Origin of the sequence: Rathayibacter iranicus NCPPB 2253 = VKM Ac-1602 (genome assembly GCF_003149025.1) — a bacterium.
GTDB lineage: Bacteria > Actinomycetota > Actinomycetes > Actinomycetales > Microbacteriaceae > Rathayibacter > Rathayibacter iranicus.
The window spans coordinates 1-54,739 of the sequence record NZ_QGDV01000015.1 but is presented as its reverse complement, the minus strand read 5'-3'; the positions used below and the strand labels follow the sequence as shown (position 1 = coordinate 54,739).

Genomic DNA, 54,739 nt, shown 5'->3' with positions numbered 1-54,739 from the left:
AGGTGCGAGCGACGAGGAACTGCGGTCGTTCGCGGCGCAGCCCGACGCCGAGCGGCGCGTCCTCGTCCTCTCCCTCCGAGAGGATCACGAGGTGGACGCCCGCCCGTACCCGGGCGCGGAGTGGCTGGCTGCTATCAAGGGCTTCGCCCAGCGCGAGGACCTCGACATCGTCGTCGTGACGCAGGTCGCGGTCGACGCAGAGCGCTCCCGCCGCCTCGCCGCCGACCTCGACGCCGACCTCCTCGACTGGGACCCCTCGCACACCCACGACCAGCACGAAATTCTGCTGCGTGAGCTGTACCGCACGGCACGCATTGCGATGAGCGACCGCCTGCACGTCATCATCATGGCGTTCACCGAGGGCGCGGCCCCGGTGAGCCTTCAAATGGACGCGTCCACCAAGGCCTCGCGCCACTTCGAGACGATTGGGATCCACGACGTCACCGTCGACATGGCGAGCACGACTCCGGAGCGCGGTCTCGAGACCATCAGCGCCGTCGCCGTCCGCCGGAGCGAACTGCTCGACAAGCTCCTCGTGGCGCGCGGACGCCTCCGCGGTGTCCGCGACGACATCCAGGCCTTGCTCGCCGTGCCGCCGCGCTCGCGTCCGACTGCTCCCGTCGGCCCGAAAACCCGCGTCTACCACGTCGGCCGTGCCGGCGAGGTCCCCGGAGGGATGACCCAGGTCGTCAACGGGTACTTGCGCTGGCCGTTCGCCCGCTCGGATGTCCGGGTCATCTCCTCCCGAACCGCACCGGGCGAGCACGTCGCCGCTGCCCGTCTGGCTGCCGGAGCCGCCGCCCGCATCGTCGCGCTCTCGCGCCGCGAACCCGGGAGTGTCATCGTCGTGCACCTCTCGGAGCGCGGATCGTTCCTCCGCGAAGGCTCCCTGCTCCGCCTCGCCCACCGCTTCGGGCTGCGGACCGTCGCCCACCTGCACGGCAGCGAGTTCGCGGCCTTCACCGCCGCGCACCCCCGCCTGGTGCAGGACGTGCTCCGCAGCGCCGATGAGATCATCACGCTCTCGGAGGAGACGTCGGCGATCTGCCGTCGCTACGTCCCAGCCGCTCGTGTGCACCTGGTCCCGAACGCGCTTGAGCAGGGCACGCCCCGAGAAAAGACCCGCATCGTCGTCTTCGGCGGAGTCGTCAGCCACCGCAAGGGCGTCGACGTGCTGCAGAAGGCGTGGGCACAGGTCGAGGGAGCCGAGGGCTGGCGGCTGCTGGTCGCCGGGCCGATCCGCGAACCCGACGTCGTTGACCGGAGCGTTCCGGGGATCGAGTTCCTCGGCTCGCTCGAGAACGCGCGGCTCCTGGCGCTGCTCGACGAGGCCGCCATCGCGGTCCTGCCCTCACGTGACGAGGCGATGCCGATCTTCATTCTCGAGGCTCTCGCCCGCGATGCGGCCGTGGTCTCGACCGCGGTCGGCGGCATCCCGGAGGTGCTCGGCGACGGCTGCGGCCGGATCGTCCCGCCCGGAGACGTCGATGCGCTCGCCGCCGCGCTCACCGAACTCATCGTGGACCCCGACGCTCGCGCGGCCGTGGTCGAGAACGCGGGTGCGCGCTTCCGCGAGCGCTACTCCGCCGACGCGGTCTTCCCGCGGGTGGAGGAGGTCTGGCTGGGCTGACGGGGTTCGGCTGGGGCTGGGCTGGGGCGTCTGCTCGGCGCGCCTGAGGGGACCGCGGCGTCGACCGGGCCCTGCCAGATGATCGACGGGCGCGGCGGAGCGAGTGGGGAGCGTAAAATCGCTGGAGTCCGCGTCGTTGTGTCGCCGTACGATCTCGCCCGCCGACCGTCTCGAGCGTGAGCGCCCACCACACCCCAGCGTCGACCGGACCCGTCGACAGCCCCCACCGACACCACATCAGAGAGGCTCGACCGTGGCCAACGCCGCTGACTCCGACCGCCGCCTGTGGATCCTCCCCCTCGCGCGCGCAGTGATCGCGGCGGTCGCCGGCTGCGTGATTACCTTTTCACCGGACCACGGCCCCGCCTTCGGCCTCGCTGTCTTCGGCGGCTTCGCTCTGGCAACCGGAACTCTCTCGCTCGCCCTCGGCCTGCCCGTGTGGATCGGGCGCTCCCGTCCGCTCGCGGTCGGCTCAGCGGTGCTGACTCTCGTCGCCGGAATTGCCGCGCTGATCGTGCTGCCCGTCGCGCACCTGCTCTCGTTCGTTGCGCTGGTCGCCGGTTGGGCGCTCATCTCCGGCTTCCTCGAGTTCTCGAGCGGACGCCGCGGGCACGGCCTCGCCGCACGAGACGCCGTGATCGTGGGAGCCGGAACGATGCTGCTCGGAGCCGCCTTCGGATTGCTCCCGCCCCACCCCGTCGTCACGGTCGGTCTTCTCGGCGCGTACGCCGTGATGGTCGCCGTCTTTCTCGCCATCGCGGCGTTCTCGCTCAAATGGGCCGCCGGCGCCACCACCGGACACGATCCCGTCACTCCCACGACACCGACCTCCGGAGGAGACCGATGACCGCCGAAGGCCAGAACCCCGAGCGCGGGCCCGAGCGCTCCGCCGAGCCTGCGGACGTCGCTCCTCGGACCTTTCAGCCCACTCGAAAAGACCGCCTCCGGCCGCTAGAGCTCATCGGCTTCTCCGCCGCCATGGCGGCTTTCGTCGGCGTTGTCGTGCTGCTGTCCACCCGAGAGCTGGTCGTCGCTCTCCTCTCCTTCGGAGTCACGTTCATCATCGTGCTCGTCGCCATCGCGATGTTCTCGCTCACCTTCAAGCCCGACGAGGCCGAAATCGCCGAAATCGACGAGCAGGATTCGGCGCACTGATTTCTCCCGCGGCGTGCTGGCCGCCCGCGCTGCGCGCCCCCCTGCCCGCCTACCCTGCCCGCCACTGTCCAAAAGTTGTCGCACTCGGCGCCGAGTGCGACAACTTTTGGCCTCTCGCGGCGCTTGTCCGCCGCCCGGCCTTGCGAGTGTCCAAGAGTTGTCGCACACGAGGCCGAGTGCGACAACTTTTGGCTTCTCGCGGCGCGGGGCCGCGCACGGCGGGCCGCGTTAGCGCAGGCGGTCGACCAGCGCGGAGGCGAGCCCCGTGTACCCGGCCGGGGTCAGCGCCAGCAGGCGCTCCTTCGCCGCGTCGCCGATGTCGAGACCCTGCACGAAGACCGCGAGGTCCTCGGCACGGAGCCGCTTGCCGCGGGTCAGGTCCTTCAGCAGCGCATACGGATCGGTGATCGCCGAACGCCCCGCCACCACCTCTGCGCGGATCACGGTTTGAATCGCCTCCGCCAGCACTTCCCAGTTGCCGTCGAGATCGGCCGCGAGCGCCGCCGGATCGAGGTCGATCTCGAGCAGGCCCCGCGCAATATTGTCGAGGGCGAGCAGCGAGTGCCCGAAGGCGACTCCGATGTTGCGCTGCGTGGTGGAGTCGGTGAGATCGCGCTGCAGACGCGAGGTCACCAGCGTCTGCGCCAGCGAGTCGAGCAGGGCGCTGGAGAGTTCGAGGTTCGCTTCGGCGTTCTCGAAGCGGATCGGATTGATCTTGTGCGGCATCGTGGACGACCCGGTCGCCCCGGCCTGCGGGATCTGCCGAAAATAGCCGAGCGAGATATAGGTCCAGATATCGGTACAGACGTTGTGCAGGATCCGATTCGCGTGCGCGGCGCGGCCGTACAGCTCGGCCTGCCAGTCGTGCGACTCGATCTGAGTCGTCAACGGAGTGAAGGCGAGGCCGAGAGAGGTGACGAACTGTTCGGCGAGGGCCGGCCAGTCGGTGCCCGGGTCGGCGACGAGGTGCGCGGCGAAGGTGCCCGTCGCTCCGCTGAACTTGCCCAGGTATTCGGTGGTCTCAATCTGAGCGATGACGCGTTCCAGCCGGTACGCGTAGACCGCACACTCTTTGCCCATTGTGGTTGGGGTCGCGGGCTGTCCGTGGGTGCGGCTCAGCATCGATTCGTCGCGGTAGCGGACCGCGAGCCCGCGCAGGGAGTCGACGACGGACCGCAGTTTCGGCAGCCAGATCTCGCCCACCGCCTGGCGGATGACGATCGCGTAGGAGAGATTGTTGATGTCTTCGCTGGTCGCGGCGAAGTGAGTAAGTTCGGCGATCCGCTCGAGCCCCAGCTCCTCGAGCCAGTGGCGCACGAGGTACTCGACAGCCTTCACGTCGTGGCGAGTGCGCGCCTCGAGGACGGCCAGTTCGTCGATCTCGGGCTGGCCGAAGTCGCGGGCGCGGCGGCGCAGTTCCTCGGCGGACGCGGCATCGACGGGCTCGGAGCCAAAGAGACGACGGTCGGTCAGGGCCAGCAGCCACTCGACCTCGACGTGCACGCGCGCGCGGTTCAGCCCCGCCTCCGAGAGGTATTCGCCGAGAGATGAGACGGCGCCGCTGTAGCGGCCGTCGAGGGGACTCAGCGGCTGGGTGGAGAGCGTCATGCGGTGGTGCCTTTCGGTTCTCAGGAGTCCTGCGCGAGGACGGCGCGCGTCTCGGCGGGGTCGGCCCGGACCGAGAGGTTGCCGCGCAGTCCGGGTTCGATCTGGGCGAAGAGCGCTCGGCAGGCACGCTCGATGAGTGCGAGCACCGAGTCGAACGCCGCTGCATCGGAATAGTAAGGGTCGGGGACGTCGCCCTGCGGCGAGAGCGCGGGCTCGAAGGCAAGCAGGCGGCGGACCTTCTGTCGATCGACCTCGGTGCGAGCCCAGGAACGAAGTGCCCGCTCGTGCCCGTGGTCGAGGGCAACGACAAGGTCGAATTCGGCGAACCGGGACGGGTCGAACAGCTGCGCGCGGTGGCGTCCGCCGTCGAGTCCGCGCCGCTCCAGCGCGTCGAGAGCACGGTGGTCGGCGTGCTCGCCGAGGTGCCATTCGCCGGTGCCGGCCGAGCTGATCTGGATCGCGGAGCCGAGTCCCGCCTGCTCCGCCAGCGAGCGCAGCACCACCTCGGCCATCGGCGACCGGCAGATGTTGCCGGTGCAGACGAAGCACACGGCGAAGGCCGAAGGCGCGGGGGAGTTGGGGGTCACCCGCCCATCATGACGCACGAAGGCTCCTCCACAGCAGGTCGATTTCCGACGCTGTCCACAGATCCGCGGAGCGACATCGGGGCCGCGCAAGGACCCGCGCAGACTGGTCCCGCAGGCGCCACCTCAGTCCTGATCGCGGCGGAGGAAGGGGCGCAGGAGGAGACCGATGAACCAGTTGACGAGCGCGAGCACGAGGGCTCCCAGCACGCCCCACCAGAAGCCGTCGATGACGAGGCCAAGTCCGAAGAGACCGCTGATCCACGCGGTGAGCAACAGGAGGAGTCCGTTGACGATGAAGGACATCAGACCCAGCGTGATCAGGTACAGGGGGAACGCGATCACCCGCACGACCCCGCCGACTACGGCGTTGACGACTCCGAAGATCACCGCCACGAGCACGTACGTGAGGATCGCCGCGACCGGCCCGTCGTCATACGGGTCGACGCGCACCCCCGCCACGACGAGGGTCGTGAGCCAGATCGCGACGGCGTTGGTGACGAGGCCGAAGAGGAGTCTGCGCATCCCTCCACTATCCCGGGCGCCGACGCTCATGGCGAGCCGACGCTCGGGCCGTGTCGCTGCGTCCGGCGCTGGATCGCGGACGCCGTCGCCGTGCGCGACCACGACGTGACCCGCCCCCGGTTCCTCCTCGACCGGTCACGCGGCGGACGCAGACTGGTCGCCGTGCTGCGCGAGGCGGAAGGACGCTCAGTCGAGCGGGCCGCCGACGGTCGGCGTGGGCTCGGGGAAGCAGGTCCGAGGGTCGACGTCGCACGTCGAAGGAAGGAGGACGACCGGGGGCGGGGGCTCCGGTGCGACGGTCGGTTCCGGTTCCGGTTCTGGCTCCGGCTCCGGCTCTGGTTCTGGTTCTGGCTCCAGGGTGGGCGCGGTCGTTTCCGGTGCAGGCGCGGGCTCCGCTGTCGGGGCGGGGGCCTGGGGAGAAGGAGCGGAGGTCGTGGCTGGAGGTGGAGTCCGCACAGGCCTGGGGGCAGCGGGAGGAGCGGGGCGCGAGGGCGGATCGACGTCGTCACCACGGACGCGCACGAGCGGGCCACGCGCCTCGAGGACGGCGATCGCGGCAGGAGCGAGCGCGCCGCCGGCGTCGAGAGTGTTCTGCAGCGTCTCCACTGCCGCTGTCAGCGTGCTGCGCCGTGCGGAGGAGCCGCGGCCCGAGGCGAGCGCGGCGGCGCCGAGGCCGAGGACGCGCTCGGCGAGGGTGGTCCGACGGTCGGAGGCCGCCGTGGCGGCGATCATAATTGCCTCGGCCGAGACTCCGGCGAGCGCGTCATTGAGCGAGCCGATCGCGACGAGCAGATCGGTGCGGGTCGCCCCCACCACGGCGCCGTCCGTCGCGCTCAGCAGTGCGAGGGAGTCGTCGCGCACCGCGAGGGCCGCCTCCCGAGCCGCGGTGTACTCGGGTGGGGCGGCGATGTCGATCGAGGTCTCGCGCGGGGTAGTCGTGGGGCGCGAGTCGACTCCGGAAGGAGCGCAGGCAGTGAGGGCCCCGGCCGTGACGAGCACCGCGAGCGCCGCCGAGGTGCCGTGGATGAGCGACCACGCACGCCCGCGCCGCTCGGACCGCCTTCGACTCCGCATCTCTGCACCCTAATCGGGGGGCGCACACGCGGTCGACCCTCGAGCAGGGAAGCTCAGACCCCTGTACGGTCTGAGTCGAGCGACGGTACACGAGCAGCGTCGGTCCCTCCCCCTAGCATGAGGCGAGTGACCGACCAGCAGGAGCCTCCCGTCCGCCTCCGCCCCGAGATCCTGGCGCTCCCCGCGTACAAGCAGGGCCGCGCTGCCTCGGCCAACGCCTTCAAGCTCTCCTCCAACGAGAATCCGTTCGACCCGCTGCCCTCCGTGCTCGCGAAAGTTCGTGAGGTCGACGACTTCAATCGATACCCGGACGCCGCCGCGACCGCCCTGCGCTCGGCGCTCGCCGCCCGATACGCGGTCGGGATCGACGAGGTGATCGTCGGCGCCGGCTCTGTCGCGGTCATCGCTCAGCTGATCAGCGCTGCCGCCGGTCCCGGCGACGAGATCGTCTACGCCTGGCGCTCGTTCGAGGCGTATCCGTCGCTCGTGACCACCGCTGGAGCGACCAGCGTCCGGGTGCCGCTGCGCCCCGACGACACCCACGACCTCGACGCGATGGCCCAGGCCGTCACCGAGCGCACTCGGATGGTCATCGTCTGCAGCCCGAACAACCCCACGGGCACGGTCGCGACGGCCGACGATGTCGAGTCCTTCCTCACGCAGGTGCCACGTGATGTCCTCGTCCTCCTCGACGAGGCCTACGTGGAGTTCGTTGGCGACGAGCGCGCGGTCGACGGCACTCGCCTCCTGGCCGCGCACCCGAACCTCGTGCTCGCACGCACCTTCTCGAAGGCGTACGGCCTCGCCGGCCTGCGCGTCGGCTATGCGATTGGGCACGCGCGGATCCTCGACGCCGCCCGCTCGACCGCCATCCCGCTCTCGGTGACACGCTTCGCCGAGGCCGCCGCCGTCGCCTCCCTCGAGCACAGCGAGGAGCTGCTTGAGCGCGCGAACCGCATCATGCGCTTGCGCGACGATCTCTGGCGGGCAGTGCTCGACCAGGGTTGGACGATCCCGGAGTCGCAGGCGAACTTCCTCTGGTTCGAGACCCGCGACGAGACGGCGCGGGCGGCCGAAGTCTTCGAGCGCGCCGGCGTCATCGTTCGCGCATTCCCTCAGGAGGGCATCCGGGTCTCTATCGGAGATGCGAGCTCTGTCGACAAGCTCCTCAGTGCGGCGGGCGAGATTGTGCGATCCCTCCCCGAGGGGCATCCCGCGAGGCGGATAAGTTAGTCGGATGGTAGCCACCAGTACGGAGTCGCCGACGGTCCAGTTCCTCTCCGCGGACGGTCGGTTCTCGCCCACACCTGCGGCCGAGCAGTACGCCTCTTTCCTTGACGGGATCGACGAGACTCAGCACCGCTCCTTTTACCGCGAGATGGCGATGGTCCGCCAGTTCGATATCGACGCCGCCAACCTGCAGCGGCAGGGTCAGCTCGGCCTGTGGGTCCCGAGCCACGGGCAGGAGGCGGCGCAGGTCGGCTCCGCGATCGCGCTGCGCCCGCAGGACCACGTCTTCCCCTCCTACCGCGAGCACGTCGTCGGCAAGATCCGCGGTATCGACCTGCTCGGCGTCCTCGCCCTGCTGCGCGGCACCACACACGGAGGCTGGGACCCGAGCGACCCGACGAACGGCAACTTCCACCTCTACACGCTGGTGCTCGGCTCGCAGGCGCTGCACGCCACCGGCTACGCGATGGGTCTCACCCTCGACGGAGCCACCGGCACGGGAGACGCCGAGAAGGACGCCGCGGTCATCGTCTACTTCGGCGACGGCGCCTCCAGCCAGGGCGACGTCAGCGAGGCGATGGTCTTCGCCGCGAGCTACCAGGCACCCACGGTCTTCTTCCTCCAGAACAACCACTACGCGATCTCCGTCCCTGTCGCCACGCAGTCGCGCAGTCCGCTCTATCTCCGCTCGTCCGGCTTCGGCATTCCCGGTGTCCAAATCGATGGCAACGACGTGCTCGCCAGCTACGCCGTCACCGCCAAGCACCTCCAGGACGCGCGCTCCGGTGGTGGCCCCCAGTTCATTGAGGCGCTGACGTACCGCATCGGCGCCCACACCTCGAGCGATGACCCCACGAAGTACCGCACCGACGATGAACTCGCCTCGTGGGTCGCGAAGGATCCGATCACCCGCTTCGCCGCCTTCCTGCGCGGCAACGGCGCACCGCAGTCCTTCTTTGACGAGACCGAGGAGGAGGCGCGGGACTTCGCCGCCGACATCCGACGCCGCCTGCTCGCCCTCGAGGCACCGCCTACCGGAGTGATGTTCGACAACGTCTATTCCGAGCCGCACGCGCTTGTCGAGGAGCAGAAGGCGTGGCTCCAGCGCTACGAAGAATCGTTCGGAGGCGAGTGATGACGATCGACACCACGACCACGGCCCTGCAGCCGCCCCACACCGGGAAGCAGCTTGCGTCGATGTCCATGGCCAAAGCGCTCAATGCTGGCCTCCGCCGCGCGATGACCCAGGACGACCGTGTCCTGCTCATGGGTGAGGACATCGGTCCGCTCGGCGGTGTTTTCCGCATCACCGAGGGCCTGCACGCCGAGTTCGGCGCGAAGCGCGTGCTCGACACTCCGCTCGCAGAGTCGGGCATCGTCGGCACCGCGATCGGGCTTGCGATGCGCGGGTTCCGGCCGGTGTGCGAGATCCAGTTCGACGGTTTCATCTACCCGGCGTTCGACCAGATCACCTCGCAACTTGCCAAGATCACGAACCGGCACGAGGGCTCGCTCACGATGCCCGTCGTGATCCGCGTTCCCTATGGCGGACACATCGGGGCGGTCGAGCACCACCAGGAGAGCAACGAGGCGTATTTTGCGCACACCGCCGGCCTCCGTGTGGTCAGTCCGTCCACTCCGAATGATGCCTACTGGATGATCCAGGAGGCCATCGCGTCGGACGACCCAGTGATGTTCTTCGAGCCCAAGAGCCGCTACTGGCCCAAGGGCGACGTCGACCTCGGCACCTCCGCTGTCCCGCTGCACTCCAGCCGGGTCGTCCGCCAGGGCACCGAGGTCACGCTGGTCGGGTGGGGCCCGATGGTCGCTGTGCTGCTTCAGGCTGCGGAACTCGCGGGCGAGGAGGGGACGAGCATCGAGGTCATCGACCTGCGCTCCCTCTCGCCCATCGACTGGGAGCCATTGCTCGCCTCCGTCCGCAAGACGGGCCGACTCGTCGTCGCTCAGGAGGCGACCGCGCATGTGAGCGTCGGCTCCGAAATCGCCGCGACCGTCACGGAGCGTGTCTTCTATTCCCTCGAGGCTCCCGTTCTGCGCGTGGCCGGCTTCGACACTCCCTTCCCGCCCGCCAAGGTCGAGAAGCTCTTCCTCCCCGATGTCGACCGCGTGCTCGAGGCCGTCGACCGCTCGCTCGCGTACTGACGCGCGCGACATTCCCCGCACGAGCCACCAGGAGTTTTCCCGATGACCGAACAGTTCCTCCTTCCCGACGTGGGCGAGGGCCTCACCGAGGCCGAGATCGTGGCCTGGAAGGTCAAGGTCGGCGACGAGGTCGCTGTCAACCAGGTCCTCGTCGAGATCGAGACCGCCAAGTCGCTGGTCGAGCTGCCGTCGCCGTTCAGCGGCACTGTGGTCGACGTGCTCGTCAACGAGGGCCAGACAGTCGACGTCGGTACCGCAATCATCTCCGTCCAGTCCGGAGCCGGAGTCGTCGGCTCCGAGGTGCCGGCCATCCCCGCGCATCCCGCGCAGGCGACCACCCCGCCGGCTCCGTCCACCTCCGAGCCGGGCGAGGGTTCGGGAGCAGCGCTCGTGGGCTACGGCGCCGCGGGTGGACAGGTCGCCACTCGCCGTCGCCGTCCTGGAACTGTGGCTTCGGCACCGATTCGGCCGGATGCGCCGGTCCGTCCCACCTCGGTCCCCGCTGCCGCAGCGCTCCCCATCATCGCGAAGCCCCCGATCCGTAAGCTTGCGAAGGATCTCGACGTGAACCTCCTCGAGGTGCAGGCCACCGGCCTCGCCGGCGAGGTCACCCGCGACGACGTCATCCGACACGCCTCCCAGGCCAGCGTCTTCCGAAACATCCAGACCCCCGCCTGGGGCGACGACCGCGAGGAGCGCATTCCGGTCCGCGGCGTCCGCAAGGCGATCGCGGCCGCAATGTCGACCAGCGCCTTCACCGCGCCGCACGTCAGCGTCTTCGTCGACGTCGATGCGACCCGCACGATGGAGTTCGTCAAGCGCCTGAAGAACTCGCCCGACTTCGCCGGGGTCAAGGTTTCGCCGCTGCTCATCATGGCCAAGGCCATCATTTGGGCCGTTCGCCGCAACCCGACGGTCAACTCAGCCTGGACCGACACCGACATCATCGTGCGCCACTACGTGAACCTCGGTATCGCCGCGGCCACTCCGCGCGGCCTGCTCGTGCCCAACGTCAAGGATGCCCAGTCGATGAGCCTCCTCGAACTTGCCCAGGCGCTCGAGAAACTCACCCTCGACGCCCGCGACGGCAAGACCACTGCCGCCGACATGCAGAACGGCACCATCACGATCACCAACATCGGCGTCTTCGGTATGGACACTGGCACCCCGATCCTCAACCCTGGTGAAGTGGCGATCATCGCGCTCGGCACGATCAAGCAGAAGCCGTGGGTCGTCGACGGCGAGGTCCGTCCCCGCTTCGTCACCACGGTCGGCGGATCGTTCGACCACCGCGTTGTCGACGGCGACGTCGTTAGCCGCTTCGTGGCGGACGTCGCGAGTGTGCTGGAGGAGCCGGCGCTGCTGCTGGATTGAGCGTTGGTTGTGTTGGAGTGAGCGGACTCCTCCTTCGTCGTCGTCCGCTCCGCGGTTGGCTGGGGGAGGTGGTAGCGGTTTGTAGAGCGGGGTGCGTACCGCTACCGCGAATCGCTGGAACGCGATTCGGCGGTGAGCTCGGCCCTGCGGGCGAGCGTGTCTAGGGGGGAGGCTGAGGTGACCCGGTCGGAGTTCTTCAGCGCTCCCTTTTCCGCCGCTGTCAAGGTCATGCTTCCCGACTCCCCCGCCCGGCCGGCCTGTGTTCGACTGGGCGGATGTCCTCCTCCGACGCCTGCTCCGAACTCGCCGAGCACGCCGAGGCTCTTGCCGCCTCCGCTCCTTCGCCCCGAGCGCTTATCGCCGCCCTTGCGAGGGAGGCCGCGGGCATTCGTCGTGCCCCACTTGGAGTGCTGGACCTCGCCCGAGGTGGAGCCAACCGGGTCCGCGGGCGGGGTTTTCGCCCTCGGTACGATGACGGAACCCGCGGCCAGGCCCGCCACTTTGCCGGGGTCGCGGGCGCTACGCTCCTCCTCGGCGGCCCGGTCACGCACGTCCTTCTCCGCACGATCGGTGGCGACGAGCCCGGCTCGGCCGATGACCGCCTGACGACGCGGGCGATCGAGTGGAGCCGCCTCCTACGCCGAGGCGAACTCTCTGTCGCCGAGGCGGGCGAGTGGATCCGCTGCGAGATCTGCGATGAGGACGGGCCGGTCGACTCCCTCACACCACCGCGAAAGCGGCCTCCTGCGGTGTGGCGGATCCGCACGTGAGCCGTCGATGCGGGTGTGCAGGATTTCGACCGCCGTCCTGTCGCGAAATGTCGCGAGATGTGCTCCCGCGGTCGAGATGTGGCGGCGCGGTCGAGATGTGCCTCCGTGGTGGGCCGTTTCGTCCGCCCGGGCGTATCTCGCGACATTTCGCGGAGGAGGGAGGGAGGGACGGGAGGGGAGCGGGAGGGCGATTTTGACAATCGTTATCAATAGTGGGTACGGTGGGCGAGTTACCCCGAAGCTGACTCAGATGGACTCACTGTTATGGACTCATTGTGAAGAACCGTTTTCCCGCTCTCCTCGCCCTCCTCGGGGGGATCGCGCTCATGGTGAGCGGCTGCTCCGGATCGGGAGGCGCCGCGGGTGCGGCGACTGTCGGCGGCACCGTGAAGGTCGTCGCCTCGACGAACGTCTACGGTGACCTGGCCCGCAGCGTCGGCGGCGACCTGGTCGAGGTGACGAGCATCATTGACAGCCCGGACAAGGACCCGCACGAGTACGAGGCCACGGCGCGCGATCAGCTGGCGGTCTCGGGCGGGGCGCTGATCGTCGAGAACGGCGGCGGCTACGACTCCTTCATCGACACGATGCTCAGCGCAGCGTCGTCCACGGCCCCGGTCGTCACGGCCACCGTCGTCGCCGGGCTCGAGGATGACCACGACCACGACGGCGGCGAGCACGAGCACGCTGATTTCAACGAGCACGTCTGGTATGACCTCTCGGTCGTCCGCCAGGTCGTCGCGCGAATCGGCGACGAGCTTGCCGCTGTCGACCCCGACAACGCGTCCACCTACTCCGCCAACGTCGCCACTCTCGACGGCAGGCTCGCCGCGCTGATCGCACGGGAGGGTGACCTGAAGGGCACGCTCGCGGGCCGCTCGATCGCCATCACCGAGCCCGTCCCGCTCGCTCTGACCGACGCGCTCGGCCTGATGAACGCGACTCCGGAGGCGTTCAGCGAGGCGGTCGAGGAGGGTACAGACGTCCCCGCCACGACGCTGCAGGAGACGCTCGCCCTCTTCGGCGACAGGACGGTCGCCGCACTGATCTACAACGAGCAAACCGAGGGCGCCCAGACGGATGCAGTGCTCGAGTCCGCGAAGGCGGCCGGCATCCCGACGGTCGGAGTCACCGAGACCCTCCCCGACGGCGAGGACTACATCGGCTGGATGACCGCCAACCTCGACGCGATCGAGGGAGCCCTCTCCCCGTGAGCGTTGACTCCACGATCCGGCCCGTCTCCTCGGAGGCGGGCCCTGTGGTGCTGCGCCTGCGAGGTGCCGGTCTGCGCTTCGGCGACCGCGAGCTGTGGAGCGGCGTCGACCTCGACGTGCAGGCGGGGGAGTTCGTCGCGGTGCTGGGCGCGAACGGTTCCGGCAAGACCAGCCTTCTGCGTGCCGTGCTCGGCCAGCAGCCGCTCAGTGCGGGGGAGCTGCACGTTCTCGGTGCCCCGGTGCACCGCGGCAACCGCCGCATCGGCTACATCCCGCAGCAGAAGCTCGCCGACGAGGGGACTCCGCTGCGTGCGCGCGACCTGCTCGGGCTCGGGATCGACGGCCACCGCTTCGGTCTGCCACTGGCTTCGCGCTCACGCCGCGCGGCCGTCGACGCTCTGCTCGAAGCCGTCGGCGCCACCTCCTTCGCCGACGCGCCCATCGGCAGCCTCTCCGGAGGCGAACAGCAGCGGGTCCGCGTCGGCCAGGCCCTCGCGGGGAACCCGGCGCTCCTGCTCTGCGACGAGCCGCTGATCGCGCTCGACCTCGCGCACCAGCGGGCGGTGAGCGAGCTGATCGACCGGCACCGCCACGAGCGGAATCTCGGCGTCCTCTTCGTCACGCACGATGTGAATCCGGTGCTCGGCATGGTCGACCGGGTGCTCTACCTCGCCGGCGGCCGGTTCCGGATCGGCACGCCCGACGAGGTGTTGCGCTCGGAGGTCCTCAGCGAGCTCTACGCCGCGCCGGTCGATGTGATCCGAGCGCGGGGGCGCGTGATCGTGGTCGGCGCCCCCGACCATTCGCACGTGCACGAGGAGGCGCACTCGTGACCGACGTCTGGTCGCAGATCTTCGACTTCTCGGACTACGGGGCACTGCTCGCGCTCCTGATCAACTCGGTCATCGCGGGCGCGGTGCTCGGAGTCGTCGGCGGGCTCATCGGGGTCTTCGTGATGTCGCGGGACATGGCGTTCGCGGTGCACGGGATCAGCGAGCTCTCGTTCGCGGGCGCCTCCGCGGGTCTGCTGCTCGGCGTCGGGGTGGTGCAGGGATCAATTGTGGGCTCGCTGATCGCGGCCGTCCTGATCGGTCTGCTCGGCTCGCGCGCCCGCGACCGCAACTCGATCATCGCCGTCCTGATGCCCTTCGGCCTCGGTCTCGGCATCCTCTGTCTGGCGCTGTATCCGGGGCGCAGCGCGAACAAGTTCGGATTGCTGACCGGGCAGATCGTGGCCGTCGACGATCCGCAGCTCGGCTGGCTGATCGCCATCTCGGTGGTCGTGGTGATCGGGCTCGCGCTGATCTGGCGGCCACTCACCTTCGCGAGCGTCGACGCCGACGTGGCGGCCGCGCGCGGCATCCCGACCCGGGCGCTCTCGATCGCGTTCATGCTCCTGCTCGGCCTGGCCGTCGCCGTCTCGGTGCAGATCGTCGGCTCGCTGCTGGTGCTGGCGATCCTGGTGACGCCGGCGGCCGCGGCGCTGCGCGTCTCCGCCTCCCCCGTCGTCGTCCCGCTGCTGAGCGTGCTCTTCGCGGTCGGTGCGCTGGTCGGCGGCATCCTGCTTGCGCTCGGCGGGTCCATCCCGATCAGCCCCTACGTGACGACGATCTCGTTCGCGATCTACGCGGTCTGCCGGATCATGGGGAGAAAGGGCGTCCGGCGCTCCCGGCTCGCCGTCGGCAGGGGGCGGTAGCGTGGCCCGGGTCGTGCGGAGTGGAGGTGATCCTGTGGTGAAGCGGAACACATGGCAGCGGGAGGCGGTGCGGGATGCGCTGACCCGCCGCGAGGACTTCGTGAGCGCGCAGGGCTTGCACAGCGCGCTGCACGCCTCCGGATCGCCGATCGGTCTCGCGACGGTATACCGGGCTCTGTCCGACCTCGCGGTGGAGGGCGAGGCCGATTCGCTCCAGTCGCCCGAGGGAGAGAGCCTGTACCGAGCCTGCACGCCGGGCACCCACCACCATCACCTGATCTGCCGGCACTGCGGGCTGACCGTCGAGATCGCGGCCGACGCGGTCGAGACCTGGGCACACTCGGTCGCGGCGCAGAACGGATTCTCGGATGCGCACCACGTGGTGGACGTGTTCGGGTTGTGTGCGGCCTGCACAGCGGAACTCGCGGAGGGCTAGCGCGCACGCTCGTTGCCCGCGCGCACGCTCGATGCGCGGATCCAACGTGCGGTGCGGCATCTGCCATGCACGGCGCCGGCGCTCAGGCGGGGAGGAACACGCCGATCGACCGGTCTTTCACGACGGAGCCGGCGGGCAACACGCGTCCGCTCATCGCGAGATACACGCCCGGGGGCAGGAGCTGCACGGCGGACACCGCGGTGCCCAGGTTGAATGCGGCGTCGCTCTCGAGCATCCGTGCGGGCTGCATGGCACCGGTCAGCACGACCACGCGATCGCGGACCGCCCCGAGGGCTTCGGCCGTCGCGGTCATCGTGTCAGTGCCGTGGGTCAGGACGATGCGGTCCTCCTCGGCTGAGAGCACCCGCTCGCGGATGAGCGCGCGGTCGTCGTCATCGAGGTCGAGGCTGTCTTTCGCGAGGATCGACTCGATGCGGAACTCGAGGGTGCTGAGTACGGGAGCGAGCAGGCGCGGCACCATCGGGGCGCCGATCTCGAGCTCGCCCGCGAGCGAGTACTGCTTGTCGACGGTGCCACCGGTGGTGAGGACGAGGATGTGGTCAGTCACCCGACCAGCGTAGGTGCCGCCTCCGACACCCCGAGCACGTTCGTGCGCTGTGGCGCAAGGAGGCGTTCCGAGCGCGCGCGATCGGGAACGATGGAAATCATGCGAACCTCCTCACCGTCCCTCCTCCGCACCGGCGCCAAGGTGCTGCTCGGCTCCGCTCTCGTTGTCGCGGGAGTCAGCCACCTCACGCGCAAGCGGCAGGAGTTCCAGGCGCAGGTGCCGGAGTGGGTGCCGTTAGGCAAGGACGCGGTCGTGCTCGCTTCGGGGGTGGTGGAGATCGGCCTGGGCACCTCGCTGGTTCTGGCGCGCCGCAGTGCTCCGCTGGTCGGAGCCGCGGCCGCAACCTTCTTCACCGCGATCTTCCCCGGCAACATTTCGCAGTGGCGGACCCGCACGAGCGCCTTCGGCCTCGACACCGATCGCAAGCGCGCCGTCCGCCTGGCGTTCCAGCCGGTGCTGGTGGCGTGGGCGCTCTGGTCGACGCGCCGTCCGCGGGGCTGACGCGACGGCGGCGCGACGTCAGCTGACGCTGTGCGACGCGGCCGCCGCAAGCAGTGGTGCCAGCAACTCCTCGATCCGCCGCTTCGCTGCGTCGGCATCGCCCGCGGCGATCGCGTCGACCAGCTCCGCGTGCTGGCGCGCGTGCACATCCTCAGTGCCGACCACATCCTCTTCCAGAACCGACTCGAACATCCCGGTGAGCCCGTCGTAGAGCTCGACGAAAAGGTCGTTGTGCGTCGCGACGACCACGGCACGGTGCAGGGCGGTGTCTGCCGCGATCCGCTCGGCTCGGTCATCGCCGGCCCACGAGCGGGCTCGTCGCTCCAGCAGCTCGCGGAGGGAGGCGACGTCGTCGGCGCTACGGCGCTCGGCGGCCAGCGCTGCCGTCGCTCCGTCGATCGCGAAGCGCAGCTCCAGCCCTTCGCTCCGCTGCGCGCTCGGGATACGCCGGCGCAGCGATTCGGCGAGCTGGGATCGCGCCGTGACGAAGGTTCCGCGCCCCTGTTCCCGGCGCACGAGTCCCGACTGAACAAGGGTCTGCACTGCCTCGCGGACGGAGTTGCGGCCGGCGCCCGTCCAGCGTACGAGTTCGGCTTCTACCGGGATTCGAGCGCCCACGGCCCAGCGGCCCGAGCGGATCTCCTCGTGGAACAGCGCGGTGACGTGGTCGATCACGCTCTCGCGCTGAAAGGGCACGGTGGGGCTAGACTCGCCAAGATTCATCCCATCATCCTACCTCTCGAGGCCCCCATGACTGCTGCGCCGACGCCCCGCGCTACCGCACTGCTCGCCCTTGCTGCCATCGCGATCACGGCGCTCAACCTCCGCACCGCCGTCACCGGCTTCAGTCCGCTGCTCGACACGATCGGCGCTGACCTCGGCTTCGGCCCCTCCCTCTACGGCGCGCTCGGCACGATCGTCACCGCCTCCTTCGCCGTCTTCGGTTTCGTCGCCGCGACCGCCTCTCGCCGGTTCGGACTCGAGCGCACCCTCGCCGCTGCGACGCTGGTCACCACCCTCGGCATCGCCCTGCGCGCGCTCAGCCCGAGCCCGATTGCGCTGGTGCTCTCGACCGTGGTCGCCTTCGCAGGAGTCGGGACGTCGAACGTGCTCATTGTGCCGATCGTGAAGCGCTATTTCGCCGAACGCATCAAGACGGTCAGCTCCCTCTACCTTGCACTGCTGCAGGTCGGCCAGTTCGTCGCTCCACTGGTCGCCGTGCCGCTCGCCTCGGTGGCGGGTTGGCGCTGGGCGATCGGGGCCTGGGCTGTGCTCACGGCCGTCGCCTGCCTGCTCTGGGCGGCCCTCGCGGCCCGCGGACGAGGCGCGGCGGCACCCGCGGCGGTCGGTGGGCGCGTCGTGGGGGCCTGGCGGACGTCACTGCTCTGGGCGATGGTGCTGATGCTGGGGATGACGGCGCTCAACACCTACGCGATCATCACCTGGCTGCCGACGATCCTGGTCGACGCGGGCGCGGATCCGGCGCAGGGCGGCGCACTACTCGCGCTGTTCTCGGTGTTTGGGCTGGCCGCAGCGTTCATCGTGCCGCCGTTGACGCTCGGGATGCGCAATCCGGTCGTCGTCGTGGTGGTCTGCTGCGCTCTACTCGCTCTCGGCTACGCGGGACTCGTCGTGGCTCCGCTGGCCGGCGCCGTGGTGTGGGTGGTCTGCCTCGGGCTCGGCGTCAGCACCTTCCCCATGACGCTGACGCTGGTCAACGCGCGGACCCGGACGACCACCGGCTCCTCGACCCTTTCGGGAGCGACGCAGGGTCTTGGCTATGGTCTCGCGTGCCTCGGTCCGCTGCTGATCGGCGTGCTCTACGAGGCGCAGGGCGGCTGGGGAGGTGCCTATGCGCTGCTGTTTGCGAGCGTTGCGGTGCTGCTGCTCAGCGGAGTCATCGCGTCCCGCCCGCGGTTCCTGGAGGACGAGGCGGCCCGCCGAGTGTGACGTGCACGACGAGGATGACAGTCTGCCGCCCGGTCAGGAGGCGGGAACGAGCTTCCAGCGTGCGGCGAGCAGTTCGAGTCCGTGGTTGAAAGTGGCCGACCAGGCGGCGACGTCGTGGGCGGCGTTTGGCACCTCGAAGTAGGTGGCGTCCATCCCAGCGGCGAGGGCTGCGGAGTAGAGAGTCTTCACTCCAGGTCGGAACGTGCCGTCGTTGGCGCCGACTCCGAAGAGCGCGAAGGTCTCCTTATAGGGCGTGTGCTTCTCCATCATGGTGAGGGGTTTCGCAGCCTCGTAGGCCGCTTCGTTGCCGCCGAAGCCCCCGGCAACGGTTGCGGCCGGGGAGCCGAGACTCGGTGCGATCTCGCCCGAGGCGTCCACGATGTTGCCGAAGAGAGTCGGGTAGCCGGCCCCGAGCTGGATCGCGCACGTGCCGCCCTGTGAGAGCCCGCCGATCGCCCAGTGCCGCGCGTCGCTGAGGACGGGCAGGTTCGCGCGGATCCAGTTCGGCACGTCGACCGTGAGGTACGTGGCGGAGTTGCCCAGCGGGGAGTCGATGCACATCGGGTTTTTCGATGGGTCGCCGAGCTGATCCGGTGAGACGACGATCGGCGCGAGCCCGGCGTGCTGGGCCGCGTAGGCGTTGAGGGCCTCCTCGAACTTCTCGGTTGAGAGCGGGTCGGAGGGGGAGCCCGGCTGGCCCGAGAGGATCACCATCACGGGGAGAAGCGGCGGATTCGGGGTGAGGGCCGCGGGAGGGAGGTAGACCACGGCCTCGCGGGCGGGGAATCCGGAGGCCGTTGCCGGGATCGTCACCGGCGACACGGTCCCGACGCTGGGCATCCCGGGCGGCGCGGTCCATGTCGCGAGATCGGAGTGCAGGCCGCTCGGGGCGATCGCCGGAGGCGGCGCGTCAGAGTAGGCGCTAATGCCCAACACGCTGCGCACGGTCGGATACTGCCCGAAGTCCATGTTGACGCTCATCGCGGCGGTTGCGACGACGAGCACTGTGACTCCGAGCGAGGCGAGCGCCCGGCGAAGGCGCCGATGCCCGACCGCGTGCACGAGGACGAGCACGGCGACGGCGACACCGCCGAAGCCGAGGCCGATCCAGGCGCGGGTGACCGGGGTGAAGTCGATGCCGAACGGACCGTCGGGTCCGTCGACGAAGGCCGCTAGGCCGACTCCGCCCAGCACGCCGAGGACCAGGGCCGCAACGGCGACGGCCAGGCGACGTACGCGGCCGGTGGGGCGTGCGCGGACGAAGACCGTGAGCAGGAGGACGAGGGCGATGGCGGTGAGCACGTAGACAGCGACGACGGTGGGGCCGGAGACAAGGCTCACGTCGAGGAGGAAAGTCATGTGTCGATCCGAGTCAGAGGTCGTCCCGGTCGGCAATCGTCGGGCTGGCGTCAGTTTGGCGTTGATCTCTGGAGCAAGTCTAGACGCGCTCCGAAAAGGTTCCTCCCCAGGCGTGGGTCCGCCGTGCTCTCCACAGATCACGCGCAACCCCGCGCGCTGGGGTGCGCTCCCGCCTACCGTGGGACTCTCGATGCATCCCTCACGAAGGAGCCCGCCCCATGACGCAGAACCGCCGTACCGCCGCATTCCGCGAGGCTCGCGCATGATTCGCGGCGTCGCCGTCGTGACGGGCGGCACGGCTGGGCTCGGTCGCGCGACCGTCCGTGAACTCGCCTCCCGTGGCTGGGACGTCGCTGTGCTGGCGCGGGGCGAGGACGGCCTGGCCGCGACCGTCGCCGAGATCGAGCAGGCCGGCCGGCGCGGGCTGGGCATCCCCACCGACGTCGCCGACCGTGAGGCGGTCGAGTCGGCGGCCGATCGCGTGGAGGCCGAACTCGGTCCGATCGAGCTCTGGGTCAATGACGCGATGGTCGGCGTGTTCGGGGAGTTCCTCTCGACCGAACCGGCCGACTTTGAACGCGCGGTCGCGGTCAACTTCTTCGGCTTTGTCAACGGCACCAGGGCCGCACTCTCGCGGATGACTCCACGCGACCGGGGCCACGTGATCCAGGTGGGTTCCGCGCTCGCTCACCGGGGCATTCCCCTCCAGGCGGCGTACTGCGCCTCCAAGTTCGGTGCGCGCGGCTTCACCGAGGCGGTGACCGCTGAGCTGATCCACGGGAGAAGCAAGGTGCGACTCTCCCAGGTCGACATGCCCGCGCTCAACACGATCCAGTTCAATTGGGTGAAATCGCAGCTGCCGCACCACCCGCAGCCCGTCCCTCCGATCTACGAGCCCGAGGTGGGGGCCATCGCGATCGCCGACGTCGCCGATAAGCCGCGCCGACGCACCTGGGTCGGCGAGCCGACCGCGGGTACCATCCTGGGCGACCGTTTCGCCGGAACCTTCATGGACTGGTACCTCGCCCGCAGCGCCTTCGATGGTCAGCAGGCTCCCGACACGAAAGAGCCGATGCTGCCGAACAACGTGTACGAGCCGGTGCCCGGCGACCACGGAGCCCGCGGGCTCTTCAGCGACCGTGCGCACACGATGACTCCCCAGATTTGGATGATCCGCCACCGCGCCCTCAGCTCTGCGGGGGCCGCCGCCGCCCTTGCGGCCGGTGCCGTTGGCGTGGTCTCCGCCCTCCGGAGGAGGTGAGTATGGTCGACGCGGTCGTCATCGGCGCGGGTCCCAATGGGCTCGCGGCCGCCGTCACGCTCGCGCGGGCAGGGCTTTCGGTCGTGGTCCTCGAGCGCAACGAGACGATTGGCGGCGGTGCGCGTACGGCCGAGTTGACGCTGCCCGGCTTCCACCATGACGTGTGCTCGGCCGTGCATCCGATGGCGCTGGCCTCCGGGTTCTTCCGAGCGTTCGCGCTCGATCGGCGCATTGAATTGGTCGTCCCCGAGATCTCGTACGCACATCCGCTCGACGACGGCCGAGCAGGGATCGCCTATCGCGACCTCGACCGGACCGTCGAACGGCTTGGCCGCGACGGTCCCGCGTGGCACGCGTTGATGGGGCCGCTGGCCGAGCGGGCCGACCGCGTTGCCGGCTTCACGAACGATGCGCTGCTGCGGGTCCCGACCGATCCCGGCGTGCTGGTGCGGTTTGGCCTGCGCGTGCTCGAACAGGGCAGCCCAGCGTGGAACCTCCGCTTCGCCGGTGATGTGGCTCCCGCGATGTTCTCCGGACTGGCGGCGCATTCGATCCGGCCGATGCCCAGCCCGTCGACCGCCGCGGCGGCGCTCGCGCTCGGTGCCTATGCGCATGCGCGCGGTTGGCCTGTGCCAATCGGCGGCAGCCAGGCCATCGTCGACGCGCTCGCCGACGATCTGCGCGCGCATGGCGGCCGCATCGAGACGGGCGTCGAGGTCACCTCGCTCGCAGAGCTGCCTCCCGCCCGCGCAGTGCTCGTTGACAGCACGCCCACCGCGCTCCTCGCTCTGGCAGGCGAGCGTCTCCCCGCCGCCTATGCGGCCGCGCTTCAGCGGTTCCGCTACGGCAATGCAGTGGCGAAAGTCGATTTCGCACTCGACGGCCCGGTGCCGTGGACGAACCCTGAGCTGGCCTATGCCGGGACCCTGCACATCGGAGGAACGCGGGCCGAGATCGCCGCGGCCGAACGCGACGTTGTCCGGGGCCGGCACAGCCGCAGCCCGTACGTCCTCGCGGCGCAGCCGTCGGTCGCCGACCCAGGACGCGCGCCGGAGGGCAAGCACGTTCTCTGGACCTATACGCACGTTCCCCGGTATTCGCCGGCCGACCAGCGTGAGGCGATCACCCACCAGATCGAGCGCTTCGCGCCCGGCTTCCGCGACCGCATTCTCGCTGCCTCGTCGATGACGGCGCGTGACATGCAGGCCTACAACCCCAACTATCTCGGCGGCGATATCGCAGCCGGCGCGGCCAGCGTTGTGCAACTCCTCGCGCGACCAGTACCCACTACTGACCCGTGGCGCACCCCCGCGAAGGGTCTCTACCTCTGCTCGTCATCCACACCGCCAGGCCCCGGCGTGCACGGGATGGCCGGCTGGCACGCCGCCCGCAGCGCCCTCCGGCACGAGTTCGGGGTGCGCGAGGCGTCCGATCTGTCGCCGGATGCGCCCGCGGGGTGAGTGGCGCCGTCGCTCCCGCCTTCTGGCAGTGTGGAGGCGGTCGCCGCTCGCCGCCGCCCACTACGACCCGCTTCGACCCGAAGGAGCCTGCAATGTCCCGCAACACTCGCGTCTTCCACTGCCCGCCAGAGTCCGTCTTCGCGGTGCTCGCCTCCGGATGGCTGTTCCCGAGCTGGGTTGTCGGCGCCTCGCGGATGCGCACGGTCGACGCCGACTTCCCGCACGTAGGCGCGCAATTGCATCATTCGTTCGGGCTCTGGCCACTGGTGATTGATGACCGCACCACGGTGCTCGAGTGGGATCCGCCGCGACGCATGATCATCCAGGCAGCCGGCTGGCCGATGGGCGAGGCGCGGGTGCGCCTCGAGGTCAAGCCGCACCCGCGCGGCGCGAAGGTGCGGATCCACGAGGCCGCGGTGAAGGGACCGGGCACCCTCATCCCCAAGCCGCTGCTGCACGCCGGTCTCTGGTTGCGTAACATCGAGACCCTGCGACGCCTCGCGCACATGGCTCAGGCGGGGGCCGCCGGACGCACACTGGCGCCGACCTCCCTTCCCTCCGCGAAGGACCGCGCGGGGCTCGACACGGGGAAGCACGTCTGGCCACGCCTGCTCGGTACCGCCGTCTCGGTCGCCGTCGTCTCGTTCGCTCTGCGTGCCCTGCTGGCGGCGAGCCATCGCGCGAAAAGCTGACGGGGTGGGTCGAGGGTCTGCTCAGACGATCGGGTCGATCAGTCGCACGTGCTGCACCGCGACGCGTTTCGGCTCGCCCGAGAACGCGGCGTCGCGTTCGGGTGACGCGAGGTAGACCTGCTCGACCGCGGCGAACGACTCCGCATCGCCCGGAGTGCTGACGGCCCAGACGAACTCATTCACCTCGCGGTCGGCGTAGGCGAACTCAATCCGGAAGCCGTGCGCCTCGCGGGCCGGCACGATTTTCGCCGAGAACCACGTGAGGAAGTCGTCCATCACCCCGCCCTCCAACTCGTAGCGTCGGAGCTGAACGGTCCTGGTCTCCCCTACACCTGCCATCCCTCAACGCTACCCGCCGCCCCGCCCGCCCCGTTTCTCCCACTCGCGGAGGACGGCGGGGTCAGGCCAGGGCGAGGCCGTCGAGGAGGTCGTGCGCGGTCGAGCCGACCTCGGTGACAGTAGGGGATGCCTCCTGCACCGCGCGGAGGACCTCGCTCCAGATCAGCGCGCCGGCCGCCAGCACGTCCTCGCGTCCGGCGCGGACCCACGGCAGCGCGGCGGTTTCGGCTGGCGTGAGGGCGGAGAGTTCGTCGCAGGCGGCAACGACATCGGCGAGCGGGAGGGTCGCCTCGAGCGCCGCGCGGTCGGTGCTGCGCAGGACGTGCGCGGTGATCGTCAGCACCGTGGCGGCGACGCCGACGACGCTCCGTGCGCGGGTCAGGTCGACGGGCGAGGCGGCCAACGCCGTGCGCACGTCGGCCCGGATTGCGGCGCGCTCCTCATCGGTGGGGGCGGCGGCTCGGCGGTAGCGCTCGGTGAGGCGGACGCTGCCGACGTCCATGGAATGTGCCTGCTCCGGTTCCGAGCCGCCGAGGACCAGCTCTGTCGAACCTCCGCCGAGGTCGACGACCAGGACGGGGCGCTCAGGATCGACGGCCGAGACCGCGCCGCGGAACGAGAGGCGCGCCTCCTGGTCACCCGTGATCGTCTCGGGTACAACCCCGAGGATCCGCTCGACGGCAGCGAGAAAGTCCTCGCGGTCTGCCGCGTCGCGGGTGGCTGAGGTCGCGACGAAGCGGAGGCGCTCGACGCCGGCCTCGCGTGCGGCGGCCGCGTAGTCGCGAGTGACGGCGAGGGTCCGTTCGAGCGCGACCTGGTCGAAGCGGCCAGTACGGTCGACGCCGCGGCCCAGGCGCACGAGCTCGGTGCGCCGCAGCACGTCGACCAGCGTCCCCTCCTTCACATCGGCGATCAGCAGACGGAGGGAATTGGTGCCGCAGTCGATCGCCGCGACGCGCGTGGACAAGACCATTCCGCCATTCTGCCCGCGCGGCACCGGTTCGCGAGATGCCCTGATCCGGACGAGATCCCTCGCCGCGGCGGGGGATCTCGTCCGGGCGGCAAGATCTCGCGACATTTCGCGGCGGAGGGCGGGGATAGCCTGGGGGAGAGCCGAAGGAGCCATCTGTGCACGAACACCACGTCCGCGTCCACCGCAGCGAGGAGGAGCTTCCGCGCCACGGACAGCTCGCCCATGCGCTCGCCGAGGTCGCCGCCGATCCGGTCGAGATCGACGACGAGGTCACCGAAATGGTCGTCAACCGGGTGATCGACAACGCCGCGGTGGCCACCGCCTCCCTGCTTCGCCGCCCCGTCGTCGCCGCGCGCTCGCAAGCACTCGCTCACCCCGCTTCCATCGGTGGGCAGGGCTCGGCCGTGCTCGGCGTCGATCCTGCACGTCGCGTCTCGCCAGAGTGGGCCGCGTGGGCCAATGGGGTAGCAGTGCGTGAGCTCGACTACCACGACACGTTCCTGGCGGCGGAGTATTCGCATCCGGGAGACAACATCCCACCCCTGATCGCTGTCGCCCAGCATGTCGGTGTCTCAGGCGCGAAGCTCGTGCGCGGAATCGTCACCGGCTATGAGGTGCAGGTCGATCTCGTCCGCGCGATCAGCCTGCACCGGCACAAGATCGACCATGTCGCGCACCTCGGCCCCTCCGTCGCCGCCGGGATCGGGACGCTGCTCGGTCTCGACGTGGCGACGACGGAGCAGGCGATCGCGCAGGCGCTACACACGACGACCGCCACGCGCCAGTCACGCAAGGGCGAGATCTCGACCTGGAAGGCCTACGCCCCCGCCTTCGCTGGCAAGATGGCGATCGAGGCGGTCGACCGGGCGATGCGCGGCGAGACCAGCCCGTCGCCGATCTACGAGGGCGAGGACGGCGTGATCGCCTGGCTGCTCGACGGGATCGACGCGAACTACGACGTTCCGCTGCCCGATCGCGGCGAGGCCAAGCGGGCCATCCTCGATACCTACACGAAGGAGCACTCGGCCGAGTACCAGGCGCAGGCGCTGATCGACCTCGCCCGCCGCCTGCACCACGCGCATCCCGAAGCCACCGACCCGGAGCGCGTCGAGCGGATCGTCCTGCACACCTCGCACCACACGCATACGGTGATCGGCTCGGGCGCGAACGACCCGCAAAAGTACGACCCGACCGCCTCCCGCGAGACGCTCGACCACTCCGTGCCCTACATCTTCACGGTCGCGTTGCAGGACGGTGCCTGGCATCATGTCCGCAGCTACGCCCCCGAGCGGGCCGCCCGCGCTGACACCATCGCGCTGTGGCACCGGGTGAGCACGCTCGAGGACGCGGAGTGGACGCGCCGTTACCACTCGACGGACCCGGCCGAGAAGGCGTTCGGCGCTCGCGTCGAGATCGTGCTGACCGACGGCACGACGATCGTCGACGAGATCGCGGTGGCGGATGCGCATCCGCTCGGCGCGCACCCGTTCACGCGCGAACAGTACGTCGCGAAGTTCCGCACCCTCGCGGCCGACGTGCTCGAGGAGCCCGAGATCGAGCGCTTCCTCGACCTCGCGCAACGCCTGCCTGAGTTGACCCCCGCCGAGGTCGGCCGTCTCACCGTGACCGCCGCCCCCGGGATCCTCGCCTCGGTCGAGCCCCCGCGCGGCCTCTTCTAGTCCGCCCTGCCCCCGCTCCCATCGCGGGGACAGGGGTGGGCTAGAAGGCGCGTGAGGGTTGTTGCGGGAGCGTGACCGTCGCGAGGAGGCCGCCCTCCTCGCGAGCCGCCAGCGCGAGGCTGCCGCGATGCGCGGCGACGATGCGGGCCACGATCGTCAGGCCGAGGCCCGCTCCCAGGTGCCCGTCGTCGGTCCGGCGCGCCCGGTTCCCGCCCCGCTCGAACGGCTCGAGAAGGTTCGGAAGCATCGTCGTCTCCAGCACCGCGCCGCTGTTCTCGATCGTGATGACCGCGCCGTCCGGAGTCGGCCTCGTCGTCAGCACGACGAAGCCGGACGGGACGTTGTGCACGATCGCGTTGTGGAGCAGGTTCGTGAGCAGCTGGAGGAGCAGCGACGGTGATCCGACCGCGAAACACGATTCGGCGCGGAGCTGGAGGGCGATGCCGCTGCGCTCGGCGAGTGTCAGAACGGTGTCGCGGGCCTCCTCCGCGAGGAGCGACAGGTCGACGCGCTCCTCTTCGAGGGCGGGCCGATCGGCGCGGCTCAGCAGCAGGAGCGCCTCGACGAGGTCGATCGCGCGAGCCGTCACGACGGAGAGATTCGCGAGTACCTCATCGACGTCCGGGTCGCTGTCCTGCCGGGCGACGTCGAGGATCGTCTTCGAGATCGTCAACGGCGTCCGCAGCTCGTGCGAGGCATTCGCAGCGAACCGCTCCTGCTCGCCGACGTGCGTCTCGATCTTTTCGAGCATGGCATTGAACGCGTCCGAGAGTTCCTGGAACTCGTCCCGCGAATCCGGGCTCGCGACCCGATGGGAGTAGCCGTCGGAGGCGACCAGCCGCGTCACCCGGGTGAGTTCGTCCAGCGGAGCGAGTATCCGCTTGGCCAGAAGCCACCCGCCGACCGTCCCGACGAGCAGGAGGACCACGATGACGCCCACGGCGACCGGCACGAAGGCGCTCAGCAGTTCGGTGCGGTTGGGGACGAAGATCTGCTCGTCCGTCTTCTGCGAGTACGCGACGAAGTACTCGTCCGTGATGTAGCGCAGGAGAAAGAGCGACATGGCGCCCAGGAGCCCGGTGACCGCCAGCCCGACCAGCAGCACATAGCTCAGCGTCAGACGGGTGCGGATGCTGACTACCCAGCGCGTGAGTCGAGGGGAGTCGGCGGTCATCCGGTCAGGCCTGGTCGGCAGCGGAGGGTGCGCGAGGGGCGATGCGGTAGCCCGAGCCGGGCACCGTCGCGATCAGTGTGGGGTCCGGGAGCCGCTTGCGCAGACCGGAGATAGTAATCCTGATCGCGTTGGTGAACGGATCGGCGTTCTCGTCCCAGGCGCGCTCGAGCAGTTCCTCCGCGCTGACCACTCCGCCGTCGGCTTCGGCGAGGACGTGCAGGACGGCGAATTGCTTGCGGGTGAGAGCGACGAAGCGCCCGTCGAGGAAGACCTCGCGACGGAACGGGTCGATCCGCAGGCCGTCTCGGTCGTACACCGGGGGGCGGGCCTGCGTGCGGCGTCGGGCGAGGGCGCGCACTCGGAGGACGAGCTCGCGGAGGTCGAAGGGCTTCGTCAGGTAGTCGTCGGCGCCGATCTCGAAGCCGCTCTCTTTGTCGAGGAGGCGGTCGGCCGCGGTCAGCATGATGATCGGGGTCCCCGAGCCGGAGGCGACGATGGCACGGGCGACGTCGTCCCCGGTGGGGCCGGGGACGTCGCGGTCGAGGATCGCGACGTCGTACGCGGTGACGTCGAGCAGAGCGAGCGCCTGGTGGCCGTCTGCGGCGATGTCGGAGGCGATCGCCTCGAGCCGGAGCCCGTCGCCGATGGATCGGGAGAGGTACGGTTCGTCTTCGACGATCAGTACCCGCATGCGTAAACCGTATGCCGCCGCCACGTCGCCCGGGCGGCTGGGGCGCACCCTGCGCCTGGGCTGTCGCCTCCTGGGTGCGCCGAGCGGGTCAGCGCCGAGGTTCGCCCCCTGTCAGCACCACACACAGGTCGTCACTCGATCGGAAAGTCGAAGTAGCGATCGGGGAACGGCTCCCGCTCGAGCGTGTAGTGCCACCACTCCTGCGGATACGGACGGAAACCGCTGTCGATCATGATGTCGCAGAGGATCCGCCTGTTCGCGGCCGCGGAGGGAGCGACTCCTTCCGCCCCGTGATGCGAGGTGACGTCCATCAGGTCGTGCCGACCACCCATGTCGAGCAGGCGTCCGCTCGCCGAGTCGACGAGCGTCAGGTCGAGAGAGCCGCCGCGGGTGTGCCCGGAGGAGCAGGCGATGTAGCCGTGCTCGAACATCGCCGCCCGGCTGATCCTCGGATGGAAGATGCTCTTCACGCGCGGGCACTCTGGTTCCCGCGCCCAGCGGACGAAGTGGTCGACGGCACGCTGCGGGCGGTAGGCGTCCCAGACGAGGAGCCCCAGCCCGCGCTCGGAGGCCTGGGCCTGAGCGACCCGCAGCGCGGCTGCCACGGCTGCGGCCGTCACGATCCGGTCGGCCGCATACCCATCGACGGGGCCGCCGATGAAGTTGTCCGAGGTCGCATACTTCGCGTCCCAGTGGATACCCTCGACGGCCTCGTCGAGATAGACGAATCCCGGGCTCATCGGCTCACCGCCAGCTGGACACTGCGGTCGATCAGGTCGGCGACGCTGAGACCGGCGGCGGCCATCATCCGCGGGTACCGGCTGTAGGAGGTGAACCCGGGCAGGGTGTTGACCTCGTTGAGCACGATCCGGCCATCGTCGAGCAGGAACATGTCGACGCGGGCCAGTCCCCGGCAGCCGAGCGCCCGATAGAGGGCCTTCGCCCGCTCCTGGATTGACGCCCGCTGCGCCTCGGGGAGGTCGGCCGGGACGGTGATGGAGGAGTTGGTTGAGCCCTTCTCCGGCTCCGCCTCCTGGTGGATGCGGAAGAGCCCGTGCTCCAGGCGGATCCGGTCGACCTCGCCGACGACGAGGTCCGCTCCGTCGCCGAGGACCGCGCAGCCGACCTCCGAGCCGCGTACCTGTTCTTCGATCAGCACCTTCTGGTCGTAGCGCCTGGCGAGGGCGACCGCGTCGTCGAGCGCGTCAGGGGACTCGACCTTCGTGACTCCGAACGAGGAGCCTGAGCGCGCCGGCTTCACGAAGACGGGGTAGGCCAGAAGGCTTGCGTCGATTGTGTCGCCCGGATGCACGACGGTGAACGCCGGGACGGGGATACCGGCCTGCGCGGCGACGGTATAGGCGAGCGACTTGTCCATGCACACGACCGAGCCCTGGATGTCGCAGCCGACGTAGGGGAGGCCGGAGAGTTCGAGGAGACCCTGGATGGAGCCGTCCTCGCCTCCCGTGCCGTGCAGGACGGGCAGGACGACGTCGACCGGGACTCGCCGGAATGTGTCGGCCTCCTCGACCAGCAGGCCGTGCGTCGAGCGATCCGGCGAGATCACGGCGGCTCGGCCGGGCTGTGACTCCCAGTCGGGTCTCGGGCGCTCGCAGAGCCGCCAGTCGCCGAAGCGGGTGATCCCGATCCACAGCGCGTCATACGCCTCGGGATCGAGGGCCGCAGCGATCTCGAGCGCGGACTTGACGGAGACGTCGTGCTCCTCCGAGCGGCCACCGAACAGGATGGCGATGGTGGTTTTAGACATGGGTGGTCGTCCTCTCGAGGTCCACGCAGCGCGAGAGCGTCGTCTCGATGATCTGGTGGAGGGTGCGGGTGGTGAAGTAGGCGAGGTGCGGCGTGATGATGACGTTCGGCATCGCGACCAGTCGCTCCAGGGAGGGATGCGGGATCGGCCCCGCGGACAGGTCGATGGAGAAGCAGCCCTCCTCGCCCTCGAGAACATCCAGGGCGGCGCCGCCGAGCCGACCGTCCTCGAGGGCATCGATCAGCGCGTCGGTGTCGACCAGCGCGCCGCGCCCGGTGTTAACCAGGAGCGCGCCGGGGCGCATGCGGGCGATCCCCTCGGCCGAGATGCAGTGGCGGGTGCCGTCGGTCAGGGGGAGATGCAGGGTAATGACATCGCTCTCGGCCAGTGCCTGCTCGAGCGGGACCCGCTCGACGCTTTCGAGATCGGCACCGGAGCCGCTGACCATCAGGATCCGGCAGCCGAAGGCGCGCAGGCGCTCCGCGACCGCTCGGCCGATGCGTCCGCCGCCGAGCACGCCGACGGTGACGCTGCGGAGTTCGCGTCCCCGCACCGCCGGTGCGCGGAAGTCGTGCCGGGCGACCGCGGCAAGAGTGGGCGCGGTGTTTCGCAGGGCCAGGAGGATCAGCATCACGGTGTGATCGGCGACGCCGTCGGGTTCGTAGTCGATGTTCGCGACCGAGATGCCCAGCTCGGCGGCGGCGTCGAGATCGACGTGATCGAGGCCGATGCTCCTCGTCAGGAGGGTGCGCACCCCGTTCGCGGCGAGGGCGCGCAGCGTCTCTCCGGTGACCGGCGTCAGGTGGTTGACGCTGACGCAGGGAACTCCACGAGCCAGCCCAGCACTCTCAGGGCTGAGGGCAACGTGCTCCACCCGGCAACACACAGACCGTCGGCCTGCCGCCTCCGTGATCGCGCGCGCCTCCTCGGGATCGCAGCCGAAGAAGGCAACGAGGGGCGCGGCATGAATCGTGTCGAACATCCCCCCAGTGAAGAACACCCCGTGTTACCCCGGCGTCGCCCTTTCCCCATACACGGACAACACCCCGCGGGCGGTGGGCGGGGTTAGAGGAGCGCGTCCGTGAGGTGGTTCGGCGTACCGAAGCGGTGGGCCGTGATCGAGACAGCCTGCTCGCGCACGAACGGCAGCAGCTCGAGGCGGCCCGCTTCTGTCGCCTCACCCGCGTAGACCGCGAGGTCCGGGCGTCCGCCGGTCGCGGCAGTGATGGAGGCGGCGTCGGCGCCCAGCAGCCGGATCCGCCCTGCCCCGTGGGCGCGCACCCGTGCCTCCCAGGCGATGTCGTCCTCGACGATGACCATCGTCGCCGCCGCGCCGAGCGCCTCGGCGAGCTGCGGAGGTAGCGCCGACGCACTCGAGAGCACCACGCGCGCCTGCGCGGTCGCCGCCGCGACGGCCACGCGCACGAGCGAGCCCACTGGCTCCCCGACGGCGAGGCGCACCAGCACGGCGGAGTCGTAGGGCAGGTGCCGGAACACGTTGCGCTCCGCCTCCAGCCCCGTGACATCGCGGGAGCTACCGATGTGCTCGGCCCACGCGGCCGCGCAGCTGCGCGCGGTGCGCTCGACGGTCGCCGACTCCTGGGCCGAGAGTTCGGCCAGTGCCGCCGCGACCAGCCGCGAGGCCGACGGTGGGACCGGTGCGGTCGCCTTCGCTGGAACGGCGCTCCACGAGCCGAGCCCGAGCAGGTAGTCCGGCCCACCCGCCTTGGTGCCCGGGCCCACGGCCGACTTCTTCCAGCCGCCGAACGGCTGCCGCTGCACGATCGCGCCGGTAATCCCGCGGTTCACGGAGAGATTGCCGGCGTGGATCCCCTCCAGCCACGTGCCGATCTCGGCCGGATCGAGTGCGTGCAGTCCCGATGTGAGGCCGTACTCGACCTCGTTGACCAGAGCGATGGCCTCGTCGAGGGTCGGCGCGGTCATGATCCCGAGGATCGGCCCGAAGTATTCGACGCGGTGAAAATCGGAGCCGCGCCGCACGCCGTCGCGTACGCCTGGGCTCCACAAACGGCCGGAGCCGTCGAGTCGACGCGGCTCCAGCAGCCACGTCTCGTCGGCGCCGAGCATCGTCAGCCCGCGCAGCAGCTTGCCGGCGGCGGGCTCGATCACCGGTCCCATCCGCGAGGCGGGGTCAGTCGGGTAGCCGACCGTCAGCGAGGCGACCGCGTCGAGCAGTTGCGCGCGGAACCGTTTCGAGCGGGCGACGGAGCCGACCAGCACCACGAGCGAAGCGGCCGAGCACTTCTGGCCGGCGTGACCGAACGCGCTCGCGACCACGTCCTTCACCGCGAGGTCCAGGTCAGCCGACGGGGTGACGATGATCGCGTTCTTGCCGCTCGTCTCGGCGAGCAGCGGCAGGTCGTGGCGGAACGAGCGGAACAGTTCCGCCGTCTCGTAGGCCCCCGTGAGGATGACGCGGTCGACGGCGGAGGACGCGATCAGGTGGCGGCCGAGGTCGTCCTCGGGCAGGCGGAGCAGCCGCAGAGCCTCACGGGGCACGCCTGCCGCCCACAGTGCCTCGGCCACGACGGCTCCGCAGCGGGCGGTCGGACCTGCGGGTTTGAGCACCACGGCGGAGCCGGCTGCCAGCGCCGCGAGGGTGCCGCCGGCCGGGATCGCGACCGGGAAGTTCCACGGCGGAGCGACGAGGGTCAGTGCGGCCGGGTGGAAGCGCGCGCCGTCGATCGCGTCGAGCTCTCGGGCCCGCTCGGCGTAGTAGTGCGCGAAGTCGATCGCCTCTGAGACTTCTGGGTCGCCCTGGTCGAGGGTCTTGCCGCCCTCGGCCGCCATCACCTCCAGGAGTTCGGCACGACGGGCTTCCAGCTCGTCGCCCGCGCGGTGCAGGATGCGCGCGCGCTCGTCGGCCGAAACGTCGCTCCAGCCGCTCGCGCGCGTGACCGCGAGGGCCTGCTCCAACTCGTCGCGAGTCGTGATCGTGGCCGCCTCGATCGCATCGACGCCCGCTCGCGACTCCGGGACGCGCGCGAGGATCGCCTGCGCCCACTCGCGGTTCACGGCCACCGACGGGTCGGTATCAGGGGTGCTGCGGAAGTCGCCGAAACCGGGGCGACCGGCGGCGGCGAAACGCTCCGGCACGCGGTGCGCCGAGGGCACGGCGCGATCCAGTGCAGAGACGGAGGCGCGGAACCGCTCCTCCTCGCGGGCGAACAGCGCCGGGTCGGCCTCGAGTTCGAACACTGCCGACATGAAGTTCTGGCTCGACGCGCCCTCCTCCAGCCGACGGATCAGGTAGGCGATTGCCACATCGAATTCGGCCGGCGCGACGACAGGCGTGTAGAGCAGGAGCGAGCCGACCGTGCGGCGCACCGCCTCCGCCTGGCCCTGCGCCATGCCGAGCAGCATCTCGTACTCCATCCCCTCGCGGACACCGCGCGTGCCCGCGAGTAGCCACGAGTAGGCGACGTCGAAGAGGTTGTGCCCCGCGACGCCGACCCGCACGTTCCGAATCCGCTCGGGGTGCAGCGCATAGTCGATGACGCGCTTGTAGTTGGTGTCCGAGTCCTGCTTCGTGCTCCAGGTGGCCAGCGGCCAGCCGTGCACGGAGGCTTCGACCTGCTCCATCGGCAGGTTCGCGCCCTTGACCAGCCGGACCTTGATGCCCGCTCCGCCGCGAGCGCGACGGGCCGCGCTCCACTCCTGGAGGCGGATCATCGCCGAAAGCGCGTCGGGCAGGTAGGCCTGGAGCACGATGCCGGCCTCGAGGTCGGCGAACTCCGCCCGGTCGAGGATCCGCGTGAAGACCGCGATGGTGAGGTCGAGGTCTTTGTACTCCTCCATGTCGAGATTGATGAACTTCGCCGGAGTGGAGGAGGCGGCCCGCGCGAACAGCGGCGCCAGTTCCTCGACGATGTCCTCGACCGCCGCCTCGAACGCCCACGGGTTGTGCGGAGCGACGCTGGAGGAGACCTTGATCGAGACGTAGTCGACGTCGTCTCGGGCGAGGAGGCGGTGCGTCCCCTCGAGCCGGCGCTGCGCCTCCGCGCACCCGAGGACGGCCTCGCCGAGCAGGTTCATGTTGAGCCTGACGCCGTCGCGGCGGATCGCGGCGATGGCCGGGCCGAGGCGCGAGTCGGTCGCGTCGATGATGAGGTGGCCGACCATCCGCCGCAGCACCCGGCGCGCGATCGGCACCACGACGTCGGGGAGCAGCGGCGCCACTACGCCACCCAGGGCGACCGCACCGCGCATCGGAGCCGGGAGGAACCGGGGGACCCGGCCCGCGATCGAGCGCAGCGCCGCGGCGGCCACGCGGGTGTCCTCGGGGCGGACGACGCCGTCGACGAAGCCGACCGTGAAGTCAAGGCCCGACGGATCCTTTAGCACGCCCGCGAGCTGCGTCCCGGAGGCGTCGGTGGGGATCGCGGAGGCCTCGCACAGCCAGCGGCGCACCAGAGCGACGCTCTCGTCGATGAGGTGGGGGTCGACGGAGTCGGGGGCGGGGGCGCCGGTGGCGAGAGCGGGGTTGGCGAGATCCGTCATGGTGCGGTCCTTCTGCTCTGAGAGTCAATCCCTCCAGTATCGGGCCGAGTATCGTTGAGTAGAAGCGACCGTTCCTTACCGGTACCGGTTAGCTCAGCTGAACGTCGGGAGGTGCGGCGTGCTCGATGTCCGCCGCCTGGTCCTCCTGCGCGAGGTCGCCATCCGCGGGACCCTGGCCGCCGCTGCCGAGGCCCTTGCCTACAGTCCGTCTGCCGTCTCGCAGCAGCTCGCCGTGCTCGAACGTGAGACCGGCGTCGAGCTACTGCGCAAGTCCGGGCGGCGCGTCCAGCTCACACCGCAGGCCGAGATTCTGGTCGAGGCGGCGGGCGAGGTGCTGGCCCTGCTCGAGCGGGCGGAGGCGGCGCTCGCCGCGTCGGGCGAGTCGGTGACGGGGAGGGTGCGCGTGGCGGTGTTTCAGTCGGCGGCGCTCGCGCTGATGCCGGGGGCGCTGCGCGCGGTTGCCGAGCGCTTCCCGGAGGTGCGCGTCGAGATGGTGCAGCGTGAGCCGGAGGGGGCGCTGCACGAGACCTCCTGGGCGCGGGAGTTCGACCTGGTTGTCGCCGAGCAGTACCCCGGGCACTCCACCTCGTGGCTCCCGGGTTTGGTGCGCAGCGACCTCACGACCGACGCGATCCGGCTCGCGGTGAGCCGTGACTCCGCCGTGCGCGACCTCGCCTCCGCCCGCAACTGCGCCTGGGTGATGGAGCCGCGCGGCACCGCGAGCCGCCACTTCGCCGAGCAGACCTGCCGCGTCGCGGGCTTTGAACCTGACGTCCGCTTCGAGACCGCCGACCTCCAGGCGCAGATCCGCCTCACCGCCTCCGGCCACGCCGTCGCCCTGATGCCCGACCTGGTCTGGGCAGGCGAGGAGCCGGATTGTCGCCTCCTCGACCTGCCGGGCACTCCGCTCCGCACGATCTTCACGGCCCAGCGCGAGGCGGGCCTGTCCTCGCCCGCCGTCCGGGTCTTCCGCGAGTGCCTGGCCGAGGTGGCGGGGCGGTACGCCTGAGCCGTCGGCGCCTTGAGCTGGACGGAGGGTCGATTGCTCTGTGAGTGCTGAATACGTCCCTCCACAGGGCCGATTCAGGGGGAGATTGTCCGGAACAGGACGATTCGCGCCCCGCTGTCGGTGGTCACTGGTTCAATACATGTATGAGAGCACACGGAGCGACACTGGCAGCGGCGGAGGCGGCGCTCGGCGAGGTGCGCGCACGCGGCGATCGGGCCGCAGCGCTCGCCCGCTCGGCGTCTCCGCTGCTCCTGGCGTCGGCCGAGGAGCTGTACGCCGGGTACCGCATCGCGCTCGAGCGTCCGGAATCATTCGCCCGAGGGTCGGCGCCGCACGTCTCGAGCGAGCTCGCCGAGCGATCGATCCGTGCCGAGTTCGCGGTCGCCCTCGGAGTCTCCGAGCGGGTCGCCTCTCGCGAGCTCGAGAATGCGCGGCTCCTCGTCGAGGATCTGCCGGCCACCCGTTCCGCGCTCGCCGAGGCGCGGCTGCGCTGGGAGGCGGGCCAGGCCGTGTGCGCGGTCGCGGCCACCCTGCCACCGGGCTCCCGGGCGGAATTCGACGCGCGGGCCGCCGATCTCGCCGCCCGGTCCACCCCGACGCAACTGCGGCGTGCTCTGGCGAGGCTCCGCGAGGAGCTTCACGAGCAGCCTCTCGCAGAACGCCACCGACGCGCCCGCGAGGACCGCGCTGTGTGGCTGAGCCCCGAAGTGGACGGCATGGCGACGCTCTGCGCTCTCCTCCCGGCATCGGTCGCGGTGGGGGTGTACGCGCGTCTTGACCGGATCGCTCGGATCCTCCGCGATGGTGCCGCGGGAAGCGATGGTGCCGCGAGAAGTGCTGGTGCCGCGGAAAGTGCTGGTGCCGCGAGAAGCGATGGTGCCGCGAGAAGTGCTGGTGCCGCGGAAAGTGCTCGGGCCGAAGGAAGCGAACCGGGTGCCGAGGGCGCCCCCGTCCCTGGTCTCAACGGGGGCGACGAGCGCACCCTCGCGCAGCTGCGGGCCGACGCCCTGGCCGACATCCTCTGCGACGCCGACGTCATCGGCACGATCCCCGACGAGGCCGGCGCCAATCGCCCCGCTCCGACCCTGGTCCCGGGTGTGCGCGCCGAGGTGCGCGTCACCCTGGCCGCGAGCACCGCCTCCGGCCTCGACGACGCCCCCGCCGAACTCGACGGCTACGGTCCGATCCCCGCCGGCACCGCCCGGAACCTCCTCCCCGCGACCGTCACCCGGGTGATGACCGAGCCACGCACGGGCGCCGTCCTCTCGGTCGGTCGCACCCGCCGACTCCCGCACCGCGAGCTGCGCCTCCTCCTCCAGCTCCGTGACGTGACCTGCAGGTTCCCCGGCTGCACCCGCTCCGCCAGCGGCGCCGAGGCCGACCATGTCATCGAATGGCGCAACGGAGGTGGCACCGATCCCGGCAACCTCGCCAGCCTCTGCGTCGCCCACCACCACGTGCGACACGGCGATCGCTGGATCTACGTCCTTCACCCCGACGGCACCGCCGACTGGACCACCCCCACCGGTCGCCGCATCACGACCCGGCCACCGGCCCTCGAGGCGCGACTGCGATCAGGCCCCCGCCCGAGCTTCGACGACCGCCCACCGCCGTTCTGATGCCCTGCCCTGCCCTGCCTGAACTCTGCCCTACGCCGCCAGGAAGCGGTCCGCCGTCCGCAGCGAGAGCGCCATCGTCGTCAGCGCCGGATTCGCGATCAGCGAGCTCGGGAACACCGAGGTGTCGCACACCCACAGGCTCGGCACGTCGAAGCTACGGCCGTCGGAGTCGACCACCGCGTCGCCAGCATCCGTCCCCATCCGCACCGTACCGAGCGTATGCGCCGTGCGCGCCAGCACCCGAGTGCTCGTCGCGCCCGCCGCTTCCACGATCGCGGTCATCGTCCGAATCGCGTGCCGGTCGATCGCCTCCTCATTCGCGCCCGCCGAGAACGTGACACGCGCCTTCGGCACCCCGTGCTCGTCCAGCTCGTCGGTCAACTCCAGCCGGTTGCCGTCCGCGGGCAGGCACTCGGCGTTGATCCCGACCCCCGCGGCGTAACGGTAGCCGTCGAGCGCCTCCATCAGCTCACGGCCCCACAGTCCGCCACCGCGGGCGAGCGCCGTGGCGTAGGTCAACGGCATCACGCCGAGGCTCTGGATCAGGTACCCGCCCGCAAAGTCAGCGTCGACCGGCCGCACAGTCTCCTCGCTCATCGCGGAGGAGGGATACCCGCGGTAGCCGCGCATCTCGCTCTCGAACGTCCCCCACACTTGGGTGGCACCGTGGGTCAGGAAGTTCCGCCCCACCTGCCCACTGCTGTTCGCCAGACCCGTGTGCAGCAGGAGCCGCGGCGTCTCGATTCCGCCCGCGCAGAGGAACAGAGCGGAGCAGCGCTGCCGGTGCTCCACTCCGCCGCTCGTGTAGACCACGGCGCGCACCCGGCCCGCGGTGTCCAGCTTGATCCCGTGCACGAACGAGTCGGCGCGGATCTCGGCGCCGGCCCGCACCGCCTCCGGCAGAGAGGTCACGTCCATGCTCGTCTTCGCGCCGGTCCGGCACCCCTGGTGGCACTGGCCGCAGTTGACGCAGGCGGGGCGGCCGTCGTCCCGCGCCCCGCTCAGCACGGCGGCGGGCGCGCCGGGTCCCACGGGTACTCCGCCGGCCCCGCCACTCCGATCGACGCCTCGACCCGCTCGATGTACGCGGTGAGCTCCGCGTACTCGATCGGCCAGTCGCGGCCGACCCCCCAGTCGCTGCGCAGCCGCAGGTCGCGCGGGTCGGGACGCGGCGTGAACGCCCCCCAGTGCAGCGTTGAGCCGCCGACCCCGCGGCCGCTGTTGTTCTGCCCGAAGGCGGTGGGGGTCTCGCCTCCGCTGAGGCGCTCCTGCATCCAATTGATCTCCACGGCCGCCGTCTCGACGGCAGCCGTCTCGTCGGCCGTGTGCCCGAGCGGATCGACGTGCGGCCCGGCCTCGAGCGCCACCACGCGCAGTCCGCGAGCGGCGAGCGCCGAGAGCAGCGGCGCACCGCCCGCTCCCGTGCCGATCACAACGGCGTCGACCGTCTCGTCCAGCGGGAAGCGGCGCATGCCGGTCGTGTTCATCGGTGATCCCTCGTGGTCGGTTCCCAGTTCTCGCGATCGTCGGCGCCGAGCAGCCGGAAGCCCGTCACGAGCGCAAGCGTGTCGCCGCCGCTGGCGTAGCCGTCGTAGCCGATCCGCGCCATCGAGGCGGGGTGTGCCAGCCACTGCTTCACCAGGTCGACGCGGCAGTCCTCGAACCAGGCGGTCAGCTGGTCGGCACTGAGCTGGTCGGCACTGAGCTGGTCGGCACTGAGCTGGCCTGGTGTGGCCGTCCCGTCGGCGACCGCCCTCAGCCAGGCATCCTGCTCGTCGGCGCCGAGGTCGGCGAAGCCGCGGAGAGTATCGAGCGCGAGCCCGTAGGCGACCGGGTCGGCCGGCAGGTCCGCGTTGCGCCAGCCGTCGCCCTCGCCGTTCGCGAGCTGCGTGTCGACGCGGGCGGCCAGGTCGATCCGGCCGCCCTCCTGCGGAACCACCCGGTCGGCGATCGCGCGGAGGTCGGTGAGCTGCGCGGCGGTCAGGGCTCGCGGCGCGTACTCCGGGTCGTCGGCAAGCGCGCGCACGGCGAGCAGGCCGCGCACCCGCGCCGAGGTGCGGGCGGAGGCGATGATCGCGCCCACGTCGGCCGGCACGATCGGCGCGACCCCGGCCTCCTCCTCCCAGAACCGCCGGATCGCGGCGGCCACCTCTGCCGGACGCTCGAACGGCAGCAGGTGGCCCGCCCCCGCGAGCGTGAGCAGCCGGCCGCGGGAGTAGAGGGAGCCGTTGAGGCGGCGCTGTGCGTCGACACCGAGGTCGCCGTCCTCGCCGCCCGCGATCAGGAGCGCCGGTACGGCGTCGAGCGCGGCCTCGGCCGTGCGGTCCTCGCGGCTGCCGTGCTCGAGCCAGTCGCGCCAGCCCTCGGGGGAGGAGCGGCGCAGCTCGGCCAGCGCCTCCGCGTTAGTCTCGGCGGGCAACGGCGATCCCACGTTCTGGTCGATGAACTCGCGCGCCTGCGCCTCGTCGAGTGGGCCGTCATCGACCCAGCCGAGCATGGTGGAGCGGCGCTCCTCCGCCATCGGCTCGGGCGAGAGCGGCGACCCGGCGAGCAGCACGACTCCGGCCAGCCCGAACAGGCCCGACCGGCCGGTGATCGTGCGAGAGGCGACCAGCGAGGCGATCTTGCCGCCCATGCTGTGCCCGAGGAGCAGCCAGCGGGAGGCGCCGTGCTTGCGGATCCGGCGGATCGTGGCGGCGGTCATCGCCTCGAGCGAGGTGCCGGAGCCGCCGGGCAGGTCGAGCGCAACGAGGTCGGCGACGTCGGCGAGCTCACGGCGCAGCGCGTCGAAGGCACGGCCGTCGAGCCCGAGTCCGGGCAGGGCGAAGAGAGTGAAGCGGGGGCTCGTGGACACGGGCGTCCTGTCGGATCGGCCGCGCCACGACAGTGGGGAGCGGGAGGGGGCGGAGGCGGCCGCCTTCATCCCAGCACACGGCGCCCGCGCGCCCCGACCCTTGCATCGGAGACGCTCTCGTGCAACCCACGCCCTCCCGCCGCAGGGCCCCGATCAGATGATCGCGCCGGACGTCCAGCACGCCGAGTCCCTGCTGCTCCTCTCGATCTCGTCCCCGAGGCTGGCCTGAAGCCGCCGTGCGCCGCGCGGTCGAGTCCGCCGCGCCGTCTCAGTGCAGGGCCAGCGACACCGCCAGCGCCACCATCACGACCGCCACGGCCGCGTCGAGCACCCGCCACGCGACGCGGCTCCGGAACAGCGGACGCAGCGCCCGAGCCCCGAACCCGAGGGCGGTGAACCACAGCACGCTCCCCGCCGCGGCGCCCGCCCCGAACCACCAGCGCTCCTCGCCGTATGAATTCGCGACCGAGCCCAGCAGCACGACCGTGTCGAGGAACACGTGCGGGTTAAGCAGCGTGAGCGCCAGGCACGTGCCGATCGCCGTGCGGAGCGAGGTGGACGCGCCGGCCGGGTCGCCGTCAAGCGTTCCTGGGCGCAGAGCGCGTCGGGCGGCGAGCACCGCGTAGGCGAGGAGGAAGACGATGCCGCCCCAGCGGATCACCACCAGCAGCCACGGCGCCGACTGAAGGACCGCGCCGATCCCCGCAATCCCCACCACGATCAGAGCGGCGTCGCACAGCGCACAGATCGCCACGACGACCAGCACATGCTCGCGACGCAGTCCCTGACGAAGCACGAAGGCATTCTGCGCGCCAATCGCCATGATGAGCGAGAGACCAAAGCCAAACCCGGCGAGAATCGCAGACACCCTCTGACCGTAAGACCCGCTCGCCCCGGAGACCAGCTCGCGGTGGGGGAGGTGTTGCGGCGGGGTGTGGCGGGCGCGTAGGGTAACAAAGTTGCGTGCATCTGCACGCGCTTGCGTGCTGCCCTCGCGGGCGGGAGCTGCGGCTCCCACCGGCTGGGCGGCGGTACGCCGACAAGTGACCTTGGGTGGGTCGGGCGAGGCTGCGTGCCGCGCGTGATCCACGGTAACCACACACGGAGGAAACCATGGCAGCAGTCTGCCAGGTGACCGGAGCCGTCCCCGGCTTCGGGCACGCCATCTCGCACTCGCACCGGCGCACTAAGCGCCGCTTCGATCCGAACGTGCAGAAGAAGACGTACTACGTTCCGTCGCTTCGCCGTAACGTCACCCTGACCCTCTCGGCCAAGGGCATCAAGGTCATCGACGCCCGTGGCATCGAGTCCGTCGTCAAAGACATTCTCGCTCGTGGGGTGAAGATCTAATGGCAAAGCAGCAGGACGTCCGTCCCATCATCAAGCTCCGATCGACGGCCGGGACCGGTTACACCTACGTGACCAAGAAGAACCGCCGCAACGACCCCGACCGTCTCGTACTCAAGAAGTACGACCCCGTAGTGCGCAAGCACGTCGACTTCCGCGAGGAGCGCTAAATATGGCTAAGAAGAGCAAGATTGCCCGCAATGAGCAGCGCAAGGTGGTCGTTGAGCGCCATGCCGCCAAGCGCCTTGAGCTGAAGAAGGCCCTCATCGACCCGGCTGGGACCGACGAGTCCCGCGAAGCCGCCCGCGTCGGCCTGCAGAAGCTCCCCCGCAACGCGTCGCCCGTCCGTGTCCGCTCGCGCGACGCCGTCGACGGCCGCCCCCGCGGCAACCTCACGAAGTTCGGCATCTCGCGTGTCCGCTTCCGCGACATGGCCCACCGCGGCGAGCTGCCCGGCATCACCAAGTCCAGCTGGTAGCGATTTCGTTGTGTGAACGACTCAGGGCCCGTGATCCGATGGATGACGGGCCCTGAGTGATCGAGGGAGTGGGGCCGTAAAATGACCGGATGACCGACTCCAGACTGCCCAGCGTCGCCGAGATCGCTGCGCTCATCGACCACGCGATCCTCAAGCCCGAATTGACTCGCGGCGATGTCGACTCCCAGCTCGATGAGGCGCGCGCGTCCGGCGTTTTCAGCGTGTGCGTCCGCCCCTCCGACATCGCGCACTCCGTCGCCCGGCTCGAGGGCTCGGGCGTCCTCGTCGGCACGGTCATCGGCTTTCCCCACGGCACCACGTCCACCGCGGCGAAGGTGGCGGAGGCGCGCCAGGCGCTCACGGACGGCGCCGTCGAACTCGACATGGTCGTCAACATCGGTCGCCTTCGCTCCGGCCTGCTCCAGGATGTCGAGAACGACATTCGCGCGGTCGTCGAGGCGGCAAGCGGGCACGTCGTGAAGGTCATCCTCGAGACGAGCTTCCTGGATGACGAGCAGATCGTCGAGGGCAGCCGTGCCGCGGAGCGAGCAGGCGCCGACTTCGTGAAGACAGCAACCGGATTCGCCGGCGGCGGCGCCAACGAGCACGACCTGCGCCTGATGCGCGGCGCCGTCTCTGAGGCCGTGCAGGTGAAGGCTTCGGGCGGCGTTCGGGACCTCGACACGCTCCTCGCCTACCGCGATCTGGGCGTCACCCGCTTCGGTACGAGCGGCTCCGCGACGATCCTCGGTGACCTCACCGCGCGGCTGGCGGGCGATTCATCCGCCGCTCGCGTCGACTCCGGCTCCTACTGACCCGCCCAGATCCCGGACATCTGCGTTCCCGGGCATCTGCGCTGGGTGCCACGCGGGAACTCGCTCAGATCCGGCTGGGTCCGTCGAGACTCTCGTCGCCCTCGCTGTCCAGCCCGATGCCCTCGACGATCTCGCGGTCGAGCCGGTGCCCTCCGCTCCAGGCCTCGATCACACACCGTGGGAAGGCCTCACGGTCGTCAGCTCCCATCCAGGTGGAGGCGGCTTCGCGCGCCCACGATTCGGAGGCGTACACGCCGATGATCTCGGTCCTGTCGTCCCAGGGTGTTGCGGTCATGAGCACGAAGTGGTCACCGTCCACGGTCGGGCCTCCTCGTGCTGCCGGGGTGATCGATCCCGAATGCCGTCAAGGACCAGATCGGACATTACCGGACAAAATACCGGCCTGTCGGGTAGGTCGACAGAACGACAGTGGCACGCTATAGGACCTCGTTCCTCAGTCGAGCGTCGCGCGCAGCCGCGTATTCAGGCTTCCCAAAGCGATCGCGATCTCGTTCCGATTACTGCCAGGAAGAAGCGCACAGCCCTGCTCGAGACTGTGGCGGAGGGCACGAATCCCCTCCTGGGAGACTTCGCCGCGGTCGACAAGCACCTGCACGGCGGCGAGCACGCCGATGAGGGCAACGGCGTCATCGAGATCGAGAAGATGGCTAGATAACGTCTCCATGTCGCTTCTCCTGTTCTGGTTCTGCCGTAGGTTCGGGACGTGCCGCGGATGTTGCGTCCGCCGCAGATCGGGTGGCGAGCCGATGTTTGCCTCTGCCCGAAGGCGCCACTGCGCGAGTGAACGAGAACAGCCGTGAAGTCCAAGCACGCCGGTGCCCCGGCGCCGTGGGGCCCGGGGCACCGGCGGGGGAGCGGTCAGGAGACACGCGACTCGGACTCGCGATTCTCGTCATCGGGGATGTGCACATCCTGTACGGTCACGTTGATCTCAGCGACCTCCATGCCCACAATGTGCTGGATCGCGCCGGCGACGGCACTCCGTACGTTCTCGGCAACGTCCTGGAGTGGAGCCGGGTACTCCGCGACGATGGTGACGTCGGCCGCGACCTGGCGCTCGCCGACCTCGACCTTGACGCCCTGGCTGCGGTCATCGTTGCCGATGGCCGTGCGGATGGCGCCAATCGCGCGGGCCGCGCCTCCGCCGAGGGCGTGCACTCCGGCGACGTCGCGCGCCGCGAGACCGGCGATCTTGGCGATGACGCCGTCGTCGATCACGGTGCGGCCGGCGGCGGCGGTGGCTGTGGTGGTCGAGGTGCTCGTGGCCATGGTCTCCTCATTTCGCTCGGTACCCGATCGATCGACCGGGAGGTATGCCGGTGAGACGCTCGGGTTCCCCTGATCGTCACGGTCACGTCAGCGCTGCCCAGGCAATTGTCAGCGAGCCGGACGATTCGCCCTCCCCCTCCCGCTGTGGTGCCATGGAGCCGTGACGAACGAGACGACCGCACCCGCCCCTAGCGATGACACGCGCGTCCGCTCGCGGTCCCTCGTGGTCTTGGCCCTCATCGGCGCTGTTGGTGGGACCCTCTCCGGTGCCTTCGGCGTCGGCGGCGGGATAGTGATGGTGCCGATGTTGATCGCATGGGCCGGGATGGACCAGCGCCGCGCCTCCGCGACGTCGCTGCTCGCCATCGCGCCCACGTCTGTCGCGGGGGCCTTCGGCTACGCACTCGCCGGGCAGGTCGCGTGGATCCCCGCCGCCGTCATCGCGGCCTTCGCGATGCTCGGCGCCGTCGCGGGGTCGTGGCTGCTCGCCCGGCTCCCGCTGGGCGTGCTGCGCTGGCTGTTCGTCGCGCTCCTGCTCGCGGCGGCGGTCAGGATGGCCGTATTCGGCTCCAACGAGTCGGGCGAGGTTGCGGAGGGCTGGGGTGTCTGGCCGGGATTCGCGGGCCTCGGCGGTGCGATGGGCGTCGCCTCCGGTCTCTTTGGCATCGGCGGCGGAGCGATTGCCGTCCCGGTGTTGGTGGGAGCGTTCGGCCTCGCCGACCTGCTGGCCAAGGGCACCTCGCTCGCCGCGATGATCCCGACGGCGATCACCGGCTCGATCGCGAACGCGCGGCGGGGGCTGCTCGACGTCCGCGGCGGCCTGGTCGTGGGTCTGACCGCGACGGCGTTCTCGTTCGCCGGAGTCGCCCTCTCGTTCCTCCTGCCCGCGCGCGTGTCCGGGATCCTCTTCGCGGCGCTGCTCCTGTTGGCCGCGGTGCAGCTCGTGCTGCGGGGGCGTCGGCCCCGGTCCTGACGCGGAGCCCCGGTCGGCCGTCACCTCTTTGCGTGGCACCATCGAGCGTGATGTTCCTCTTTTCTGCCGCATGAGTGCGGTCAGCTACCAGGCCGCGTCGATCCCGCTCCGCCTCGCTGGCGCGGGGATGATCGTCGCCCTCCCCGTTCTCGCCGTCGAGCGGCTCGACGACGTCGCGCTCGGTGGCGCGCTGACCGGAGCGGCACTATTCCCCAGTGTGATCGCGGCGCCGCTGGTGGGCACGGTACTCGACCGGATGCGCCACCCGCGCCGCCTGCTCATCGCCTCCGCCGTCACCACGGCACTGGCCTTCGGGGTGGCCGCGTTCCTCGGCGACGTGCCGACTCCGCTGATCGTGGTGCTGCTGCTGATCGCCGGCCTCGCCACGCCCGTGTACATGGGCGGCATGTCGAGCTTCGTCACCAGTGCCATCCCGGATGCGCGTCGCGCCTACGCGCAGGACTCGCTCTCGTACACGGTCGCCTCGATCAGCGGACCCTCCATCGTGGGCATCGCGGTCGGTCTGGGCGGAGCGCGCAGCGCGATGCTCGCGATGGCGGTGCTCGCGCTGATCGGGGTGGTCGGCTCGTTCGGCCTCGCGATGCAGGCGCGTCCGGCGCCCACCGTTGGCGTGCTCAGGACGGTCGTGGCGGGTGTCAGCCATCTGGTCCGGCACCGACCGATCGCGATCGTGACGTCGGCGGGCACGCTCAGCCAGGTCGCGGGAGGCGCGGCCGGCGTCGCCGCGATCAGCCTGTCGATGGAACGGCTCGGTACCGCCACCGCAGCCGCGTGGATCCTGACTGCCTACGCGGTCGGCGGCCTGGTCGGGGCGGCTGCGGTCGCAGCTCGGCGCTGGACTCGCCGGCCGCCCGCCTGGACGATGGGAGCGGCCTACATCGCGACCGGTACCGCGCTGCTCGTCGCCGCGCCGGACTTCGGCCTCGTCGTCGCGATCGCCGCTTTCGCGGTCGCCGGGGTGTTCACGGCTCCTGCCAACGCGGCGATGTTCCTTCTGCGCGATCAGGAGAGCCCGGCGGCCGTGCGCTCGCAGGTGTTCACGATCGGCGCGGGCCTGCGCTCTGCGGCCGCTGCCGTTGGCGCCGTCCTTGCCGGCGCGGCCTCGGGGTTCGGCGCTTCCTGGCTCATTGCGGGGATCGCGGTCGTGTGGATCGGATCGGGACTGTTGCTGCGCCTGTTCCCCGTTCGCAACCGAGGTTGAGAGGAGCTAAATGGGCTCCCCGGGGGGTTGTGGCGCGTTTCATCCTCGGTTGCGAACGCAGAGCCGCCGGCTCAGGTGGCGGTCCTCGCCAGAGTTCCCGTGCTCGGCCCGTCCGGATTGCTGATCAGGCAGTTGATCGTGCGGTCGCCGCTGCGCCAGCTCTCCTGCGTGGGGTAGTAGTAGCTGAAGTCGTACGGCGAGTCCAGATAGTCCGTGCCGGTGAACGACTCGAAGGCGGTGACGCAGTCGGTCTGGGCCTGCTTCGTGGCGACGGCCTCACCCGGGTACGACCCGGCGTCGGCCATGGTCAGATTCTGAAACACCTCATAGACGTGGGGCTCCGTGCAGGGCACGGTCGGCACATCCGTCACCTCGGTGGCCGTCTCATTCAGCTCCCCGTTCAGGCAGTCGCCGACCCGGAGCTGGAACACCTCGGTCGTGCCGCCCTTGATGATCTGCCCCGATTCCTCGTCGCGCGTCTCGCCGCCCATCATGGCGTTGATGCCCGAGCAGCCGGTCAGGCCGAGGGTGAGGGCCGCTCCGGCCAGGACGAGGGCGGATTGACGACGGTGCATGGGCGACTCCAGACGCTCGGTGGGCTCCCAGAGTAGGACTGAGGGAGCCTCTCTTTGCGCCCGTTGCGCAAAATGCAAGGGAGTGGTGGACGCCGACACGATCGGTTCGAATGGGCTGCATGGCTCACAAGACGGTCGCGGACCAGCTCATCGCGCAACTCATCGACGCCGGCGTATCCCGGATCTACGGGATCGTCGGGGACTCTCTGAATCCGGTCGTCGATGCCGTGCGTCGCAGCGGCGGTTCTGCGAAGGGAGGCATCGACTGGATCCACGTGCGCAATGAGGAGGCGGCTGCCTTCGCCGCGGGCGCGGAGGCGCAGCTCACCGGAAGGCTCGCCGTCTGCGCGGGGAGCTGCGGACCCGGCAACCTGCACCTGATCAACGGCCTCTACGACGCGCACCGCTCGTCCGCTCCCGTGCTCGCTCTCGCCAGCCACATCCCGAGCGTCGAGATCGGATCCTCCTACTTCCAGGAGACACACCCGGATCGGCTCTTCGTGGAGTGCTCGAACTACCGCGAACTGATCTCGACCGCGGCCCAGGCGCCGCGGGTCGTCAACGCCGCGATGCGCAGCGCCGTAGCCCTGCGAGGGGTCGCCGTCATCACGCTTCCCGGCGACATCGCGGAGTTGGAGGCGGTGGATGGCTTCCCCGCGTTCGTCCTGCCCGCGCCTCCCGTGCTGGTTCCCGCAGCCTCCGACGTGGCGGCGCTCGCCGCTGCCATCAACGAGGCGAAGACCGTCGCGATCTTCGCCGGTGCCGGAGTGCGGAATGCCCACGACGACGTTGTCGCGTTCGCCGAGCTCGTCGGGGCCCCGATCGGCCACAGTCTGCGTGGCAAGGAGTGGATCCAGTACGACAACCCCTACGACGTCGGCATGACGGGCCTGCTCGGCTACGGAGCCGCGCACGCCGGAATCCACGACGCCGACCTGCTCCTCCTGCTCGGCACCGACTTCCCCTACGAGCAGTTTCTCCCGGATGCGTCCGAGATCGTCATCGCGCAGGTCGACACCGACGCCTCAAAGCTCGGCCGCCGCGTGAGCGTCGCGCATCCCGTGCACGGCGACGTGGCCGCGACTCTCACCGCCCTCACCCCGCTCGTGCAGCGCAAGGGCCACCGCTTCCTCGACAAGACGCTGAAGAAGCACGAGAAGCTAGTGACCGGAGTCGTCGGGAAGTACACCGAGGTCGGCACCCGCAGTCCGATCCACCCCGAACTGGTCGCCTCTACCCTTGACGGCCTGCTCTCGGACGACGCGATCGTCACGGCGGACACCGGCATGGGCAACGTCTGGCAGGCGCGCTACATCACGCCCAACGGCCGCCGCCGTCTGATCGGCTCCTACTCGCACGGCTCGATGGCCAACGCCCTTCCGCAGGCCGTCGGTGCGCAACTCGCCTACCCCGGTCGTCAGGTCGTCTCACTCAGCGGCGACGGGGGCCTCTCGATGCTGATGGGCGAGCTGGTGACGGTCGCGGCGTACCGGCTGCCGGTGACGATCGTCGTGTTCAACAACTCCACGCTCGGGCTTGTGAAGGTCGAGATGCTGGTCGATGGGTTCCCCGACTTTGCGGTGGATGTGCCGATGGTCGACTACGCGAAGGTGGCGGAGGCGGTCGGCATCCGCGGTCTGCGGGTCGAGGACCCGCGCGAGGTGGAGGGGGCTCTGCGCGAGGCGCTTGCGGAGGGTGGGCCGGTGCTCGTCGACGTGGTGACGGATCCGCTCGCCCTCTCGCTGCCCCCGACCGTCACGGGCGCGCAGGTGAAGGGCTTCACGATGGCGCTGTCGAAGATGGTGATGAACGGAGGAGCCGGTGAGGCCGTTGCGCTCGCCCGCACCAACATCAAGCACGCACTCCGCTGATGTCACTCCGCTGATGTCACTCCGCTGATGTCGCCCCGCTGATGTCGCCCCGACTGATTCGTCACGAACGGTCGTCATTCTGCCCGAGTGACGACTCTTCGCGACGAATCAACGGTCACCGGCGCGGAGATCGCTCGGCGAGTGCGCGGCGCAGGCGCTCGATCGCGCGCTCAGGGTGGGGGAGGAACTCGGCGCCGACGATGCGGACGACCCGCACGCCGATCGAGGCGAGGTCGTCGTAGCGGCCGAGGTCGCGCGCAAACTGCCGGTTGCTTGTGCGGTGCCCGTCGCCCTCGTACTCCCACGCCACCCGCTCCCGGGGGTACCAGCCGTCCGGCCGACCGACGAACCTCCCGGCGGAGTCGTACAGCGGTACCTGCAGCAGCGGCTCCGGAATTCCCGCCCGCACCGACGCGACCCGGAACCGCGACTCCGGCCGCGAATCCGCCCCGTCGCGCACGAGAGCAGCGGCCTCGCGGAGCCGCACGGCGCCCCGCCCGCGGAAGGCGGCCGCGCGCGCCTGCAGATCGGGCAGCGGAACCCAGGGGCGTGGATCCGCCGGATCGCCGACGACCGGCGTGCGCACCAGCGCGTCGCCCACCGCGACGAGATCGTCCAGCTCGAGCAGAGCAGCGAGGTGGCAGAAGAGCGACGCGGGGTCGGTTACCGGGAGCCCGCGGCGCACGACGCGGCGGACCTCGGGATCGGCGACGGCGTGGCCGACGACGTTCCGATGCCGGGGTGCACGGTTCGGCCAACGGACGCAAATGTGCAGCGGCTCGTCCGCGGCGGCGGGAGGGAGATCGAGCGGCCAGAGGCACGCCGCCGTCAGATGACTGAGGACAGCTCCCGGACCGGCCGCCGTGAGAAGTGCCTCGGCGCGCAGACGCAGGGCCGGGTCCGGATCGGCGGTGCGGATCCCGTGGAAGGGGCGACCGAGATCGGAGCTGCGCAGACGCCCCCGGCTCAGTCCGCCGGCGCGCGCCTCGGCAACGGTGAAGGCGCGGTCCTGGAACTCGGCCGGAAGCGCGGAGGGCTCGTGCATCCGGCCACTGTGCCGCCTCCCGCGCCTCCCGAACCGTTCTCCACAGGCCGGATCGCGAACACACCCTGTCCGCGGAGTTCGATTCGTCACGAACGGTCGTCACTCTGCTCGGATGACGACCTTTCGCGACGAATCAGTCGGCACGCAGAGGAGCATTGACGCGCGTTACTCGCCGAAGGTGATGGCCTGGGCCTCAACGAGCTCGGGCTCGGGCTCGTGTGCGTCGGCTCGGGCTAGGGTGCGGCGGCCGAGGAGCACGATCAGCGCGGCGGCGGCCACGGCGCCAGCCGCCGCGTACATCGGAAATGCCGGCGAGATGGCAGCGGCCAGCGCGGAGGCGGCGGGCGGGGCGATCGCTCCGCCGAGGAAGCGGACGCCCGAGTAGGCGGACGAGGCGACGGAGCGTGGCAGGTCGGTCGCCTCCATGACGCACTCGGTCAACACCGTGTTGACGACGCCGAGCAGCAGGCCGCCGACGATGATGCAGACGATCAGGCCAACCCGCGACGAGATCGCCAGTCCGCCGGCGACCAGGTCGAGGGCGAGCAGCACCAGCACTGAGCGCAGCACCACGGTGCGCGTCAGGCGGGCGGTGACAAGCGGCGCGACGAACACCGAGGTGATCGCGACGCCCAAGCCCCAGCCGAAGAAGGTGAAGCCGAGGCCCATCTCGTCCAACCCGAGCGGATAGGGCGTATAGGCCAGCAGTACGAAGAAGCCGATGTTGTAGAAGAGAGCGGCGCCCGCGAGCGTGCGGATCGCGGGGACCTTGAGTGCGGCGAACGGAGCCGAGAGCGGAGTCGGCGTGGGCCGGGGACCGTCCTCGCGCAGCAGTGTCGTGATGGCGATGACCCCGATCGCCATCAGCACGGCGGTACCGAAGAAGGGTCCGCGCCACGAGACGCTGCCGAGCAGGCCGCCCAGCAGAGGGCCGATGGCGATGCCGATTCCCAGCGCGGCCTCGTAGAGCACGATCGCGGCGGAGGAGCCTCCGCTCGCCGCGCCGACGATCGTCGAGAGCGCGGTCGAGATGAAGAGCGCGTTGCCAAAGCCCCAGCCGGCACGGAAGCCGATGACGCCTTCGACGCTGCCCGCGGTGCCGGCGAGTGCAGCGAAGACGACGATCAGGACAAGCCCGATCATCAGCGTCTTCTTGGCGCCGATGCGGCTCGATAGCCAGCTCGTGAAAAACATCACCACTCCGGTGATGACGAGGTAACTCGTGAAGAGCAGCGAGGTCTCGGTTGGAGTCGCCTCCAGGCTTTCGGCGATCGCCGGGAGGATCGGATCGACCAGGCCGATGCCCATGAAGGCGATGACCGCGGCGAAGGCGACGGCCCAGACGGCCAGCGGCTGCTTCAGGATCGGATTTTGCGCGGAGGAATAAGAGGAGGACACTTCGAAGAATATAGCAGACCGATATATCCCCACAGGGCCCCGCGCTCACTCACGTTCTCCTCCGTTCGTGTGCCAAAATAGCCCGCAATCACGCGTTCACTCCTGCCAGCACCGACGAAATGGGCGGGCCGACCCGGTATGGCGCGACCGCACCGGCCCCGCACAGCGAAGGAGCACAGTCCGTATGAGTACCCACTACGCCGTGATCGATCCGGCCTCGGGCGAGACCCTTCGCGACTACCCCACAATCGACGACGAAGCCCTCGCCGATGCGATCGGATCCGCGCAGGCGGCCTACTCCACCTGGTCGCGTACCGTGCCCGTGGCCACGCGCGCCGCCCTGATCGCCCGGGTCGCCGACCTGCACGTCGAGCGCGCCGACGAGCTGGCTGCCATCATCGTCCGCGAGATGGGCAAACCGTTCGACCAGGCGCAGGGCGAGGTGGGATTCGCGGCCGACATCTACCGTTACTACGCCGAGAACGGCGAGGCGTTCCTCGCCGACGAGCCGATCGAGGTGGCCGAGGGCACCGGCACCGCGCTGATCCGCCGCGCTGGGCTGGGCGTGCTGCTGGGCATCATGCCGTGGAACTTTCCCTATTACCAGGTGGCCCGTTGTGCCGGCCCGAACGTGGTTGCCGGTAACACCATCCTGCTCAAGCACGCACCCCAGTGCCCGGAGTCAGCGGCCGCCATCGCCGACATCTTCCGCACCGCGGCCGACGAGTTGGGCGCTCCGGCGGACGTCTACGTCAACCTCTACGCCACGAACGAGCAGGTGGCCACCGTGATCGCCGACCCGCGGGTGCAGGGCGTGTCCGTCACGGGCTCCGAGCGCGCGGGCGCCGCGGTGGCCGAGCTGGCCGGACGCCACCTCAAGAAGGTCGTGCTCGAGCTCGGCGGCTCCGACCCGTTCGTGCTGCTCTCGACCGACGACCTCGACAAGGCGGTGGAGGATGCGGTCGCCGCGCGCCTAGACAACAACGGCCAGTCCTGCAATGCGGCCAAGCGTTTCATCGTGATCGACGAGCTGTACGACGCGTTCGCCGAGAAATTCACGGCGGCATTCACCCGGGCGCAGCCGGCCGATCCTTTCGCCTCGGGCACCGTTCTCGGCCCGCTTTCCTCCTCTGCTGCCACCGCGCGCCTCGAAGCGCAAGTGGCCGCCGCGCGCGAGCAGGGCGCGACCGTGCGCGCGAGCGGTACCGTGACCGGCAACTTCTTCCCGCCGGCCGTGCTCGAAGATGTGACGCCCGAGATGGACGCCTACCGAGAGGAGTTCTTCGGCCCCGTCGCCGCGCTCTACCGCGTACACGACGAGGACGAGGCGATCGCGCTCGCGAACGACACTCCGTACGGCCTCGGCTCCTACCTCTATACGACCGATTCCGAGCAGGCGTTGCGTCTGGCCGACCGGATCGACGCGGGCATGGTCTGGGTCAACCTGGTGCTGGGCGACGCGGCCGAGCTCCCCTTCGGCGGCGTGAAGCGCTCGGGCACCGGCCGCGAGATGGGCCGGCTCGCGCTGGAGGAGTTCGTGAACAAGAAGCTCATCCGTATCGCGTGAGCGGCCCGATACACGCCCGCTCGCGGTGCGGAGTTGCTGGACGAGCGTGTGCTTCACGAGAAACACCTCCGTGGCGGTGATGGCGCGGATGAGATGGGGTGTCGCGGACGGCTTCCCGCCGGGCGCGAAGGCACCCACACGACACGTATGGCGATGGTCACGAAGTCCCGTCACTCGAGCAAACGACCCCTTTTAGCGCACTATTCGGCGGTATACAAGCTGTTGTTTCGGCCGCTCAGGGGGGTTTGATGGTCATCAATCGGTGGGTTCCTCAGAGTCCACCAATTGGGGCAACGAATGCGTGCGCGCATGTCGAGGTAACGTGCACTGGGGGGCGTATGGACGCGAGAGTTGTTGAACCGGTAACGATTCAAGACGGTCCAATTTTTCGCGTGCGCCTATGGTCGCCACCACCAATCGAGGGGTATTCGTGGATGGTGGACGACTGGGAACTTGATGAGTGTAATCTCGACGAGGCTCTTGAGTGGGCGGAAGAGAAGTCAAATGGGAATCCATTCGAGCTGCTCGTGCGGGCTGGTTCAATGGATTTCTACCGCTTGAAAGGAAGCCCAGCCGACGAGGCGGGCGCTCAAGAAGACGTAATTCTGCGCACCAATCCATAAGATAGCGGAGAGGTGTAGTCATGCAAAACGACGGAAATAAAGGATTCAGGCGAGTGGCAGCAGTTACTCTAACTGTGGCACTAGCGGCGATAGGAGTAGGGATGACGGCCACGCCTGCTAATGCAGCAGTAGTTGGGGCCTGTACAATGAAAGCCAACAATCCCCACCCATCGGGGCATGTCAGCGGGCGGATCAACACTGAAGGGTCGATGATCTGCACGGTCGGCATGACTGAAATCTACATTCGTGCATATTTAGAAAAATCGAACGGTGCAAGCTGGGCAGGCGACACAGAGTCCTGGCTTGGCACGCCAGCAAACAAGACCTACAGCAGCTTCGCGAACGCACCTTGCTCGGAAGGACCTGCCACTTTTCGGACGCGGGTTTCGTATTCATTTACGTCTCCGCCCGGGGTGTCGCCGGCTTATACATCCAACATCATGTACTCCCCGTGGATCCCCACCGCCTGCGGCAGCAGTCGATCCGCTCAGACAACGGAGGCGAGCGGTGCCTGGACGAGCGATAAGGCGCTAACGGACGAAGTGACTGCGAAGACGACGCCCACTGGCGTAGAACTCATCTTTTCATTCGAGGGCTGACTTAAGGCGCATGAGGCGCGCGGCACGCATGTGGCGTGCCTCATGCCCCATCTATCCGGTAATTCACCTGTTGCTTTCAGCTTTCTCGTCCGTTGCACTGCTCGCACGGCAAGCGTCTCGGTCGATCGGGCGGCTGAATCGCAGGGCTTTTTCCTTCGGTGGCTCAACGGCTCAACGGCTCAGCGACTCAGCGGCTCAGCGACGACGTCCGAGTTGTCTGCGAGGCTGAGTAGCACAGGTCGAAAGCAGGCCGCGGGATCCTCATCAGGAGGCCTCGACGTAGGCGGCGGCGGCTTCGCGGAGGATCTGCGACTTGCTGACGCCGCGGCGTTTGGCGAGCTGGCTGATTTTCTGATCGAGCGGCTTGGTCGAACGGACCCTCCACATGGGTCCTACCGGCTCCTCGGCGTCGAGCCGGGGTCGGCCGCGGGCGATGATCACGGCATCGTCCAGAGTGTCGGCGCCGGTCGCTGCAAGTAGCGCCGCGCGGGCGTGCTCGGCGGCTTCCTCGCCGCGGAGCTGGGTGCCGGGGAGGGGCGCGAGTTCGCTGCGCTCTGCGCGTGCGGCGAGGTCGTCGTAGTCGTGCACGTCGTCTCCTTAGTTCAGTAGGTGCCGGTACAGTTCGCTGAGTTCCATGACGTGGAAGATCGTCAGGGTCCGCGGCGGTCGCATCGCGGCGATCACTTCGATGTACCGGTCTGTCTGCGGGTGCGGGTGTCCGACGTAGACCGTCGAGCTTGTCAAGTTGTGTGTGTAAGTGGGTGGAGTCTCGGGTTTAGAGGTAGCGGTTGATGCGTTCGGGATAGACGAGGGAGAGCTGTTCGAGGGCTTTCATCCAGTTCGTCACGACTTGTCCTTCGACGAGGCGTCCTTCGGCTTTGCGTTTCGCGCCGTGGGAGAGGCCGCGCTCGTTGGCGCGGTCGCGGGCTCGTTTGTCCTCAATGTTGCAGATCGCGAGCCAGAGCAGCTTCACAGCTGCTTGGTCGTTCGGGAAGTGGCCGCGGTTCTTGATGATCTTCCGGAGTTGGAAGTTCAGGGACTCGATCGCGTTGGTCGTAT

At 69.7% G+C, this 54,739-nt stretch carries 58 protein-coding genes (1 of these 58 cut by a window edge); 30 read left to right on the top strand and 28 right to left on the bottom strand.

The features are described from left to right. The 3 genes from B0H03_RS13385 to B0H03_RS17140 all read left to right on the top strand — a co-directional run. Positions 1-1,630, top strand: partial view of a glycosyltransferase family 4 protein gene (locus B0H03_RS13385; RefSeq protein ID WP_104265527.1) — the 3' portion only. The gene continues 503 nt to the left of window position 1, outside the view; only the last 1,630 of its 2,133 coding nucleotides appear in the window; the start codon falls outside the window, past its left edge; the stop codon is at positions 1,628-1,630. A 253-nt stretch (positions 1,631-1,883) separates the two neighbouring features. Next, positions 1,884-2,477, top strand: a complete 594-nt coding sequence (locus B0H03_RS13380; protein WP_104265526.1) for a class-II aminoacyl-tRNA synthetase family protein — start codon at positions 1,884-1,886, stop codon at positions 2,475-2,477. Next, positions 2,474-2,785, top strand: coding sequence for a hypothetical protein (locus B0H03_RS17140; RefSeq protein ID WP_237399578.1), 312 nt, complete (start codon positions 2,474-2,476; stop codon positions 2,783-2,785). The genes B0H03_RS13380 and B0H03_RS17140 overlap by 4 nt, the downstream gene beginning before the upstream one ends. 228 nt (positions 2,786-3,013) lie before the next feature. Here B0H03_RS17140 and purB read toward each other — a convergent pair whose 3' ends face one another. From purB to B0H03_RS13355, 4 genes are all read right to left on the bottom strand, one after another. Continuing rightward, positions 3,014-4,393 (bottom strand): adenylosuccinate lyase, encoded by a 1,380-nt coding sequence (gene purB, locus B0H03_RS13370; RefSeq protein ID WP_104265525.1) that lies wholly within the window; start codon positions 4,391-4,393, stop codon positions 3,014-3,016. A 20-nt stretch (positions 4,394-4,413) separates the two neighbouring features. Next, on the bottom strand, positions 4,414-4,980 hold the full coding sequence (locus B0H03_RS13365; protein ID WP_181075071.1) for a low molecular weight protein-tyrosine-phosphatase: 567 nt from the start codon (positions 4,978-4,980) through the stop codon (positions 4,414-4,416). A gap of 123 nt (positions 4,981-5,103) precedes the next feature. After that, positions 5,104-5,502, bottom strand: a complete 399-nt coding sequence (locus B0H03_RS13360) for a phage holin family protein (protein ID WP_104265544.1) — start codon at positions 5,500-5,502, stop codon at positions 5,104-5,106. Between the two features lie 186 nt (positions 5,503-5,688). Then, entirely contained in the window at positions 5,689-6,576 is an 888-nt protein-coding gene (locus B0H03_RS13355) for a hypothetical protein (protein ID WP_104265524.1), read from the bottom strand. A 117-nt stretch (positions 6,577-6,693) separates the two neighbouring features. Between B0H03_RS13355 and hisC the strand changes: the two genes are divergently transcribed. From hisC to B0H03_RS13310, 9 genes are all read left to right on the top strand, one after another. Continuing rightward, positions 6,694-7,809, top strand: a complete 1,116-nt coding sequence (gene hisC, locus B0H03_RS13350; RefSeq protein ID WP_104265523.1) for a histidinol-phosphate transaminase — start codon at positions 6,694-6,696, stop codon at positions 7,807-7,809. A 4-nt stretch (positions 7,810-7,813) separates the two neighbouring features. After that, complete coding sequence (locus B0H03_RS13345; RefSeq protein ID WP_104265522.1) at positions 7,814-8,941, top strand: thiamine pyrophosphate-dependent dehydrogenase E1 component subunit alpha; 1,128 nt, start codon at positions 7,814-7,816, stop codon at positions 8,939-8,941. A gap of 62 nt (positions 8,942-9,003) precedes the next feature. Next, the gene (locus B0H03_RS13340; RefSeq protein ID WP_181075073.1) at positions 9,004-9,969 is read left to right on the top strand and encodes an alpha-ketoacid dehydrogenase subunit beta; all 966 of its coding nucleotides are present in this window, start codon (positions 9,004-9,006) and stop codon (positions 9,967-9,969) included. A 42-nt stretch (positions 9,970-10,011) separates the two neighbouring features. Next, the gene (locus B0H03_RS13335) at positions 10,012-11,343 is read left to right on the top strand and encodes a dihydrolipoamide acetyltransferase family protein (RefSeq protein WP_104265520.1); all 1,332 of its coding nucleotides are present in this window, start codon (positions 10,012-10,014) and stop codon (positions 11,341-11,343) included. 275 nt (positions 11,344-11,618) lie between these two features. Then, a complete protein-coding gene (locus tag B0H03_RS13330; protein WP_104265519.1) occupies positions 11,619-12,113 on the top strand; it encodes a hypothetical protein in 495 nt (164 codons plus the stop codon). A 275-nt stretch (positions 12,114-12,388) separates the two neighbouring features. Beyond that, positions 12,389-13,327: a metal ABC transporter solute-binding protein, Zn/Mn family gene (locus B0H03_RS13325; protein ID WP_241560447.1), complete on the top strand. Its 939-nt coding sequence runs from the start codon at positions 12,389-12,391 to the stop codon at positions 13,325-13,327. Further along, positions 13,324-14,160 carry a metal ABC transporter ATP-binding protein gene (locus tag B0H03_RS13320; RefSeq protein WP_241560446.1) on the top strand — a complete coding sequence of 279 codons (837 nt, stop codon included), beginning with the start codon at positions 13,324-13,326 and terminating at the stop codon, positions 14,158-14,160. Before B0H03_RS13325 ends, B0H03_RS13320 begins: the two co-directional genes overlap by 4 nt. After that, positions 14,157-15,023: a metal ABC transporter permease gene (locus B0H03_RS13315; protein WP_104265513.1), complete on the top strand. Its 867-nt coding sequence runs from the start codon at positions 14,157-14,159 to the stop codon at positions 15,021-15,023. Before B0H03_RS13320 ends, B0H03_RS13315 begins: the two co-directional genes overlap by 4 nt. Positions 15,024-15,057: 34 nt before the next feature. Further along, a complete protein-coding gene (locus tag B0H03_RS13310) occupies positions 15,058-15,459 on the top strand; it encodes a Fur family transcriptional regulator (protein ID WP_104265512.1) in 402 nt (133 codons plus the stop codon). Between the two features lie 82 nt (positions 15,460-15,541). On the opposite strand, the gene B0H03_RS13305 is transcribed toward B0H03_RS13310, so the two are convergent. Continuing rightward, positions 15,542-16,027, bottom strand: a complete 486-nt coding sequence (locus B0H03_RS13305) for an asparaginase domain-containing protein (RefSeq protein ID WP_104265511.1) — start codon at positions 16,025-16,027, stop codon at positions 15,542-15,544. A gap of 99 nt (positions 16,028-16,126) precedes the next feature. On the opposite strand from B0H03_RS13305, the gene B0H03_RS13300 reads away from it, so the two are divergent. Next, a complete protein-coding gene (locus B0H03_RS13300; protein WP_104265510.1) occupies positions 16,127-16,528 on the top strand; it encodes a DoxX family protein in 402 nt (133 codons plus the stop codon). An 18-nt stretch (positions 16,529-16,546) separates the two neighbouring features. Here the strand turns inward: B0H03_RS13300 and B0H03_RS13295 are convergent, their stop codons facing one another. Beyond that, complete coding sequence (locus tag B0H03_RS13295) at positions 16,547-17,251, bottom strand: FadR/GntR family transcriptional regulator (protein WP_104265509.1); 705 nt, start codon at positions 17,249-17,251, stop codon at positions 16,547-16,549. Positions 17,252-17,278: 27 nt separating this feature from the next. On the opposite strand from B0H03_RS13295, the gene B0H03_RS13290 reads away from it, so the two are divergent. Continuing rightward, a complete protein-coding gene (locus B0H03_RS13290) occupies positions 17,279-18,478 on the top strand; it encodes an MFS transporter (RefSeq protein ID WP_104265508.1) in 1,200 nt (399 codons plus the stop codon). 33 nt (positions 18,479-18,511) lie between these two features. Here the strand turns inward: B0H03_RS13290 and B0H03_RS13285 are convergent, their stop codons facing one another. Continuing rightward, positions 18,512-19,837, bottom strand: a complete 1,326-nt coding sequence (locus B0H03_RS13285) for an alpha/beta hydrolase (RefSeq protein WP_104265507.1) — start codon at positions 19,835-19,837, stop codon at positions 18,512-18,514. Positions 19,838-20,099: 262 nt separating this feature from the next. Here B0H03_RS13285 and B0H03_RS13280 point away from each other — a divergent pair, with 262 nt between their 5' ends. The 3 genes from B0H03_RS13280 (at position 20,100) to B0H03_RS13270 (ending at position 23,250) form a co-directional block, all read left to right on the top strand. After that, on the top strand, positions 20,100-21,098 hold the full coding sequence (locus B0H03_RS13280; RefSeq protein WP_104265506.1) for an SDR family oxidoreductase: 999 nt from the start codon (positions 20,100-20,102) through the stop codon (positions 21,096-21,098). Between the two features lie 2 nt (positions 21,099-21,100). Beyond that, the gene (locus tag B0H03_RS13275) at positions 21,101-22,558 is read left to right on the top strand and encodes a phytoene desaturase family protein (RefSeq protein WP_104354360.1); all 1,458 of its coding nucleotides are present in this window, start codon (positions 21,101-21,103) and stop codon (positions 22,556-22,558) included. A gap of 92 nt (positions 22,559-22,650) precedes the next feature. Next, a complete protein-coding gene (locus tag B0H03_RS13270) occupies positions 22,651-23,250 on the top strand; it encodes an SRPBCC family protein (protein ID WP_104265504.1) in 600 nt (199 codons plus the stop codon). 21 nt (positions 23,251-23,271) lie between these two features. Here B0H03_RS13270 and B0H03_RS13265 read toward each other — a convergent pair whose 3' ends face one another. Continuing rightward, positions 23,272-23,589, bottom strand: coding sequence for an NIPSNAP family protein (locus tag B0H03_RS13265; RefSeq protein ID WP_104265503.1), 318 nt, complete (start codon positions 23,587-23,589; stop codon positions 23,272-23,274). A 61-nt stretch (positions 23,590-23,650) separates the two neighbouring features. Beyond that, positions 23,651-24,562, bottom strand: a complete 912-nt coding sequence (locus B0H03_RS13260) for a Ppx/GppA phosphatase family protein (RefSeq protein WP_104265502.1) — start codon at positions 24,560-24,562, stop codon at positions 23,651-23,653. Between the two features lie 155 nt (positions 24,563-24,717). On the opposite strand from B0H03_RS13260, the gene B0H03_RS13255 reads away from it, so the two are divergent. Then, the gene (locus B0H03_RS13255) at positions 24,718-26,241 is read left to right on the top strand and encodes an MmgE/PrpD family protein (protein WP_104265501.1); all 1,524 of its coding nucleotides are present in this window, start codon (positions 24,718-24,720) and stop codon (positions 26,239-26,241) included. 40 nt (positions 26,242-26,281) lie between these two features. Here B0H03_RS13255 and B0H03_RS13250 read toward each other — a convergent pair whose 3' ends face one another. The 6 genes from B0H03_RS13250 to B0H03_RS13225 all read right to left on the bottom strand — a co-directional run bounded on the left by B0H03_RS13250 (position 26,282) and on the right by B0H03_RS13225 (position 34,395). Further along, positions 26,282-27,415, bottom strand: a complete 1,134-nt coding sequence (locus tag B0H03_RS13250; RefSeq protein WP_104265500.1) for a sensor histidine kinase — start codon at positions 27,413-27,415, stop codon at positions 26,282-26,284. Between the two features lie 4 nt (positions 27,416-27,419). Then, the gene (locus tag B0H03_RS13245) at positions 27,420-28,106 is read right to left on the bottom strand and encodes a response regulator transcription factor (RefSeq protein ID WP_104265499.1); all 687 of its coding nucleotides are present in this window, start codon (positions 28,104-28,106) and stop codon (positions 27,420-27,422) included. Between the two features lie 131 nt (positions 28,107-28,237). Continuing rightward, on the bottom strand, positions 28,238-28,846 hold the full coding sequence (locus B0H03_RS13240) for a M15 family metallopeptidase (protein ID WP_104265498.1): 609 nt from the start codon (positions 28,844-28,846) through the stop codon (positions 28,238-28,240). Next, complete coding sequence (vanA, locus tag B0H03_RS13235) at positions 28,843-29,874, bottom strand: D-alanine--(R)-lactate ligase (protein ID WP_104265497.1); 1,032 nt, start codon at positions 29,872-29,874, stop codon at positions 28,843-28,845. The genes B0H03_RS13240 and vanA overlap by 4 nt, the downstream gene beginning before the upstream one ends. Further along, a complete protein-coding gene (locus B0H03_RS13230) occupies positions 29,867-30,856 on the bottom strand; it encodes an NAD(P)-dependent oxidoreductase (RefSeq protein WP_127843993.1) in 990 nt (329 codons plus the stop codon). Before B0H03_RS13230 ends, vanA begins: the two co-directional genes overlap by 8 nt. 83 nt (positions 30,857-30,939) lie before the next feature. After that, positions 30,940-34,395, bottom strand: coding sequence for a bifunctional proline dehydrogenase/L-glutamate gamma-semialdehyde dehydrogenase (locus tag B0H03_RS13225; RefSeq protein WP_104265495.1), 3,456 nt, complete (start codon positions 34,393-34,395; stop codon positions 30,940-30,942). A 118-nt stretch (positions 34,396-34,513) separates the two neighbouring features. Here B0H03_RS13225 and B0H03_RS13220 point away from each other — a divergent pair, with 118 nt between their 5' ends. Both B0H03_RS13220 and B0H03_RS13215 read left to right on the top strand, forming a co-directional pair. Next, positions 34,514-35,404, top strand: a complete 891-nt coding sequence (locus B0H03_RS13220) for a LysR family transcriptional regulator (protein WP_104265494.1) — start codon at positions 34,514-34,516, stop codon at positions 35,402-35,404. Between the two features lie 143 nt (positions 35,405-35,547). Continuing rightward, entirely contained in the window at positions 35,548-37,023 is a 1,476-nt protein-coding gene (locus B0H03_RS13215) for an HNH endonuclease signature motif containing protein (protein WP_104354013.1), read from the top strand. Positions 37,024-37,053: 30 nt separating this feature from the next. Here B0H03_RS13215 and B0H03_RS13210 read toward each other — a convergent pair whose 3' ends face one another. The 4 genes from B0H03_RS13210 to B0H03_RS13200 form a co-directional block, all read right to left on the bottom strand. Then, positions 37,054-38,031 (bottom strand): GMC oxidoreductase, encoded by a 978-nt coding sequence (locus tag B0H03_RS13210; RefSeq protein ID WP_241560511.1) that lies wholly within the window; start codon positions 38,029-38,031, stop codon positions 37,054-37,056. Further along, positions 38,025-38,510, bottom strand: a complete 486-nt coding sequence (locus B0H03_RS17135) for a GMC family oxidoreductase (RefSeq protein ID WP_237399577.1) — start codon at positions 38,508-38,510, stop codon at positions 38,025-38,027. Before B0H03_RS17135 ends, B0H03_RS13210 begins: the two co-directional genes overlap by 7 nt. Then, complete coding sequence (locus B0H03_RS13205) at positions 38,507-39,877, bottom strand: alpha/beta hydrolase (RefSeq protein WP_160487365.1); 1,371 nt, start codon at positions 39,875-39,877, stop codon at positions 38,507-38,509. Before B0H03_RS13205 ends, B0H03_RS17135 begins: the two co-directional genes overlap by 4 nt. A gap of 268 nt (positions 39,878-40,145) precedes the next feature. Then, complete coding sequence (locus B0H03_RS13200) at positions 40,146-40,745, bottom strand: LysE/ArgO family amino acid transporter (protein ID WP_241560445.1); 600 nt, start codon at positions 40,743-40,745, stop codon at positions 40,146-40,148. Positions 40,746-40,990: 245 nt separating this feature from the next. On the opposite strand from B0H03_RS13200, the gene rpmB reads away from it, so the two are divergent. From rpmB to deoC, 4 genes are all read left to right on the top strand, one after another. Next, the gene (rpmB, locus tag B0H03_RS13195; RefSeq protein WP_055786157.1) at positions 40,991-41,227 is read left to right on the top strand and encodes a 50S ribosomal protein L28; all 237 of its coding nucleotides are present in this window, start codon (positions 40,991-40,993) and stop codon (positions 41,225-41,227) included. Then, a complete protein-coding gene (rpmG, locus tag B0H03_RS13190) occupies positions 41,227-41,394 on the top strand; it encodes a 50S ribosomal protein L33 (protein ID WP_027692168.1) in 168 nt (55 codons plus the stop codon). Before rpmB ends, rpmG begins: the two co-directional genes overlap by 1 nt. A gap of 2 nt (positions 41,395-41,396) precedes the next feature. After that, complete coding sequence (rpsN, locus tag B0H03_RS13185; protein WP_104265491.1) at positions 41,397-41,702, top strand: 30S ribosomal protein S14; 306 nt, start codon at positions 41,397-41,399, stop codon at positions 41,700-41,702. Between the two features lie 89 nt (positions 41,703-41,791). Further along, on the top strand, positions 41,792-42,517 hold the full coding sequence (gene deoC, locus B0H03_RS13180) for a deoxyribose-phosphate aldolase (protein ID WP_181075070.1): 726 nt from the start codon (positions 41,792-41,794) through the stop codon (positions 42,515-42,517). Positions 42,518-42,581: 64 nt separating this feature from the next. Here the strand turns inward: deoC and B0H03_RS13175 are convergent, their stop codons facing one another. From B0H03_RS13175 to B0H03_RS13165, 3 genes are all read right to left on the bottom strand, one after another. Beyond that, the gene (locus B0H03_RS13175) at positions 42,582-42,836 is read right to left on the bottom strand and encodes a hypothetical protein (RefSeq protein ID WP_104265490.1); all 255 of its coding nucleotides are present in this window, start codon (positions 42,834-42,836) and stop codon (positions 42,582-42,584) included. A gap of 135 nt (positions 42,837-42,971) precedes the next feature. Next, a complete protein-coding gene (locus B0H03_RS13170) occupies positions 42,972-43,202 on the bottom strand; it encodes a hypothetical protein (RefSeq protein ID WP_104265489.1) in 231 nt (76 codons plus the stop codon). A 194-nt stretch (positions 43,203-43,396) separates the two neighbouring features. Next, complete coding sequence (locus tag B0H03_RS13165) at positions 43,397-43,807, bottom strand: Asp23/Gls24 family envelope stress response protein (RefSeq protein ID WP_104265488.1); 411 nt, start codon at positions 43,805-43,807, stop codon at positions 43,397-43,399. Between the two features lie 160 nt (positions 43,808-43,967). Between B0H03_RS13165 and B0H03_RS13160 the strand changes: the two genes are divergently transcribed. After that, complete coding sequence (locus B0H03_RS13160; RefSeq protein ID WP_104265487.1) at positions 43,968-44,780, top strand: sulfite exporter TauE/SafE family protein; 813 nt, start codon at positions 43,968-43,970, stop codon at positions 44,778-44,780. Between the two features lie 70 nt (positions 44,781-44,850). After that, on the top strand, positions 44,851-46,002 hold the full coding sequence (locus B0H03_RS13155; protein ID WP_104265486.1) for an MFS transporter: 1,152 nt from the start codon (positions 44,851-44,853) through the stop codon (positions 46,000-46,002). Between the two features lie 71 nt (positions 46,003-46,073). On the opposite strand, the gene B0H03_RS13150 is transcribed toward B0H03_RS13155, so the two are convergent. Beyond that, positions 46,074-46,577 carry a septum formation family protein gene (locus B0H03_RS13150; protein ID WP_104265485.1) on the bottom strand — a complete coding sequence of 168 codons (504 nt, stop codon included), beginning with the start codon at positions 46,575-46,577 and terminating at the stop codon, positions 46,074-46,076. A 119-nt stretch (positions 46,578-46,696) separates the two neighbouring features. Here B0H03_RS13150 and B0H03_RS13145 point away from each other — a divergent pair, with 119 nt between their 5' ends. After that, on the top strand, positions 46,697-48,448 hold the full coding sequence (locus tag B0H03_RS13145) for a pyruvate dehydrogenase (protein ID WP_104265514.1): 1,752 nt from the start codon (positions 46,697-46,699) through the stop codon (positions 48,446-48,448). A gap of 115 nt (positions 48,449-48,563) precedes the next feature. On the opposite strand, the gene B0H03_RS13140 is transcribed toward B0H03_RS13145, so the two are convergent. Both B0H03_RS13140 and B0H03_RS13135 read right to left on the bottom strand, forming a co-directional pair. Beyond that, entirely contained in the window at positions 48,564-49,493 is a 930-nt protein-coding gene (locus B0H03_RS13140) for a hypothetical protein (protein WP_104265484.1), read from the bottom strand. Between the two features lie 165 nt (positions 49,494-49,658). After that, entirely contained in the window at positions 49,659-50,891 is a 1,233-nt protein-coding gene (locus B0H03_RS13135) for an MFS transporter (RefSeq protein WP_104265483.1), read from the bottom strand. Between the two features lie 184 nt (positions 50,892-51,075). Between B0H03_RS13135 and B0H03_RS13130 the strand changes: the two genes are divergently transcribed. From B0H03_RS13130 to B0H03_RS16280, 3 genes are all read left to right on the top strand, one after another. Further along, on the top strand, positions 51,076-52,458 hold the full coding sequence (locus B0H03_RS13130; RefSeq protein ID WP_104265482.1) for an NAD-dependent succinate-semialdehyde dehydrogenase: 1,383 nt from the start codon (positions 51,076-51,078) through the stop codon (positions 52,456-52,458). Positions 52,459-52,892: 434 nt separating this feature from the next. Continuing rightward, on the top strand, positions 52,893-53,081 hold the full coding sequence (locus tag B0H03_RS16285) for a hypothetical protein (RefSeq protein WP_127843992.1): 189 nt from the start codon (positions 52,893-52,895) through the stop codon (positions 53,079-53,081). A 101-nt stretch (positions 53,082-53,182) separates the two neighbouring features. After that, complete coding sequence (locus B0H03_RS16280; protein ID WP_127843991.1) at positions 53,183-53,680, top strand: hypothetical protein; 498 nt, start codon at positions 53,183-53,185, stop codon at positions 53,678-53,680. Positions 53,681-53,944: 264 nt separating this feature from the next. Here B0H03_RS16280 and B0H03_RS13125 read toward each other — a convergent pair whose 3' ends face one another. The 3 genes from B0H03_RS13125 to B0H03_RS13120 all read right to left on the bottom strand — a co-directional run. Further along, complete coding sequence (locus tag B0H03_RS13125) at positions 53,945-54,268, bottom strand: ribbon-helix-helix protein, CopG family (RefSeq protein WP_104265481.1); 324 nt, start codon at positions 54,266-54,268, stop codon at positions 53,945-53,947. 9 nt (positions 54,269-54,277) lie between these two features. Continuing rightward, positions 54,278-54,424: a hypothetical protein gene (locus tag B0H03_RS16675; RefSeq protein WP_164860200.1), complete on the bottom strand. Its 147-nt coding sequence runs from the start codon at positions 54,422-54,424 to the stop codon at positions 54,278-54,280. 31 nt (positions 54,425-54,455) lie between these two features. After that, positions 54,456-54,739, bottom strand: a 284-nt coding sequence (locus B0H03_RS13120; RefSeq protein ID WP_207774250.1) for a transposase, incomplete at its 5' end; no start/stop codon positions are given.

What these genes read in the sequence shown, in the direction of transcription:
- B0H03_RS17140 (WP_237399578.1), top strand. Translation starts at nt 2,474, where the DNA reads ATGACCGCCGAAGGCCAGAACCCCGAGCGCGGGCCCGAGCGCTCCGCC.
- purB (WP_104265525.1), bottom strand. Translation starts at nt 4,393, where the DNA reads ATGACGCTCTCCACCCAGCCGCTGAGTCCCCTCGACGGCCGCTACAGC.
- B0H03_RS13360 (WP_104265544.1), bottom strand. Translation starts at nt 5,502, where the DNA reads ATGCGCAGACTCCTCTTCGGCCTCGTCACCAACGCCGTCGCGATCTGG.
- B0H03_RS13355 (WP_104265524.1), bottom strand. Translation starts at nt 6,576, where the DNA reads ATGCGGAGTCGAAGGCGGTCCGAGCGGCGCGGGCGTGCGTGGTCGCTC.
- hisC (WP_104265523.1), top strand. Translation starts at nt 6,694, where the DNA reads ATGAGGCGAGTGACCGACCAGCAGGAGCCTCCCGTCCGCCTCCGCCCC.
- B0H03_RS13345 (WP_104265522.1), top strand. Translation starts at nt 7,814, where the DNA reads ATGGTAGCCACCAGTACGGAGTCGCCGACGGTCCAGTTCCTCTCCGCG.
- B0H03_RS13340 (WP_181075073.1), top strand. Translation starts at nt 9,004, where the DNA reads ATGTCCATGGCCAAAGCGCTCAATGCTGGCCTCCGCCGCGCGATGACC.
- B0H03_RS13335 (WP_104265520.1), top strand. Translation starts at nt 10,012, where the DNA reads ATGACCGAACAGTTCCTCCTTCCCGACGTGGGCGAGGGCCTCACCGAG.
- B0H03_RS13330 (WP_104265519.1), top strand. Translation starts at nt 11,619, where the DNA reads ATGTCCTCCTCCGACGCCTGCTCCGAACTCGCCGAGCACGCCGAGGCT.
- B0H03_RS13300 (WP_104265510.1), top strand. Translation starts at nt 16,127, where the DNA reads ATGCGAACCTCCTCACCGTCCCTCCTCCGCACCGGCGCCAAGGTGCTG.
- B0H03_RS13295 (WP_104265509.1), bottom strand. Translation starts at nt 17,251, where the DNA reads ATGAATCTTGGCGAGTCTAGCCCCACCGTGCCCTTTCAGCGCGAGAGC.
- B0H03_RS13290 (WP_104265508.1), top strand. Translation starts at nt 17,279, where the DNA reads ATGACTGCTGCGCCGACGCCCCGCGCTACCGCACTGCTCGCCCTTGCT.
- B0H03_RS13285 (WP_104265507.1), bottom strand. Translation starts at nt 19,837, where the DNA reads ATGACTTTCCTCCTCGACGTGAGCCTTGTCTCCGGCCCCACCGTCGTC.
- B0H03_RS13280 (WP_104265506.1), top strand. Translation starts at nt 20,100, where the DNA reads ATGATTCGCGGCGTCGCCGTCGTGACGGGCGGCACGGCTGGGCTCGGT.
- B0H03_RS13275 (WP_104354360.1), top strand. Translation starts at nt 21,101, where the DNA reads ATGGTCGACGCGGTCGTCATCGGCGCGGGTCCCAATGGGCTCGCGGCC.
- B0H03_RS13270 (WP_104265504.1), top strand. Translation starts at nt 22,651, where the DNA reads ATGTCCCGCAACACTCGCGTCTTCCACTGCCCGCCAGAGTCCGTCTTC.
- B0H03_RS13265 (WP_104265503.1), bottom strand. Translation starts at nt 23,589, where the DNA reads ATGGCAGGTGTAGGGGAGACCAGGACCGTTCAGCTCCGACGCTACGAG.
- B0H03_RS13260 (WP_104265502.1), bottom strand. Translation starts at nt 24,562, where the DNA reads ATGGTCTTGTCCACGCGCGTCGCGGCGATCGACTGCGGCACCAATTCC.
- B0H03_RS13250 (WP_104265500.1), bottom strand. Translation starts at nt 27,415, where the DNA reads ATGACCGCCGACTCCCCTCGACTCACGCGCTGGGTAGTCAGCATCCGC.
- B0H03_RS13245 (WP_104265499.1), bottom strand. Translation starts at nt 28,106, where the DNA reads ATGCGGGTACTGATCGTCGAAGACGAACCGTACCTCTCCCGATCCATC.
- B0H03_RS13240 (WP_104265498.1), bottom strand. Translation starts at nt 28,846, where the DNA reads ATGAGCCCGGGATTCGTCTATCTCGACGAGGCCGTCGAGGGTATCCAC.
- vanA (WP_104265497.1), bottom strand. Translation starts at nt 29,874, where the DNA reads ATGTCTAAAACCACCATCGCCATCCTGTTCGGTGGCCGCTCGGAGGAG.
- B0H03_RS13230 (WP_127843993.1), bottom strand. Translation starts at nt 30,856, where the DNA reads ATGTTCGACACGATTCATGCCGCGCCCCTCGTTGCCTTCTTCGGCTGC.
- B0H03_RS13225 (WP_104265495.1), bottom strand. Translation starts at nt 34,395, where the DNA reads ATGACGGATCTCGCCAACCCCGCTCTCGCCACCGGCGCCCCCGCCCCC.
- B0H03_RS13215 (WP_104354013.1), top strand. Translation starts at nt 35,548, where the DNA reads ATGAGAGCACACGGAGCGACACTGGCAGCGGCGGAGGCGGCGCTCGGC.
- B0H03_RS17135 (WP_237399577.1), bottom strand. Translation starts at nt 38,510, where the DNA reads ATGAACACGACCGGCATGCGCCGCTTCCCGCTGGACGAGACGGTCGAC.
- rpmB (WP_055786157.1), top strand. Translation starts at nt 40,991, where the DNA reads ATGGCAGCAGTCTGCCAGGTGACCGGAGCCGTCCCCGGCTTCGGGCAC.
- rpmG (WP_027692168.1), top strand. Translation starts at nt 41,227, where the DNA reads ATGGCAAAGCAGCAGGACGTCCGTCCCATCATCAAGCTCCGATCGACG.
- rpsN (WP_104265491.1), top strand. Translation starts at nt 41,397, where the DNA reads ATGGCTAAGAAGAGCAAGATTGCCCGCAATGAGCAGCGCAAGGTGGTC.
- deoC (WP_181075070.1), top strand. Translation starts at nt 41,792, where the DNA reads ATGACCGACTCCAGACTGCCCAGCGTCGCCGAGATCGCTGCGCTCATC.
- B0H03_RS13170 (WP_104265489.1), bottom strand. Translation starts at nt 43,202, where the DNA reads ATGGAGACGTTATCTAGCCATCTTCTCGATCTCGATGACGCCGTTGCC.
- B0H03_RS13165 (WP_104265488.1), bottom strand. Translation starts at nt 43,807, where the DNA reads ATGGCCACGAGCACCTCGACCACCACAGCCACCGCCGCCGCCGGCCGC.
- B0H03_RS13155 (WP_104265486.1), top strand. Translation starts at nt 44,851, where the DNA reads ATGAGTGCGGTCAGCTACCAGGCCGCGTCGATCCCGCTCCGCCTCGCT.
- B0H03_RS13150 (WP_104265485.1), bottom strand. Translation starts at nt 46,577, where the DNA reads ATGCACCGTCGTCAATCCGCCCTCGTCCTGGCCGGAGCGGCCCTCACC.
- B0H03_RS13145 (WP_104265514.1), top strand. Translation starts at nt 46,697, where the DNA reads ATGGCTCACAAGACGGTCGCGGACCAGCTCATCGCGCAACTCATCGAC.
- B0H03_RS13140 (WP_104265484.1), bottom strand. Translation starts at nt 49,493, where the DNA reads ATGCACGAGCCCTCCGCGCTTCCGGCCGAGTTCCAGGACCGCGCCTTC.
- B0H03_RS13130 (WP_104265482.1), top strand. Translation starts at nt 51,076, where the DNA reads ATGAGTACCCACTACGCCGTGATCGATCCGGCCTCGGGCGAGACCCTT.
- B0H03_RS16285 (WP_127843992.1), top strand. Translation starts at nt 52,893, where the DNA reads ATGGTGGACGACTGGGAACTTGATGAGTGTAATCTCGACGAGGCTCTT.
- B0H03_RS16280 (WP_127843991.1), top strand. Translation starts at nt 53,183, where the DNA reads ATGACGGCCACGCCTGCTAATGCAGCAGTAGTTGGGGCCTGTACAATG.